A 55296-nucleotide genomic window follows, 5' to 3' on the forward strand; every position below is an offset into this window, starting at 1 on the left:
GTCTCGGCGACCAGGTCGCTGCCCTCCATGAGGGCCAGGGCCTCGCCGAGGTTCTGCGGGAGGGGTTCGATGCCCATGGCACGGCGCTCGGCGTTGGAAAGGGCCCAGACGTCGTCCTCGGCGCCGGGCGGGAGTTCGTAGCCCTCCTCGATGCCCTTGAGGCCGGCGGCCAGCAGCAGCGCGTATGCCAGGTAGGGGTTGGCGCCGGAGTCCAGGGAGCGGACCTCCACGCGGGCGGAGCCGGTCTTGCCTGGCTTGTACATGGGGACGCGGACGAGGGCGCTGCGGTTGTTGTGGCCCCAGCAGATGTAGGAGGGTGCCTCGCCGCCGGCGCCGGCCGTGCGCTCGGACCCGCCCCAGATGCGCTTGTAGGAGTTGACCCACTGGTTGGTGACCGCGGAGATCTCCGCCGCGTGCTTGAGCAGGCCCGCGATGAAGGAGCGGCCGACCTTGGACAGCTGGTACTCGGCGCCGGACTCGTAGAAGGCGTTGCGGTCGCCCTCGAAGAGGGAGAGGTGCGTGTGCATGCCGGAGCCGGGGTGCTCGGAGAAAGGCTTCGGCATGAAGGTCGCGTGGACGCCCTGCTCCAGCGCCACCTGCTTCATGACAAGCCGGAACGTCATGATGTTGTCCGCCGTGGAGAGGGCGTCGGCGTAGCGGAGGTCGATCTCCTGCTGGCCGGGGGCGCCCTCGTGGTGGGAGAACTCGACCGAGATGCCCATCGACTCCAGCATGGTGATCGCCTGGCGGCGGAAGTCCATGCCGACGTTGGTGGGGGTGTGGTCGAAGTAGCCCGAGTTGTCGGCCGGGGTGGGACGGGAGCCGTCCAGCGGGCGGTCCTTCAGCAGGAAGAACTCGATCTCCGGGTGGGTGTAGAAGGTGAAGCCCAGGTCGGAGGTGCGGGCGAGGGCCCGCTTGAGCACGTAGCGCGGGTCGGCGAAGGACGGGGAGCCGTCCGGCATGAGGATGTCGCAGAACATGCGTGCCGTGCCGGGGGTCTCCGCGCGCCACGGCAGGACCTGGAAGGTGGAGGGGTCCGGCTTGGCGATCATGTCGGACTCGTAGACCCGGGCGAAGCCCTCGATGGCGGAGCCGTCGAAGCCGATGCCCTCGTCGAAGGCCTGCTCCAGCTCGGCCGGAGCCACGGCCACTGACTTGAGGAAGCCCAGCACGTCCGTGAACCACAGGCGTACGAACCGGATGTCGCGCTCCTCCAACGTCCGGAGCACGAACTCCTGCTGCTTGTCCATCTTCCGCTTCCCCATCCTTGCTGGTCAGGCCGCCTGTGCCCCCGTGCCACGGGAGGCGGTCGGGCACCTGAGCATCCCACCACAACACCATTTCATGCGCGTTGCGGACCTTGATCGTCGGAGCGTCCTCGGCCTGAACGCCTCACATACGGCAGGTGTACTGCTCTTCAGCCCATCTTGCCTGCTCGCGGCGACATCCGTAATGGCCGGTCCGCTTCCCACATGAGCGACGCCACGCCACCTTAATTTGCATCTCACCGCCCGGCACGCGCGCGTACCTGTGCGGCCCGCTGCCCTTCATGCGCGCGGTACGCACCCAGCTGACCGGCAGGGGCGTGGCTCCGGCCGACATCCACTACGAGGTGTTCGGACCCGACCTGTGGCTGGCGCGGGGCTGGGGCTGTGACCGGCGGATCGTGCCGGAAGCGCGGGGAGCCGCCTGATCCGCCGGACGGAACCCGGAGGCAGGGTCTCTCAGGCGCCGAAGCGCCGCGCCCCCTCGCGGCCGATCTCCTGGTTCGCGGTCACGTACGGGCGCAGCTCCCGCTCGTAGGCCTCGAAGGCCCTGGTGTGGTCCTCGCCCGGCTCCGCGAGGTGGCGGGCGAGGGTGCGGGCGCCGATCAGGGCCTGGGAGGTACCCATGCCCCAGGTGGGGGCGGCGCAGTAGCCGGCGTCCCCCAGCAGGACGACCCGGCCCTCCCACCAGCGGTCCAGGTGCACCTGGCAGGCCGAGGAGAAGGAGAAGTCGGTGGCGGCGGACATGTCCTCCAGCAGCCGGGGCACCAGCCAGCCCGCGCCGGCCATCCGCTCACGGGTGATGCGCTCCTGCTCAGCGCGGTCCAGCAGGTCCAGCGCGGGCGAGTCGCTCGCGAAGGAGAGGCTGACGGCCGTGCGGTCCGGGTCCGCGGCGCTGAACATGTAGACCGCCCGGCCGGGGGTCCGCCAGAGCGCGCCGCGGTGGTCCAGGCCGAGGTGGTTGGCGGTACTGAAGCCGACCCCGGAGAGGCCGAAGTGGCGGACCGCCTCGGCGTGCGGGGCGAAGACCAGGCGGCGCACCACGGAGTAGATGCCGTCGGCGCCGGCCACCAGGGCCCTTCTGATGGATCTCCGCGACGCCGCGGAGATCCATCAGAAGGGCCCTAGGTCGAAGGTGTCCGGCTCGGCTCGCTCGAAGCCGACCCGGACCCCGTCCGCGTCCTGCTCTACGCGGTTGATCGAGTCGTCGAAGGGGTAGCGCACCGCCTGCGCCGTGTGCTCGTGCAGGATGCGGGTCACCTCGCGCTTGGGACCTCCAGTTCCCCGGCGAAGGTCTCGGCCGGGAGTTCGCCGACGCGGTTGCCCTCGGCGTCCAGCAGGTCGGTACCGGTCATCCCGGTCGCGTGCGCGCGCACCTCCTCCAGGATGCCCAGTTCCTCCAGCACCTCGAAGGCGGCTCCCCGGAAGTCGACGGCGTAGCCGCTGTCCCGCAGGGCCGGGGCGCGCTCGACGACGGTCACGTCGTGTCCGTCGCGGTGCAGGAACCAGACCAGGGCGGGTCCGGCGACGCTCGCGCCGGAGATCAGGATCTTCATACGTACCCCCGTTGTCGATCCGTGCGAAGGGCTCAGCCTCGCCGGGGCCGCCATCGGTGATCAACGACGGTTTCGGCCAAGCGGGCCACGGTCTGGGGGCCCGTCAACACCTGTCAGCGCCTGTCAGCCGTCGTGCGGTGCCCTGGAGATGCCCAGCAGCAGGGGGCCCGTCGGATCCGCCACGATGTCTCCCACGGTCACCGGGTCCAGCGCCGCGAAGAACGCCTCCTGGGCCCGGCGCAGGGCGCCGCGCAGCCGGCAGGCGGAGTTCAGGGGGCAGGGTGCCGCGCCCTCGCAGTCGACCACGTCGCCGTCGCCCTCGAAGGTGCGGACGACCGCTCCCACGGACGCCGTACGGCCCCGCTCGGTCAGGGCCAGTCCGCCGCCCCTGCCCCGGCGCGCGTCGACCAGGCCCAGGTGCTGGAGTTCGGCGACGACCTTGGCGGCGTGCGTGTAGGGCACGTCCATGTCCGCCGCGACCTGGCGGGTCGTGGGGCTGGCGGCACCGGCGACGGCGAGTCGCGTGAGGACGCGTAGGGCCAGGTCGGTAGAGCGCAGCAGCCGCATACCGTGAGCGTAGGTAATACGCATCCTGGTTCAAATCAACCGGTTGCCGTGCCCTCCCTACGGAACGGGCCGGCTAGGCCATTACGATCAGCGAGCCCCACCGTCCACGTCCCCTTCCCCCAGAAGGACTCGCCTCATGGGTTCCGGCAAGAACAGCAGCACGGAGGCGCGCAAGGCGCGCATCGAGGAGATGCGGCGCGCCGAGCGTACCCGCGAGCGCCGCAGCCGGGCGCTCATCATCGCCGCGAGCGTGGTGGTCGTCGCCGGTCTCGTGGTCGGCGGTGTGGTGCTGGTGAACTCGCAGTCGCACAGCAAGAACGACTCGACCGCGAGCGCCGACGCCAAGGACTCCGGGGACTCCGGGGACTCCGGGCACTTCACCACCGGCAAGGACGGGGTGAGGACCTGGTCCGGGAAGCTGTCGCGGACGCATGTGACGAGCAGGGTGTCGTACCCGATGCACCCGCCGGTCGGCGGCAACCACAACCCGGTGTGGCTCAACTGCAACGGCGACGTCTACACCCAGCCGGTGCGGGACGAGAACGCCGTGCACGCGCTGGAGCACGGCGCGGTCTGGGTGACGTACACCGGCAAGGCGAAGAAGGCGGACGTCGACGCCCTCGCGGCCAAGGTCAAAAAGACGCCGTACTCGCTGATGAGCCCGTACGAGAACCAGGCCGCCCCACTGGTCCTGTCGGCCTGGGGCCACCAGGTGACCGTCAAGAGCGCGAGCGACCCGGAGGTGGACAAGTTCCTGGCCGCCTATGTGCAGGGTCAGCAGACGCCCGAGCCGGGCGCCTCGTGCACCGGCGGGGTCATGCAGTGAGGCGGCAGCACATCGGCTGGGTGGCCGGCGCGGCCGCGGCGGTGCTGGTGGCGGCCGGGGCGATCACGTACGCGGTCGCCGAGGACGGCGGGTCGGATCCGAGGACGCCGGGCGCGGAGTCCGCCGATGCCGGGTTCGCACGGGACATGGCCGTCCATCACCAGCAGGCCGTCGAGATGTCGTACATCGTGCGGGACCGTACGAAGAACGAGGAAGTCCGGCGGCTCGCCTACGACATCGCGCAGACGCAGGCCAACCAGCGCGGCATGCTGCTGGGCTGGCTGGATCTGTGGGGGCTGCCGAAGGTGTCGGCCGAGCCGCCGATGACCTGGATGGGCATGGGCGACATGGCCTCCGGCAAGGACGGCGCGCTGATGCCGGGCATGGCGACCAACACCGAGATGAAGAAGCTGCAGACCCTTAGCGGCAAGCAGGCCGAGGTCTTCTACCTGCAGCTGATGACGGACCATCACAAGGGCGGCATCCACATGGCCGAGGGCTGTGTCGCCAAGTGCACCGTCGGTGTGGAGAAGAGGCTCGCGCAGGGCATGGTCGACGCGCAGCAGTCCGAGATCCAGCTGATGGGCGACATGCTCGAGGAACGTGGCGCCCAACCCCGTTCGTAACACCGCCGTAAGGATGAAAGCCCCAAAACGCCCCACCTGACGGTTCCTTGAGCTTCTCTTGACCTTTGCGTTCCCCTGGCATGAACGGTTCATCGCAAGAGTGGCCCCCATCGTGTGATCCATTCGCGGGCCGACGCCGCCGCGGGCCGGTGTGCGGATCCACGACGTACCGACCACTACATGCATGCGAACCGCATCGCAGGGGGTTCTATGAGATCCAACCGCGCCACCATGCGCGCCGGCGTGAGCATGGCAGCGACACTGCCCATGATCGTCGGCGCCCTGGCGCTCGGCATACCCGCGGCGCACGCCGCGGACACCCCGGCCCGTGACACGCTGGCGGGCACCAAGCCCGCGTGGGCCACGGCCAAGGCGGACAAGGGTGCCACCGCCGACAGCGCTCCGGTCAAGGCCCGGGTCTACCTGGCCGGCCGGGACAAGGCCGGACTCGCCGCCTACGCCAAGGCCGTGTCCGACCCCAGCTCGCCGCTGTACGGCAAGTACCTGAGCGCCAAGAAGGCGCAGGCCCGCTTCGGGGCCACCAAGGCGCAGGTCGCCGCGGTCAAGTCCTGGCTGAAGTCGGCCGGGCTCGAGATCACCGAGGTCACCTCGCACTACGTCACCGTCTCCGGTGACGTCGCCGCCGCCGAGAAGGCGTTCGGCACCCAGCTGCACAACTTCGCCAAGGGGTCCAGGACCTACCGCGCCCCGGCGCGGACGGCCTCGGTGCCGGCCGGTCTGAAGGACGCCGTCCTGACCGTCACCGGCCTGGACAACGCGCCGCACAAGTCGACCCACAACGACCAGCTGCCGCCCCCGGACGCCGTGTTCAAGAACTCCGGGCCGTTCTCCTCGTACTTCGGCTCGAAGATCGCGACCACGCTGCCCGACGCGTACGGCCACAAGATCCCGTACGCGATCAAGGGCTACACCGGCAAGCAGCTGCGTGCCGCCTACGGTGCGGGCGACTACACCGGCAAGCACGTCCGCGTCGCGATCACCGACGCGTACGCCTCGCCGACCATCGCCTTCGACGCGGGCGAGTACGCGGTGAAGCACGGTGACGCGGCCTGGAAGACCGGTCAGCTGCACCAGGTGCTGCCGAAGAACTACACCAAGACCGAGGAGTGCGGCGCGGCCGGCTGGTACGGCGAGGAGACCCTCGACGTCGAGGCCGTGCACGCGGTCGCGCCGGACGCCGACGTCACCTACGTGGGCGCCGCGTCCTGCTACGACGACGACCTGCTCGACTCGCTCAGCAAGATCGTCGACAACCACCTGGCCGACATCGTCTCCAACTCCTGGGGCGACATCGAGGCCAACCAGACGCCGGACCTCGCGGCCGCCTACGACCAGGTCTTCCAGCTGGGCGCGGTCCAGGGCATCGGCTTCTACTTCTCCTCCGGTGACAACGGCGACGAGGTCGCCAACACCGGCACGAAGCAGGTCGACACCCCGGCCAACTCGGCGTGGGTGACCGCGGTCGGCGGTACCTCGCTGGCCGTCGGCAAGGGCGACACGTACCAGTGGGAGACCGGCTGGGGCACCGAGAAGGCGACCCTGTCGGCCGACGGCAAGAGCTGGACGAACTTCCCCGGCGCGTTCACCTCGGGCGCGGGCGGCGGCACCAGCAAGACCGTGCCGCAGCCGTACTACCAGAAGGGCGTCGTCCCGAAGGCGCTGGCCACGGTCAACAACGCCGCCGGCAACCGCGTCGTCCCGGACATCGCGGCCATCGCCGACCCGAACACCGGCTTCCTGGTCGGCCAGACCCAGACCTTCCCCGACGGCACCGAGCAGTACAGCGAGTACCGCATCGGCGGCACCTCGCTGGCCGCCCCGGTGATCGCGGCGGTCCAGGCCCTGGCCCAGGAGGCGCGCGACGGCAAGGCGATCGGCTTCGCCAACCCGTCGATCTACGCCAAGTACGGCAAGAAGGGCGTCTTCCACGACGTCACGGACAACCCGACGGGCTCCGGCCTGGCGGTCGCCCGTATCGACTTCGTGAACGGCTTCGACGCCTCCGGTGGCCTCGCGACCTCGGTCCGCAGCCTCGGCAAGGACAGCTCGCTGTCCGCGGTGAAGGGCTACGACGACGTCACCGGCGTGGGCTCGCCCGCGAACGGCTACGTCCAGTCGTACCGTCGCCACTGAGGCACCGCCGGCAACGGCACCTTGAGAGGGCGTGGGGTGTTTCACCCCACGCCCTTTCGCCGCGCGTGGGGCGGCACACACCCCGCGCCCCCCATCGCGTCGCTCTGACGATTACACTGGGCCCGTGCCTCCGTTGAACTTCTGGTCGATCTATCAGCATGGCTTCGCACGCGTCGCCGCGTGCACGGGTCACACCGTCATCGCGGACCCGCCCGCCAACGCCGAAGCGGTCCTGCGCCACGCGCGCCGGTGCGCCGAGCAGGGTGTCGCCGTCGCCGTCTTCCCGGAGATGGTGCTGTGCGGCTACTCCATCGAGGACCTGCTGCTCCAGGACGCACTGCTCGACCAGGTCGAGGAGGCGCTCCAGGAGGTGGTGGCCGGGTCGGTGGAGCTGCTGCCGGTGCTGGTCGTCGGTGCCCCACTACGCCACCGCAACCGGGTCTACAACTGCGCGGTCGTCGTGCACCGCGGCCGTGTCCTCGGTGTCGTACCCAAGTCGTACCCGCCGAACTACCGGGAGTTCTACGAGCGTCGGCAGATCGGCGACGGCGCCGACGAGCGCGGCGGGTCGATCCGGTTCGGCCGCGAGACCGTACCGTTCGGCGTGGATCTGCTGTTCGCCGCGGAAGACGTTCCCGGTCTCGTGCTGCACGCGGAGATCTGCGAGGACATGTGGGTGCCGGTGCCACCCAGCGCGGAGGCGGCCCTCGCCGGTGCGACCGTCCTCGTCAATCTCTCGGGCAGCCCCATCACGGTCGGGCGGGCCGAGGACCGCAAGCTGCTGTGCCGCTCGGCGTCCTCCCGCTGCGTCTCCTCGTACGTCTACGCGGCGGCCGGACTGGGCGAGTCGACCACCGACCTGGCCTGGGACGGCCAGACCATGATCTACGAGAACGGCACGCTGCTGGCCGAGAGCGAGCGGTTCCCGCTCGGCGACAGTTACGCGGTGGCCGACGTGGACCTCGACCTGCTGCGGCAGGAGCGGCAGCGGATGGGCACGTTCGACGACAACCGCCGTACGCATCACGCGCGGACCAGTGACTTCCGGACGGTCACGTTCGATCTCGATCCGCCGCTCACCGACCTGGGGTTGCGCCGTCGCCTGGAGCGCTTCCCGTTCGTGCCGGCCGACCCGGACCGCCTCGCCCTGGACTGCTACGAGGCGTACAACATTCAGGTCGAGGGCCTCCAGCAGCGACTGGTGGCGATCGGCGGCCCGAAGGTGGTCATCGGGGTGTCCGGCGGCCTGGACTCCACGCACGCGCTGATCGTCGCCGCCCGCGCGATGGACCGCGCGGGCCGCCCGCGCAGCGACATCCTGGCATTCACGCTGCCCGGCTTCGCCACCAGCGACCACACCAAGGACAACGCCCACAAGCTGATGAACTCGCTCGGCGTCACCGCGGCCGAGCTGGACATCACGCCCACCGCACGGCTGATGCTGCAGGAGATGGGCCACCCGTTCGCCTCCGGCGAGCCGGTGTACGACGTCACCTTCGAGAACGTGCAGGCGGGTCTGCGCACGGACTATCTCTTCCGGCTCGCCAACCAGCGCGGCGGCATCGTGCTCGGCACCGGTGACCTCTCCGAGCTGGCGCTCGGCTGGTCCACGTACGGCGTGGGCGACCAGATGAGCCACTACAACGTCAACTCCGGTGTGCCGAAGACGCTGATGCAGCACCTGATCCGCTGGGTCGTCAGCAGCGGCCAGTTCGGCGAGGAGACCGGCCGGACGCTCACCGCGATCCTCGACACCGAGATCAGCCCGGAACTCGTACCGGGCGAGGAGATGCAGTCCACCGAGTCCAAGATCGGCCCGTACGCCCTGCACGACTTCACGCTCTTCCACGTGCTGCGGTACGGCTTCCGGCCGTCGAAGATCGCCTTCCTGGCCTGGCACGCCTGGCACGACCCGGAGGCCGGTGCCTGGCCGCCGAACTTCCCGGAGGCCAAGCGGGTGGCGTACGACCTGCCGGAGATCCGGCGCTGGCTGGAGGTCTTCTGCAAGCGTTTCTTCGGCTTCGCCCAGTTCAAGCGCTCGGCCATGCCGAACGGCCCGAAGGTCTCGGCGGGCGGTTCGCTCTCCCCGCGCGGCGACTGGCGCGCACCGTCGGACGGCAACGCGCGGGCGTGGCTGCGGGACCTGGCGAGGTTCGACGAGCCTACTGCTTGAGCGCGTCGACGAAGGGGGCCCAGGCGGCGGCGCCGAGGAGGAGGACGGGACCGTCCGGGACCTTGGAGTCCCGGACGGGGACGAGTCCGGGGATGTTGGCGGCTACTTCGAGGCAGTTGCCGCCATCGCCGTTGCTGTAACTGGACTTGCGCCAGAGGGCGGCGCCGGGGAAGTCGCTGGCTACCTCGACACACTCCCCGCCATCCCCGTTGCTGTAACTGCTCCTCAGCCAGAGCGCGTCACGCAAGTCGATCCGGTTGCTTGCCATTTCGGTAGTCCTCTGCGGCGGCCTTGATCATGGCGAGGGACGTGTCTGGTGACAGCGCTACGGCCCTGAGCCGATCGTATGCCTTGCGGTACTGCTTCACGAGGGCCGGATCATCGATGGTGTCCCCGCTGTAAGACGCCTCGGTGTAGATCAACGACGGGGCGTCCGGGAAGGTCATGACCATGATGGTCGCGGCCATCAACGGATACGCACCGCACTTCCGCGGAACGATCTGCGGAGTGATCCGGCGCCGCTCGGTCAGCTCCACGATCCGGTCGAGCTGTGCGGCCATCTCGTCCGGCGACACGATGGCGTCGGTCAGCAGCGACTGGTGCAGGATCGCCCAGTACTCGGGGACGGCCCGGTCGTGCTCGAAGAGGTGCGCGCGGTCGATCCGGGCTCGCACCTTCTCCTCGACCCACTCATCGGAGGCCGCCGGATGAGCGGACCGGACGAGGGCCCGCGCATAGTGAGCTGCCTGCAGCAGTCCCGGGAAGGTGCTCGGACACCACTCCTCGATGGTCTCCGCGTACTTCTCCGCCTCCAGAACTCGCTCGAAGTAAGCGGCGTGTGGCCCGCGCCGCGCCCTCCGCACATCGTCACAGTGCCGTTCGAAGTAACCGTCAGTGCCCAGCACCCGGTCCACGTGCCGAGCCAGATCCATGGGCATGCGCCGCTTGCCGTGCTCGATGTCGCTGAGGTGCGACTTGCCGTAGAAGCTGCCCTCGACCAGCTTCTCCAACGACAACCCGGCAGCCTCCCGCTTCCACCGCAACTCCTTGCCGTAAAAGTCGGGAACGCTGATCGAACCGTCGATGTCCTTGCGCCGGACCACGTGCTCACCGCCGTAACCCACCTTGCCGTTTCCGCTGCTCGCGTCGCGGACGCGAACCCTCTTCCACGGTAGCGAGCCGAGCGACAGTCTGTGAGGTGTTCGTAACTCACCGCACAGAAGGCTGTCATCCCCATGCCCGACCACTCCCCCACCGCCTACGACGTCACCCTCTGCGTCGAGAACCTCCGCGCCGCCCTCGCGCTGCACGACATCACGCTGCCGTCCCTCCGCTCCGACCTGCCGAGCTTCGCGGGTAGGTACGCACCACCGGCCGGCCTCGTCGCGCTCGGGAACTGCAACACCGCCACGGCACACGCACTCGCCACCGCCCTCCGGAAGACGGCGGCCGAGCGATGACGTTCGAACTCAGCCTGCTCGCGATCCCGAAGGCCGTACCCGAACTGCGCCACCACCTTCGCGCACTCGACTTCGAAGTCCGTCTGTGTGCGACGAAGTTGCTGACGAACGTGATCGACCACCTGGGCGAGGGCAGCCGGAGTCGGAACGATTGGAAGAGTTGGGCCACGCCTGACCTGCGACCCGTTGAGATCTCCCTTCTCCGACTGGCCCAAATCGACCAACTGCCTGGTCAGGCATGGCTGCTGGGACTGGAGGGACTGGTGTGGCAGACACCCGGCCCAAGTGTCACCCGGACCACACCCCGCCCCCATCCCGCGCCGCCCCCCCAACTCCCAACCCCCAACCTTCCGCAAGCCGCCAATCCCACTCGGCGCCCTCCACCCGAAGCGCAACCCACGACCACAAGCCGCTGAGCCCACCCGGCGTTCCACCCCGCGGCTGCGCCCCACAGCCCACGGCGAAGACGCAGCCCACCCAAGGGACCGGCACCGCTGAGGCGGCCACTTTCCCCCGGCCGCCCGCTCGCTTCTTCCCCGTGCTGGAGCGAGGCGTGTCAAGGGTCGGCCGTAGGCCGATCGGCGTCAGCCGACGCGGGAGTGAAGCGCAGCGGAACGGGAGCGCCCTTGACTCGCCTCACGGAAGCACGACAATCGCCGAGAAGCGGGCGGCCCCACAGCAACTGGGCGACTCCGGCTCCGCGGACCTCGTGGCCTCTCGGCCGACCGAGTCGGGTGGGCGGGTGGGCAAAGAACCGGGGTCCAGAGGACGGAGCCCCCGGGTCAGTGGTGCAGTGCGCCGGACTGCTCGGGTACGTGGGTGGCGACCACGCGGCCGAGCCGAGCGACACCGCGCCGGTCCACCGCATACGCCACGCCAGCCACGCCAAGCCCCAGCACCGCCAGCCCCGCTCCGGCGAGCGCCGGGGACGTCGCGCCGAATCCGGCCGCCAGGGCCAGCCCCCCGGTCCAGGCGCCGCCGGCGTTCGCCAGGTTGAAGGCCGCCTGGTTGGCGGAGGAGGCCAGGGAGGGGGCTGCCGCTGCCTTCTCCATCACCATGAGCTGGAGCGGGGAGCCCGTGACGAACGCCGCCATGCCGAGCAGGGTCACCGCGGCCGCCGCGCTCCACTCCGCCCGCATCAGGACCGGGAAGAGGACCAGGACCGCCGCCAGTGAAGCGAGGCCGCCGAACAGGGTGCCGCGCAGGGAGTGGTCCGCGAGGCGGCCGCCGAGCAGGTTGCCGGCGGTCGCGCCGACGCCGAACAACGCCAGCAACAGCGTCACATCGGTCTCCGCGAAGCCGGCCGCGTCCGTCAGCATCGGGGTGATGTAGCTGTAGGCGGCGAAGAGGGCGCCGAAGCCCGCCACCGTCGTGCCCAGGGCCAGCCAGACCGGCACCGGCCGCAACGCCGCCAGTTCACCGCGCAGGCCGGTCGTGGGGGCGGCGGCCCGGTCGTGCGGGATCAGCAGGGCCAGTGACGCTATCGCCGCCAGGCCGATCGCGCTCACGCCGAGGAAGGTCGCCCGCCAGCCCAGGTGCTGGCCCATCAGTGTGGCGACGGGGACGCCCGCGATGTTGGCGACGGTCAGGCCGAGGAACATCAGGGACACCGAGCGCGCCTTGCGCTCCGGCGCGACCATGCCGGTGGCCACGACCGCGCCCACGCCGAAGAAGGCGCCGTGCGGCAGCCCGCTGAGGAAGCGGGCGGCCAGCAGGGAGTCGTAGCCGGGAGCGAACGCGGAGAGCGCGTTGCCCACGACGAACAGGGCCATCAGGCCGATCAGGACGTGGCGGCGCGACATGCGCGCGGTCACCGCCGCCAGCAGCGGGGCGCCGATGACGACGCCCAGCGCGTACGCCGAGACCAGGTGCCCGGCGGTGGGGATCGAGAGGTGCAGGTCGTCCGCGACGTCGGGCAGCAGCCCCATCATCACGAACTCGGTCGTACCGATACCGAAAGCGCCGACGGCCAGAGCGAGCAGGGCCAGGGGCATGAAGGGCCTGTGCCTTTCAGGGGAGAGCGGAGTTCCGTACAGATTAAGTTTATCTACGGAACAAAGTCTGCCAGGCCCAGTATTCCGGCCGGTTACGAGGGCGTGTCCAGCTTCACACGGGCAGCCACCGGCAGATGGTCGCTGCCCGTGCGCGGCAGGGTCCACGAGCTCTCCGGCTCGATGCCCTTGACCATGATCTGGTCGATCCGCGCCATCGGGAACGACGCCGGCCAGCTGAACCCGAAGCCGCTGCCCGCCGCGCCCTGCGTGGAGCGCAGCTGGGAGGTCACGCCGTTGAGCGAGCGGTCGTTCATCGTGCCGTTCAGGTCACCGAGCAGCACGACCCGCTTCACCGTCTCGTCGGCGATGGCCTCGCCGAGCGCGTCGGCGCTCTTGTCGCGCTGCCGGGCGGTGAACCCGGCCTCCATCTTCACCCGCACCGAGGGGAGATGGGCGACGTAGACCGCGAGCGGCCCCTTGGGCGTCGCGACGGTGGCGCGCATCGCGCGCGTCCAGCCGAGCTTGATGTCGACGGCCTCGACGCCGGTCATCGGGTACTTGCTCCACAGACCGACCGTGCCGACGACCGCGTGGTACTTGTACGTCGAGGCGAGCGCCTTCTCGTACACCGGGGCGGCGGACGCGGGCAGTTCCTCCAGGGCCAGCAGGTCGGCACCGGAGGAGGCGACGTCCCGGGCGGTCGCAGCCGGGTCGGGGTTGTCGGCGTTCACATTGTGGGTGGCCACCATCAGGTCGCCGCCGGCGCCCGACCTGTCGGTGACCAGGCCGCCGAAGAGGTTGAGCCACACGATCGCCGGGAGCACGACCGCGATCAGGGCGGTCGCCGACTTGCGCAGCACACCGAGGACCAGCAGGACCGGGATGGCCAGCCCCAGCCAGGGCAGGAAGGTCTCCGTGAGGCTGCCGAGGTTGCCCACCCGGTTGGGGATGCGCGAGTGCAGCAGCATCACCAGCGCGAGCAGCAGCGCGAGGACGGCGAGGACGATGCCCCTGCGCCAGACGCGTGGATCGCCGCGCCAGCCCTCGACGAGGCGGTGCTTGAGGCGCCGAAGCCGGGATCCCGGTCGCTCGGGCCCCGAGCCGCCGTTGTCCGTCTCCGTCATGTACGCCTGCTGCGCCATACCGTCTGCCTCACTGCCTGCCGTGCACACCGTCGTTCCCCCGCGTTCATCCGACCCTAGGGGATGATCGGCTCCATTCCGCCGTCCCATGACGGCCGTACGGAAGACGAGGACGAACGAGGCGGGGCCCGGAGTTCCGGTTACCCCTGGGACGGGCGGGGTCTGTGACGAAACGCGCACACACGTGCTACGAGGCTGTCGAGCTGACGGGCCGTAGGCCTTCCAGGACCGTGTCGACGATCTGCTCCGCCAGGCCCTCGGGCAGTTCGGCGTCCGGGCGCATGACGGAACGGACGAGCATGGGGCCGACGAACATGTCGTTGGCCAGCTCCAGGTCGACGTCCGGCCTCAGTTCGCCGCTCTGCCGCGCCCGGCGCAGCACCTCCAGGGCGAGGATGCGCCGGGGCGCTATGACGTTGGCGTGGTACGCGGCCCAGATCTTGGGGCTGGACTTCATCTGGGCGTACACGTTGTGCAGGAGCGCCGACGAGCGGCTCACGAGGCCGCGTTGGCGCAGGGACTCCAGCAGCACGACGAGGTCGTCGCGCAGGGAGGTGCCGGGGAGTTCGGGGTCAGGGGGTTCGGCGGCGCGCACGACGTCGACGAACAGTTCCTCCTTGCCGCTCCAGCGGCGGTAGATGGTGGCCTTGCCGACCCCGGCCGTGCGCGCGACGCGCTCGATGGAGAGCTCGGCGAGGGGTACGCCCTCTTCCAGGAGCTTCATCACACCCTCGAGGATGGCTCGTTCCACGGCCTCGCTGCGCGGTCGGCCCCTCACGGGCCCGTCCGGTTGCGGCCGGCTGTCGGCAAGGCTCACTCGTCCGTCCTTTCACTGTGCTGCGGGGATTGTCCCGCAGCAGCCTCCTTCCCCCGTGGAGTTCCGCTGGACGTCAGTCCGTGGCGGCGACCAACTCCGGTTCCTTCTTGTCTTCCTGACCGGCCGGCGGCTTGCCCGGCAGGAACAGGGCCACCACCACGGCGCCGATCAGCGCGACGCCCGTGCCGCACAGGGCGGTGACGTGCATGGCGTGCAGGAAGGCGTCGTTGGCCGGCGTGACCAGGCCCTGACCCCGTGGGCCGAGCTTCTCGGCGATGCCGAGAGTGGCCTCGATGGACTCGCCGGCCGTGTCGCGCAGGCCGGGAGGCAGCAGGCCGAGCTTGCCCTCGATGCCGTTGCGGTAGGCGGTGGAGAGCACCGAGCCGAGGACGGCGATACCGAGGGCGCCGCCGACCTGGCGGAAGGTGTTGCTGAGGGCGGAGGCGGAACCGGCCTTCTCCCGGGGCAGGGCCTGCATGATGACGACGGAGGTCGGCGTCATGATGTGCGCCATGCCGGTGCCCATGAGGAAGAAGACGATCTCCAGCAGCCAGATGGGCGTGTCGGCCTCGAAGGTCGCGAACGCGGCCAGCGTCGCCGCGATCAGGACCAGGCCCGCGGTGGTCGTGGCCTTGTTGCCGAACCGCTCCACCACCAGCCTGGCACGCGGCGCGAAGATCATCTGTGCGGCGGCCAGCGGCAGCATCAGCAGACCGGACTGCAGCGGTGAGTAGCCGCGCACGCTCTGGGTGTAGAAGACCGAGAAGAACGTGACGCCCATCAGGGCGAAGAAGACCAGCGCGATGGCCGCCATGGCCGCCGAGAAGACCTTGTTCTTGAAGTAGGTGACGTCCAGCGACGGGTGGTCGCTGCGCTTCTCGAAGATCACGAAGCCGGTGAGGACGACGAGACCGGCGACGATGGTCGCCAGCACCTTGGCGTCCGTGAAGTCGGCCAGCTCTCCGCCCTTGATGATGCCGTAGACGAGCAGGACCAGGCCGACGACGGACAGCACGACGCCGATCGGGTCCAGGCGTCCGGGGTTCGGGTCGCGGGAGTCGGGCACCAGCCACACCATCAGGGCGAGCGCGGTGATCACGATCGGCACGTTGATGAGGAAGACCGAGCCCCACCAGAAGTGGTCGAGGAGCGCGCCGCCGGTGATCGGGCCGATGGCGATAGCGAGGCCGACACCGCCCGCCCAGATGCCGATGGCCTTGGGCTGCTCCTCGCGCTCGAACACGTTCATCAGCACGGCGAGGGTGGCGGGCATCACGAAGGCGGCACCGAGGGCCATCAGGGCACGGTAGGCGATCAGCTGGTCCGGGGAGCCGGACTCGGCGGCCAGGGCCGAGCCGATGCCGAACACGACGAGACCGCCGAGCAGGACCTTCTTGCGGCCGAGGCGGTCGCCGACGAGGCCGGCGGTGAACAGCAGGCCGGCGAAGACGAGGGTGTAGGCGTTGATCGCCCACTCGATCTGGCTCTGGGTGGCACCGAGGCCGGTGGGCGCCGGGGTGGAGATGGTCTTGATGGCGACGTTCAGGATCGAGTTGTCGAGCACCACGATGAGCAGACTCAGCATCAGCACGCCGAGGATCGCCCAGCGGCGCCGGTGCACCGCTTCCGGTATTCGGGAGGCAGGGACGGAAGTTGTCATGCGGTCGAGCCTACGACCATTGCAATACGGTACCGTCTCGTATCTGAATTCCTTTACCGAGGCCTTACACAGCGGGCGCACGGCCCGGGGCGTGGATCACAGAGGGTCCCCCCTGGCCCTCTCCGGCACGAGGTGCCACCATGGAGGCGATCCGGGGACGCCGTGAGGGCGCCTCGAGATGACTGAAGGAGCCGTTGCCATGACGCAGCTTTCGGCTGCCCAGAACAAGCCTTCCGACGGCAGCAAGGCGCTGTACGGAGGGAAGGGCACCCGCCGCATCACCGTCCGCGACATCGCCCTCGCCAAGGAGCGGGGCGAGAAATGGCCCATGCTCACCGCCTACGACGCGATGACCGCGTCCGTTTTCGACGAGGCCGGGATCCCGGTGATCCTCGTCGGCGACTCGGCGGGCAACTGTCACCTCGGGTACGAGACCACCGTGCCCGTCACCCTCGACGAGATGACCATGCTGTCGGCGGCCGTCGTACGCGGTACGACCCGCTCCCTGATCGTCGGCGACCTGCCCTTCGGTTCCTACCAGGAGGGTCCGGTGCAGGCGCTGCGCTCGGCGACCCGGCTGGTGAAGGAGGCCGGGGTCGGGGCGGTCAAGCTGGAGGGCGGCGAGCGGTCGCACGAGCAGATCCGGCTGCTGGTGGAGTCCGGCATCCCGGTGATGGCGCACATCGGGCTGACCCCGCAGTCCGTCAACGCGATGGGCTACCGCGTGCAGGGGCGCGGCGAGGAGGCGGCTGCGCAGCTGCTGCGGGACGCGAAGGCCGTGCAGGACGCGGGGGCGTTCGCGGTGGTGCTCGAGCTGGTTCCGGCGGAGCTGGCGGCCGAGGTGACGCGGGTGCTGCACATCCCCACCGTCGGTATCGGCGCCGGTCCGGAGACGGACGCGCAGGTGCTGGTGTGGACCGACATGCTGGGGCTGACCTCCGGTCGCGTCCCGAAGTTCGTCAAGAAGTACGCGAATCTCCGTGAGGTCATGGGCGACGCGGTGAAGGCCTTCGCCGAGGACGTCGTCGGCGGGGCGTTCCCGCTGGAGGAGCACTCCGTCCACTGAGCCATTGCGGCAACACCCCGGACAGCCCGCCGATCGTCCCCCGTCGGCGGGCTGTCCCCTTTTTGCGCCTAAGTGGTGTGACCGGAAAGGTTCACCGGCTCGCGACGCCCGGCACGGCACCTCGCCGCGTTGTCGCATCACCCGAGTACATCCAGTACGCAGGCGATGCTCCGCCTGGCGATATTCCCCACTGCCTGAACGGCGTGGGAGGTGCCCCCAGCACCGGACGCCGCGAGCTTTCCGGCACACCTTTCCGGTCACAGCACCAAGCCGGCGCCGCTCTCGCGGATCGGGGGGCTCGCCGTCGTGGTTTCTCGATTGAGGGTTGCGGTCGTCAGGGGCCGGCCGGCGGTGTCGGCGCTCTGTCGGTGGCTGTAGGCCGGCTGTCGGTGGTTTGTCGGCGGGCCCTGGCACCGTCCTCGGCATGACGCGAATCGACGACAACCCCGCCGGCGGGCGCCCCGCCGTGACCGTCCGGGGACTGGTCAAGCACTACGGCGAGACCAAGGCGCTGGACGGGGTCGACCTGGATGTGCGCGAGGGCACCGTGATGGGTGTGCTCGGGCCGAACGGTGCCGGCAAGACCACCCTCGTACGGATCCTGTCCACCCTGATCACCCCGGACGCCGGGCAGGCCACCGTGGCCGGTTACGACGTCGTGCGGCAGCCCCGGCAGCTGCGCCGGGTGATCGGGCTGACGGGGCAGTACGCCTCCGTGGACGAGAAGCTGCCCGGCTGGGAGAACCTGTACATGATCGGGCGGCTGCTCGACCTGTCCCGCAAGGACGCCCGCGCCCGCGCCGATGAGCTGCTGGAGCGGTTCTCCCTCACGGAGGCGGCGAAGCGCCCGGTGAGCACGTACTCCGGTGGTATGCGCAGGCGGCTGGACCTGGCCGCCTCGATGATCGGGCGCCCGGCCGTGCTGTACCTCGACGAGCCGACGACCGGCCTGGACCCCCGTACCCGCAACGAAGTGTGGGACGAGGTCAAGAGGATGGTCGGGGACGGGGTCACCGTGCTGCTCACCACGCAGTACATGGAGGAGGCCGAGCAGCTCGCCTCCGAGCTGACCGTCGTGGACCGCGGCAAGGTCATCGCCCACGGCGGCATCGAGGAGCTGAAGGCCAGGGTCGGCGGGCGCACGCTGCGCGTCCGGCCGGTGGATCCGCTGCAGCTGCGGCCGCTCGCCGCCATGCTGGACGAGCTGGGCATCACCGGGCTCGCGGCCACCACCGTGGACACCGGGACCGGGACCCTGCTGGTGCCGATCCTCAGCGACGAGCAGCTGACCGCCGTGGTCGGCGCGGTCACCGCGCGCGGCATCACGATCTCCTCCATCACCACCGAACTGCCCAGCCTGGACGAGGTGTTCCTGTCCCTCACCGGCCACCGTGCCAGTGCCCCGCAGGACATCGCGCCCGCCGACTCCCGCCAGGAGGTCGCCGTATGAGCGCCGCCACCACCATCACCGAGGCCGACGTCCGCATCCCGTTGCGCGGACATCTGCGGCACACCGGTGCCCTGCTGCGCCGCAACCTGCTGTGGATCCGCCAGGACCCCGAGTCCATGTTCGACGCGCTGCTGATGCCGATCGTCTTCACCCTGCTGTTCGTGTACGTCTTCGGCGGCTCGATCGGACAGGCACTGGGCGGCGGACAGGACGCGTACGTCCAGTACGTGGTCCCCGGTCTCATGGCCATGACGAGCCTGTCCATGGCCCAGGGCGTGGGCACCGGCTTCAACCAGGACTTCAACAGCGGTGTCATGGACCGCTTCCGGTCCCTGCCGATCGGGCGCGGTTCCGTGCTGTTCGCGAAGATCGCGGTGGAGCTGGCACGGATGCTGATCGCGACGGCCGTCCTGCTGGCGGTCGGCGTCCTGGTGGGCTTCGACATCACCCACTGGGCGGGGCTCTTCGCCGCCGTGGGCCTGGCCACGCTCTTCGCCTCGTCGATCATGTGGGTGTTCCTCACCCTCGGCGTGATCATGAAGAACGCGCAGTCCGTCCAGGCGATGGGCTTCCTGACCCTGTTCCCGCTGCAGTTCGGCTCGTCGATCTTCGCGCCGACCGATTCGATGCCCGGCTGGCTGCGCCACTTCACCGACTACAACCCGATGTCCGGTCTGGCCGACGCCGCGCGCGGACTGATGATCGGCGGACCGGTGGCGCACGGCTTGTGGGTGACGCTCGCCTGGTCGGTGGGCATCACGGCGGTCATGGCACCGATCGCGATCCACAAGTTCCGCACCAAGAGCTGACGCTCCGCACGTCAGACCAGGGCGGTGGCCTCCGCGAGGGAGAGGCCACCGCCCTCGGCGTACGCCGCGTCGTACGCCCGCTCGTCGAGCGCCTCGCGGATCCGGGCCTCGGTCATGTCGTGGCACCGGCGTTCCACGCCGGAGGCGAGGTGACCGGGCGGCAGCAGGGCGTCGGCCGCGGCGAGGCAGCGGGCGGCGTCGACGGCGCGGGCGTCGAGGCGGGCGAGGGCCATGGCGGCGATGGTGAGGCAGATGGAGTGCAGTTGCGGGGTGATGGCCTCGGAGAGGGAGTCGACGGCGTGCCGCAGCGCCGTGCGGATGCGGGCGAGGGCTTCCTCGCTCCGGCCGTCCAGCGCGTCCAGCCAGGCCTCCTGGCAGATGATCATGGCGTCGAAGACGATGAAGTGAGCGATCTTGAACTCCTGGCGCAGCAGCCGGAGTTGTTCCCGGGCCTCGGCGACGCGGCCGGTCAGGCCGAGCCAGCAGGCGAGGAAGAGCCGGGCGGCGGGCATCGCCTCGTTGTGGGCGCCGTCCTGGCTCGCGACGACGTCACGGAGCAACCGCTCGCCGCGGTCGGTCTCGCCCGCCTCCATGAGCACACTGCCGAGGCGAGCGCGGAGCACGGCCATCTGGGCGCGGGCGCCGAGGCGTTCGGCGTGGTCGATCGCCGCCCGGTAGTCGGCGGCGGCCTCACGGTAGGCACCCTTGCGTTCCCGGGCCTCGCCCCGGGCGGACAGCGCCTCGGCGGTGCCCCAGCCGTCACCGAGGCGGCTGTAGATCTCCAGTGACTCGTCGGCGTCGCGGGTCGCGTCGCCCGCCCAGGCGGTGCGGTTGGCGAGGATGTTGGCGCGCATCTGCAGGGCGCCGGCCAGCTCCCACTCGAAGCCGGGGGTGTCGCGGCAGGTCTGCACGCCGGCGTCGACGATCGACCGTATGCGCTCCGCACCGCCGGTCAGTATCACGGCGAAGAACCACATCATGCCGGGCGCACGGCAGGTCTGCGGCAGGCCGGGCTCGTACACCTGGGTGATGGCTCGCAGCTTGGCCCGGGCCTCCGGGGTCTGCCAGGCGTCCAGCTCGGTGTCCATGCAGGCCAGGTGGGCGAGGTGGACGCCGCGCCGGGCCTCGGCGAGAACCTCGCCGGTGTAGGGGGGCGGGGCCTCGGTGCAGCGGTGCCACACCGGGCGGGCGCGGCGGACCGGTTGGGCGAACGGGTCGGGGCCGAGCGCCATGACCTCCTGGCACCAGGTGCGGGCCTCGATGCGCTGGTCGCGCATCTGCCAGAACCAGGTCAGGGACAGCACCAGGCACAGCGCCTCCTGTTCGTCGCGGGAGGCGACGGCGTGCCTGAGGGCGGTGCGCAGGTTCTCGTACTCCAGCTGGAGCCGGTCGATGGCGGTGCGCTGTCCGGGGCCGCGCAGCAACGGGTCGGTGGTGCGGGCGAGTTCGCGGTAGTACGTCAGGTGTGCGCGCTCGGCGTCGGCCCGGTGTCCGGCCTCGGCGAGGCGTTCGGCGGCGTACTCGGCGACGGTCTCCAGGAGCCGGTAGCGCATGCCGCCCTCGACCGAGGGAGCCGCCACGACCAGGGACTTGTCCACCAGGGAGCCCAGGGCCTCCAGGGCGGCGGGCCCGCACACGGCCTCGGCGGCGGCGAGGTCGCAGCCGCCCGCGAAGACCGAGAGCCGGGCCAGGACGCCCCGCTCGTGCGCGTCCAGCAGGTCCCAGGACCAGTCCACGACGGCCCGCAGGGTCTGCTGGCGGGGCAGCACGGTACGGCTGCCGGAGGTGAGCAGCCGGAACCGGTCGTCGAGCCGGTCCGCTATCTGACGGGGGGCCAGCATGCGCAGCCGGGCGGCCGCCAGCTCGATGGCGAGGGGCAGTCCGTCGAGCCGCCGGCAGATCTCGGCGCAGGCCTCGGGATCGTCCTCGAGACGGAATCCGGGCCGGGCCGCCGCGCCCCGGTCGGCCAGCAGCCGCAGCGCGACGGGCTCCGGCAGCGGCTCCACCGGGCGCACCAGTTCCCCGGGGACCCCGAGAGGCTCGCGGCTGGTGGCGAGGACGGTCAGCTCGGGGCAGCGGGCCAGCAGCCGCTCGGTCAGCCGGGCCGCGGCCTCGACGACGTGCTCGCAGTTGTCGAGCACGATCAGCATCCGGCGCCGGGCGCAGTGCTCCACGAGCCGGTCGACGGGGTCGTGCCCGTCGACCACCGCGCGGATGCTCTCGGCGCCCGCCCCGTGCAGCACGGTCTCACGGGCGCCGATCGCGGTCAGCACGGCCTGCGGTACGGCGTCCGGGTCGTCCACGGGCGCCAGTTCGGCCAGCCACACCCCGTCCCGGGCGGTGTGCCGTACCGCCTCGGCGGCCTCCTGGGACAGCCGGGTCTTGCCGGCTCCGCCGGGCCCGAGCAGCGTGACCAGCCGGGCCGCGGCGAGGTCGGCCCCGATGGCCGCGATGTCCGCCTCACGGCCGACGAAGGAGGTGAGCCGGGCGGGCAGGTTGCCGAGCGGGGCGGGCGGCGCCGGCCGCGGTTCGTGTGCGGCTTCCGTGAGCAACTCGGCGTGCAGGACGCGCAGTTCGGGGCCCGGGTCGGAGCCGAGCCGGTTCGCGAGGAGCTGTCGTACGTCCTCGTAGGCGGCCAGTGCCTGGGCCGGGCGGCCCACGTCGCGCAGCGCCCGCAGCCGCAGCGCCTGGAGCGGCTCGTCCAGGGGGTGGCCGTCGCACAGGGCGGCCAGTTCGGGCAGGGACTGCTCGGCATGGCCGAGGGCGAGTGCGGCCGTGTGCCGGGCGCGCAGGGCGTCCAGCCGGCGGGTCTCCCAGCGGGCCGCCTCGGCGGCGCAGTCGGGCAGGTCGGCGAGGGCGGGGCCGTGCCACAGGGCGAGCGCGTCGTCCAGGACGGCGGCGGCCTTGGCCGGGTCGCCGTCGGCCAGGGCCGCGAGGCCCTCGCCGGTCAGCCGGTCGAACCGGTTGAGGTCGATGTCGTCGGGGGTGACGGCGAGCCGGTAGCCGCCGTCCGCGGAGGCGACGGCGTCCGTGCCGAGCGCCCTGCGCAGCCGGCCGACCAGGGCCTGCAGCGCGCCGGTGGCGTCGGCGGGCGTGTCGGCGCCCCAGACCTCGTCCACCAGCACGCCCGCCGGCACGGTCCGGCCGGCCCGCAGGGCGAGCACGCTCAACAGGGCACGCAGCCGCGCACCGCCGATCGGGACGGGCGTGCCGTCGGGGCGGAGTGCCTGGATGGGACCGAGGAGGCGATAGCGCACGGGACTCATTCTCTCCGGTGCCGTCAGGGGCGGTCACCGGGTTCGGACGGCGTGGCGTCGGGGACCTCCAGAGCGACGAGGACGCCGACGGCACGGCGGACGCGGAACGGTACGCGGCGCGGCGGCTGCTCCTCCTGCTCGAACGCGTCGAACCACCGGGGGCAGCTGTCGACGGGCTCCAGGGTGGGCGGGCCCGGCACAGGCTCGAGCTTGCGCCCGGTCGACCGGAAGACCACCGTGCCGGGCGCCAAGTCGGCGAGTTCCGCGGCTTCGGTGGCGCGGGGGTCGTGGTGGGCGAGGAATTCCTGGTGCACCAGGTCGATGGCCCGGACGCGGCCGACGGTCTCCCGGTCGGGGCCGCCGTGGTTCTCCACCCACGCCTCGGCGCCGTGTCCGGCGTTCCGCCGCCGGTCCTCGCGGTCGTAGGCGACCAGTTTCCAGGCCACCTCCTCGCCCACACCGAACGGGCTGCCGCAGCATTCCATCTGCCAGTGCTCGTAGAACACCCTCATCCGCGCCACCGCCCCAGCCTCCAGGAACCGAAGGGCGGGCGCGAGGCGTTTTCCCCGCGAGACGTTTTCCCCGCGAGTCCCGGGCCGGTACGGTCGGGCTTCCCGCCCGCCACGCCCCTCAGGAGCCGGAACGATGACCACCGCCACCACCCGTCGAGGCGATCAGCGGATCAGCCCCGTCTTCCTCGGGATCCTGGCCGTCGCCGCGGTGACCGGCTGGGCCACCTGGACGCGGTTCGCCGAGCAGCCCGGCATCGCGGTGTTCCTGTTCGTGACGGCGGCCTGGATCGTCTCCCTGTGCCTGCACGAGTACGCGCACGCCCGCACCGCCCTGCACAGCGGGGACGTCACGGTCGGCGCGAAGGGCTATCTCACGCTGAACCCGCTGAAGTACACGCACGCGCTGCTGAGCATCGTGCTCCCGGTGGTGTTCATGATCATGGGCGGGATCGGTCTGCCGGGCGGCGCGGTCTTCATCGAGCGCGGCCGGATCCGCGGCCGCTGGCGGCACAGCCTGGTCTCGGCGGCGGGCCCGCTGACGAACGTCCTGTTCGCGGCGGTGTGCACCGCGCCCTTCTGGCTGCACGCGCTGGACGGTGTGCCCCGCGACTTCCGGTACGCGCTGGCGTTCCTCGCCCTGCTCCAGGTGACGGCGGCGATCCTGAACTTCCTGCCGGTGCCGGGTCTGGACGGGTACGGGGTGATCGAGCCGTGGCTGTCGTACAACGTGAAGCGGCAGGTGGAGCCGTTCGCGCCGTTCGGCCTGCTGTTCGTGTTCGCACTGCTGTGGCTGCCGTCGGTCAACAGCGTGTTCTTCGAGGTGATCCACTCGATCCTGAACGGGCTGGGAATCGACGGCGACCAGACGTACTGCGGCTTCGACCTGTTCCGGTTCTGGCGGGAGAGCGACCCCTCCTGCGCGGTCAGCCCGTGACGGACTTCCGGTCGGCCGCGCCCCGGCCGCGCTTGATGTAGTACCAGGTCATGTTGGACGACAGACCCGCCAGCAGCACCCAGACGATCCCCAGCCAGCTGCCCTGCACGAACGAGACGACCGCCGCGGCGACGGCGAGGAGGCAGACGATCAGGGTGTAGAGGGCGAGTCGCCGGCTCGGGGCGGGCGGGAGCGAGGGCGGCATGACGGGTGGCTCCTGTCGGGGGACACTGCTACGACGACCAGTGTCCCCCATGGGCTCATACGTCGGTGACCCGGAGCCCGGCGTGTGCCTTGTAGCGGCGGTTGACGGAGATCAGGTTCGCGACCAGCGACTCGACCTGGTGGGCATTGCGCAGACGGCCCGCGAAGATGCCCCGCATGCCCGGGATGCGCCCGGCGAGCGCCTGGACGATCTCCACGTCGGCGCGGACCTCGCCCAGCACCATCACATCGGTGTCGATCTCCTCGGTCTCCGGGTCCTGGAGCAGCACCGCCGACAGGTGGTGGAAGGCGGCGGTGACCCGGGAGTCCGGCAGCAGGGCGGCGGCCTGCTGGGCGGCGCTGCCCTCCTCCGGCTTGAGCGCGTACGCCCCCTGCTTGTCGAAGCCGAGCGGGTTCACGCAGTCGACGACGAGCTTGCCGGCCAGCTCCTCGCGCAGGGACTCCAGGGTCTTGCCGTGGCCCTCCCACGGTACGGCGACGATCACGAGGTCGCTGCGGCGCGCGGTCTCGGCGTTGTCGGCGCCCTCGACGCCGTACCCCAGCTCCTCGGCGGCGGCCCGGGCGCGCTCGGCGGCCCGCGATCCGATGATCACCTTCTGGCCGGCCCGGGCGAGCCGGTAGGCGAGGCCCTTGCCCTGCGGGCCGGTGCCGCCGAGCACGCCGACGACCAGCCCGGAGACGTCGGGCAGGTCCCAGGGGTCCTTGGCGGGGGCCTTCGCGGGAGTCTGTGCGCTGTCGGTAGAGGTCATGGGCCGACTCTACGTCCGTGGGGCGGAGCGCACCGGGTCAGGTGAGCCGGGTCACGGGGATCCGGCGGAAGGTGATCGTCTCGTAGGCGCCGAAGTCCCCTGTCTCGTACAGGAGTCCGACCGTGTCCTTGTCGATGCGGACCAGGTCGGAGTAGGCGGCGGGCAGCCCGTCGACGGTAAGTGCCGTGCGCCAGGTGGTGCCGCCGTCGCCGGAGGCGCGCAGGGTCATCAGGGCGCGGGCGGCGGGGTCGGCCGGGGCGGAGAGGAGCAGCAGGTCGGGATCGCGGAGCTGCAGGACGGAGGCCTCGCAGATCGGCGCGGTGAGGCCGGCCTGCGGGCGGAAGGGCTTGACGAGCGTCCTCCCGCCGTCCCTGGAGTGGGCGTCGGCGCGGTTGCCCGGGGACGGGGAGTCGTTGCGAGCGTTGAAGTAGACGCGGCCGTCGGGGAGTTCGGCGGCAGTGGTCTCGTTGACGTTGATGTAGCCGTCGGTGTTCTCGTCCAGGTAGCCGAGGTACCAGGTCGCGCCGCGGTCGTCGCTGAGCAGGCAGTGGCCGCCGTTGTACCTGGCCTCGGCGCCGGTGTCGGTTCCGGTGGGCGGCAGGGTGTGGTTGGCGGGGACGAGGACGCGGCCGGAGGTCAGCTGGAGGGCGTGGCCGGGGGTGGTGGCGTACCAGCGCCAGCCGGGCTTCTTCACCTGTCCGGTGATCTCCCTGGGCTTGGACCAGGTCACGCCGTCGTCGTCGCTGTGCTGCACCCACACCCGGCGGCCGTCGGCATCCGCGACGTGGCCGCGCAGGATGGCGGCCTCGGTGGCGCCGGCCGCGGCACGGACGTGCACGAGCAGGATCCGGCCGGTGTCGAGGACGACGGGGGCGGGGTTGCCGGCGAGGTTCTTCCCGTTGCTCGCGGCGACCTCGAGCGGCCCCCAGGTGCGGCCGCCGTCCGTGGACCGCTTCAGCACGATGTCGATGTGCCCGTGGTCGGCGAGGGAGTCGGCCCGTCCCTCGCAGAAGGCGAGCAGTGTGCCGGTGGGGGTGCCCCCGGTCGAGGGGGGCCGGGACGGGGGGCGGCACGCCACGACCGCCGGGATGCGGAAGCCGGCGTACCCCTCGTGGCCCGCGCGGAAGGGAACGGTCACGTCGGTCATCGGGCGGACTCCTCACACGGACGGGGACGGGCCGTCACCATCCCCAGGTTGGGCGAATTCGGGGTGAACTCCACGTCACAAGTGACCGATTGGGGCAGGATGCGGTCGCATGGACGCCGTACGGGTCGCCTTGCTGCGCGAAGTGCTCGCCGGAACCGAGTGGCTGGGGGCCACCCGGCGGTTCGCGGGGGTGCTGCGCGGGTCCGTGGTGGCGTACGGGGGCGGGCTGCTGCTGGTGGGCACGCCCGAGTACGAGCCCTGGCACCTGGCCGCGCACCTGGTGGACGAGGCGGCCTGGTCGGGCACGCCGGAGCTGGCTCCCACGCTGGTACGGCACCACGCGCGCCCCTCCGATCCCGCGCACCTGGCCGTCGGGCCGGGCCGGATCGAGGAGGCGCGGCGCGGCGAGACCCTGCTGGTGGTCGCCCCCAAGGAGCCCGCGGAGCTGCTGGAGCGGGTGCACGCGGCACGCAGGGCCGGGACGACGGTGCTGGCGCTGGGAGCGGGCGGGGGCGAGCTGGCGGCGATGGCCCACGACACGCTGGCCGTGCCGGAGGGGGCGGAGCTGGACCTGGACAGTGTGCAGCACTTGGTGAGCGCGGCGGCGGGCGAGAACGGGGGCGGAGGCTCTCCGAGGGGCCGGCGGGGTTTCCGGGACCGTCTGTCGAGGCTTGCGGAGATCCTCACGGCTCCGCCGACCGCCCCTTGGTGACCTTCCCACCCGCCCACCGGTCCCGGTCGTGGGGCTGCGAAAAGCGGTTGCTCCGGACTCCGGCCGAGCGGACCATGCCCGAGTGGCCCAAGCTCTCCTCCCCGACCTCGCCCCCTGGAAGGCCTCCGCGGACTTCCGCAGACTGTGGGCCTCGGGTCTGATCAGCAACTTCGGCAACTTCCTGACCTTCGTCGCCCTGCCGGTCCAGCTGAAGGACCTGACCGGCTCCGCGGCGGCCGTGGGCGCGATCGGCGCGGTGGAACTGGTCCCGCTGATCGCCTTCGGCCTGTACGGCGGCGCCCTGGCCGACGCCCTCGACAAGCGGCGGCTGATCGTGTGGACGGAGGCGGGCCAGGGCCTGCTCAGCGCCGCCCTGCTGGTCAACGCGCTCCTCCCCCGCCCGGCCGTATGGCCGCTGTACCTGGTCGCGGCGCTCTCCTGCGCCCTGGTATCGGTCCAGCGGCCGGCCCTGGACTCCCTGCTGCCCCGGATCGTGGCCCACGAGGACCTGCCCGCTGCGGCCTCCCTGAACTCGCTGCGCTGGACCGTCGGCGGAGTGGCCGGGCCGGCGGTCGCGGGCGTGGTCGTCGCCTGCGCCGGCCTCGGCTGGGCGTACGCCGCCGACCTGCTGACCTTCGCCGTGTCGCTGGCGTACATCGTCCGCATCGCCCCCTCGCCCGCGACCCCCACGGCGGCCAGGCCGGACCTGCGGGCCATCGCGGAGGGTGCCCGCTACGCCTGGAGCCGCAAGGAACTCCTCGGCACCTACGCGGTCGACCTGGCGGCGATGTTCCTGGCCATGCCCCTCGCCGTGCTGCCGTTCCTCGCCGACGAGCTGCACGCCGAGTGGTCGCTCGGCCTGATGTACGCGACCTTCCCGCTGGGGGCGCTGCTGGTCAGCGTGACGAGCGGCTGGACCTCACGGGTGCACCGCCATGGCCGCATGGTGGTGCTGTCGGCCGCGCTGTGGGGCCTGGCGGTCACGGCGGCGGGTCTCGTCGGCAACGTCTGGGCGGCGCTGCTGCTCCTGACCGTCGCCGGCGGCTGCGACATGGTCAGCGGGGTCTTCCGGGGGGCGATGTGGAACCAGACGATCCCCGACGAGCTGCGCGGCCGCCTCGCCGGCATCGAACTTCTGTCCTACTCGGTGGGTCCGCAGTTGGGCCAGGTCCGCTCCGGCGGGGTCGCCGCATGGGCGGGGGTGCGCACGTCCGTGTGGTCGGGGGGAGTGCTGTGCGTGGGCGCGATGGGGCTGCTGGCCCTGTGCCTGCCCGGGCTGACGAGCTATGACGCCCGGACCGACGAGCACGCGGTGCGGCTGCGGGAGCAGCGCGCCGCCACCGTGCCCACGCGGGCGTGATCAGTCCTCGTCGGCGTCCTGGCCGGCCGCCGGGGCGTCGTGCCAGCGGGGATCGGTCTCCCACTCGAGGTTGCGCTCCCGCGCGATCTCCATCGCGCGCTGCGCCTCCTGCGGGCTGGCGTACGGCCCGAAGCGGTCCTTGCCCGGGCAGTCCGGGCCCTCCTCGACCTTCTTGTGCTCCAGGCAGTAGTACCACTCGCCCGGCTTGCCGACGGTGCGCTTCTTGAACAGGGCCATGAACAGCTCCTCTCGCCAACGACATGTTCCCCCATGCCCGCTGGTTAGACTCGCTGGCATGTCTGGCCAGTCGCTGCTCGTACCAGGAGAGCTCTCTCCCACCCGTTCGGTACCCGGAAACATCCGCCGCCCCGCGTACGTCGGCAAGCCCGCGCCGGCGCCGTACACCGGACCGGAGGTGCAGACCCCGGAGACCATCGAGGCGATGCGCGTCGCCGGCCGCATCGCCGCGCAGGCGATGGAGGAGGCGGCGAAGATCATCGCGCCCGGCGTCACCACCGACCAGCTGGACAAGGTCGCCCACGAGTACATGTGCGACCACGGCGCCTACCCGTCCACGCTCGGCTACCGCGGCTTCCCGAAGTCGCTGTGCACCTCCGTCAACGAGGTCATCTGCCACGGCATCCCGGACTCGACGGTCCTCAGGGACGGCGACATCGTCAACCTGGACGTGACCGCGTACATCGGCGGGGTGCACGGCGACAACAACGCCACCTACCTGGTCGGTGACGTGGACGAGGAGTCCCGGCTGCTGGTGGAGCGGACGCGGGAGTCCCTCAACCGGGCGATCAAGGCCGTCAGGCCGGGCCGGCAGATCAACGTCATCGGCCGGGTCATCGAGTCCTACGCCAAGCGCTTCGGCTACGGGGTCGTGCGGGACTTCACCGGGCACGGCATCAACTCGTCCTTCCACTCGGGCCTGATCATCCCGCACTACGACAGCCCGCACGCGACGACCGTCATGCAGCCCGGCATGACCTTCACCATCGAGCCGATGCTGACGCTGGGCACGTACGAGTACGACATGTGGGACGACGGCTGGACGGTCGTGACCAAGGACCGCAGGCGGACGGCCCAGTTCGAGCACACGCTGGTCGTGACGGAGACGGGTGCGGAGATCCTCACGCTGCCGTAACCCCACAGCGCCCTGCCGCACCCCCCGCAGCCCGCTCCGAAGCCCGCCCTGATGCCCGGGGCGGGCTTTTTTCCTGCCCGGATTCACCTGCCCGGCCCGCCCCCGTGTTTTTCCGACAGCCTGTCGGTAAACTTACCGACAGCAGGTCGGCAACCTGAGGAGAGTCCATGGAGCCGTTCTCGACCGTCATCCGCACGGCGTCCCACGAGCGGCACGTGGAGGCGGAGACCTCGACATTCATGAGCGACCTGCTCGGCGGCCGGCTCGGCGTGGCCGCGTACGCCCGGTACACCGAGCAACTGTGGTTCGTCTACGAGGCGCTGGAGAGCGCCACCGAACGGCTGGCGGCCGACCCGGTGGCCGGCCCCTTCATCCGGCCGGAGTTGCTGCGACTGCCCGCGCTGGAGCGGGACCTGGCGCATCTGCGGGGACCCCGGTGGCGCTCGGGCCTGTCCGCCCTCTCCGCCACCCGCGCCTACGCCGACCGGATCCGGGAGTGCGCCGAGCGCTGGCCCGGCGGTTACGTCGCCCACCACTACACCCGCTACCTCGGTGATCTCTCCGGCGGCCAGATCATCCGCGACCGGGCGGAGCGCACGTGGGGCTTCGCGAAGAAGGGCGACGGAGTCCGCTTCTACGTCTTCGAGGGCATCTCCAACCCGGCCGCCTTCAAGCGTAGTTACCGCGAGCTGCTGGACGCCGTCGAAGCGGACGAACTGGACAGGCAGCGGATCGTGGCGGAGTGCAGGCGGGCGTTCGCCCTGAACACCGGGGTCTTCCAGGCCCTGGGCGAGGAGTTCCCCCTGAGCGCCTAACGCTCCAGGAAGACTCGCCCGCCGACCTCCACCCAGCCGTGCGGCTGCGGGGCGGTCAGGATCTGCGAGCCCCTGCCCTGCGTGATGTTCAGCGCCCGGCCGAGCCGGTCCGTGAGCAGCAGCGCCGCCGCGCCCGTCGCCTCGTCCTCCTCGATGCCGTCGTCACGGCCGGGGAAGGCGCGGGCACGGATCCGGCCGGCCGCCTCGTCCTCCCAGGCCCAGGCGTAGATCCACTCGCCGGGCGGGGGAACGGGCAGGGCGTCGACCTCGGCGGCGGTGGCGTAGTGGCGCAGGGTGCGCGGCGGGGCCCACTCCGCGCGGGCCTCGATCCAGCTGAACTCGCCGTCCAGACGGGCGCCCACCACCCCGGCGGGCGTGACCAGTTCGGGCACGTCCAGCAGCCAGGCCGTGCCGACGCAGGGGTGACCGGCGAAGGGCAGGCGCAGGGTGGGCGTGTAGATGTCGATCACTCCGCGCTCGGGGTCGTCCACGAACACGGTCTCGCTGAAGCCGAGCTTCGCGGCGAACGCCTGCCGGTCGCTCCGCTCGGGCAGGACCGAGCCGTCGCGGACGACGCCGAGTTCGTTGCCGTAGCCGCCGTTCGGTCCGCAGAAGACGCGGAGTACGTCGTAGTCAGTCACGGGGGAATTGAAACACCGCGGCCTCGGCGAGCGCGTCCCGGGCGGGGGCGCCGCCGGGGAGCGCCCAGGAGCGAACACCCGACGGCTCGTACGCGAGGTCGGCCGTGGCGTCGCCGTAGCCCTGCTTCAGGACTGCCCGTTGGCGCTCGACCGCCGAGGTGGCGGGCCCTAGTGCTGTGGTGGCCTGCGGTGAGGGCCTCCGCGTCCCGCCGCCACAACTGCTCGTCCCGTATCCGGGCAAGGACCACGCACTCCGGCGTCCGCCCTTCCGCCGGCGCGGCCACCGCGCGGTCGTGGCCGTCGAGGATCAGCCGGCCGTCGAGGAACGGCACCCACTACAGCAGGACGGGCGCGAGCGTGCGGTCACGCACGTGCTTGCGGTACGCCTTCACACGGGCGGCGTCGGGCGGGGAGAGTACAGGGGCGGAATGCCGTGCCGGCCGCCGCCGCAGTACGGCTCCAGAGTGCCGCCGGACCACTCGCGGACGAAGCCCGCGGTCCAGACCGGCAGGGCGAAGGCCGTGCGTACCGCGATCTCCCAGCGGCCGTCGTGCAGGGGCGCCTCCTCCGCCTCCTCCAGCCAACGGGCGAACCGACGCACCTGGTTGACGTCCGAACGCATGGCCGCCGCACCGATGGGCGGCAACGGTGACGGGTAGGTGTCCAGGCGGTGCAGCCGAAGGTCGTGGCAGCAGCCCTCACCGGTGAGCCCGCCGAGCAGCACGGGCCGCTCCCCCCCGTGTCGATGAGATCAAGCCGTGCCGGTGAACGTCCCGTGAGAGCTGAATCACGACCCTGGTGGGTAAGACTGAGGTAAGCCTAAGGTAAGTTAGGGCAGCCTCACCACACCAGATCCGCTTGGAGCCTGCATGCGAGCCGTCCGACTGACCGTCACCGCCGCCGCCACCGCGGCCGCTCTGACCGCCCTCACGGCCTGCACCGCGAAGAGCGACGCCAAGGACGGCGACGCGATCCAGGTCACCGCCGCCGACTCGACGTGCGAGACCTCCGTCAAGTCGGTGCCGGCCGGTCAGGTCACGCTGAAGATAGCGAACAAGGGCTCGAAGGCCACCGAGGTGGAGATCCTGTTCCCGGACGACCGGATCGTCTCCGAGAAGGAGAACATCGGCCCGGGGACCACCTACACGCTGACCGCGGAGGTGAAGGCCGGCTCGTACGAGATCGCCTGCCGCCCCGGTATGAAGGGCCACGGCGTCCGGCAAAAACTCACCGTGACCGGTGGCGGTACGGCCGCCAAGCGCGACCCCAGGCTCGACAAGGCCGTCGCCGACTACCGGCAGTACGCGCAGGACCAGGCCGACCGGACGCTGCCGCTCGTCGAGACCTTCGTGAAGGCGATCAAGGACGGCGACCTGGAGGCGGCCAAGAAGGCGTACGCGCCCTCGCGCCTCGGCTGGGAGCGGACCGAACCGGTCGCGGAGTCCTTCGGTGACATCGACCCCAAGGTCGACGTCCGCGCGGACGGCCTGGAGGACGGCCAGAAGTGGACGGGCTGGCACCGCCTGGAGAAGTCCCTCTGGGCGGACAAGGGGATCGGTGCCGAGGACAAGACCCTCGCCGGCCGGCTGGTGACCGATCTGAAGGACTGGCAGGAGCGGGTCGGCAAGGCCGAGATCACGCCGTCCTCCATGGCCAACGGTGCCAAGGAGCTGCTCGACGAGGTCGCCACCGGAAAGGTCACCGGCGAGGAGGACCGCTACTCGCACACCGACCTGGTCGACTTCAAGGGCAACGTCGAGGGGGCACAGAAGGCGTACGAGCTGCTCAAGCCGGTCGCCCAGAAGAACGACCCGGCCCTGACCAAGGAGCTGGACAAGCAGTTCGCGGCGCTCGACACGCTGCTCGACTCGTACCGCTCCGACCGGAACTCGTACGACTTCGTCTCGTACGACAAGGTCACCAAGGAGCAGCGCAAGGAGCTGTCGGACGCGGTCAACGCCCTCGCGGAGCCGCTGTCCAAGCTCGCCGCCGCGGTCGTGAAGTAAGGGAGGACGGTCATGACCGAGACTCAGGGCGGCACCTCTCCCTCCCGCCGCGCACTGATCGGCTGGGGCGGTGCCGGGCTCGCGCTCGGTGCCGTCGCGGCCGGTGGTGCCGTGGCGGCGACCAGGGCGGGCGACGACGTGGACCCGGCCGCCGCCGAGGCGGGCACCGCCGTGGAGTTCCACGGCGCCCACCAGGCGGGCATCGCCACGCCGGTGCAGGACCGGCTGCACTTCGCCGCGTTCGACGTGAGGACCGACGACCGCGCCGAGTTCGTGCGGATGCTGGGGGACTGGACGGACGCGGCCCGCCGGATGACCACCGGGAAGGCGGTCGGCGAGGGCGCTTACGGCGGGCTGGCCGAGGCGCCGCCGGACGACACCGGCGAGGCCCTGGGGCTCAAGCCCTCGCGGCTGACGCTGACGATCGGATTCGGGCCGTCCTTCTTCGAGAGGTTCGGGCTGGCGGACAAGCGGCCCGAGGCGCTGGTCGACCTGCCCAAGTTCCCGGGCGACAACCTGGACAGGGCGCGTACGGGCGGCGACCTGTGCATCCAGGCCTGCGCGGACGACCCCCAGGTCGCCGTGCACGCCATCCGCAACCTGGCCCGCATCGGCTTCGGCAAGGTCGCCATCCGCTGGTCCCAGCTCGGCTTCGGCAAGACCTCGTCCACGACCCCGGACGCCCAGACGCCCCGCAACCTGATGGGGTTCAAGGACGGCACCCGCAACATCGCGGGCACCGAGACGGACCGGCTGAAGAAGTTCGTGTGGGTCGGCGACGGCGACGGGACCGAGTGGATGACCGGTGGGTCGTACCTCGTGGCCCGCCGCATCCGGATGAACATCGAGACCTGGGACCGCACCTCGCTGCAGGAGCAGGAGGACGTCTTCGGCCGCGACAAGGGCGAGGGCGCCCCGGTCGGCAGGGCCAAGGAGCACGACGAGCCGTTCCTGAAGGCGATGAAGCCGGACGCGCACGTGCGGCTCGCGCACCCCGACTCCAACAACGGGATCACGATCCTGCGCCGGGGCTACTCCTTCACGGACGGTACGGACGGACTCGGCCGCCTCGACGCCGGCCTGTTCTTCCTGGCCTACCAGCGCGACGTGCGCAAGGGGTTCATCCCGCTGCAGCGGCAGCTGTCGGCGAAGGACGCGCTCAACGAGTACATCCAGCACGTGGGTTCGGCGGTCTTCGCGGTTCCCCCCGGCGTCCGGGACAAGGACGACTGGTGGGGCCGGACGCTGTTCTCCGAGGAGGCGTAGCCCGTGTTCTCCAACTACCTGATCGCTCTGCGCGAGGGCCTGGAAGCCGGCCTCGTCGTCTGCATCCTGATCGCCTACCTGGTCAAGACCGGCCGCAGGGACGCCCTGAAGCCGATCTGGATCGGCATCGGCAGCGCCATCGCCATCGCGATGGGCTTCGGCTGCGCCCTCCAGTTCGGCTCGCAGGAGCTGACGTTCGAGGCGCAGGAGGCGCTCGGCGGCTCACTGTCCATCGTCGCCGTCGGTCTGGTGACCTGGATGGTGTTCTGGATGCGGCGCACCGCCCGGCACCTGAAATCGGAGCTGCACGGCAAGCTGGACGCGGCCCTCGCCATGGGCACGGGCGCGCTGGTCGCCACCGCGTTCCTGGCCGTCGGCCGGGAGGGCCTGGAGACCGCCCTGTTCGTGTGGGCCTCGGTGCACGCGGCCTCCGACGGCACCCCGCGCCCGCTGATCGGCGTGGCGCTCGGCCTCGCCACGGCGGTCCTCCTGGGCTGGCTGTTCTACCGGGGCGCGCTGCGGATCAACCTGGCCAAGTTCTTCACCTGGACCGGCGGCATGCTGGTCGTGGTCGCGGCGGGCGTGCTGGCGTACGGCTTCCACGACCTCCAGGAGGCCAACTGGATCCCGGGCATCTCCGACCTGGCCTTCGACATCAGCGGCACGATCCCGCCCGACAGCTGGTACGGCACCCTGCTCAAGGGCGTCTTCAACTTCCAGCCCGACCCGACGGTCGTGCAGCTGACGGTGTGGGCCCTCTACCTGGTGCCGACCCTGTCCGTCTTCCTGGTCACGCCCGAGTTCATCGCCTGGCTGAAGGGCCGGCAGAACGACGAGGCGACTCCCGCGGTGGAGGACAGGGTCCCGGCGTCCGAGTGACGGCCCCGAGTATCGGAACCGGCCACCCGCGCGTCTCCCCGTCCCGGTAGGGTTCGCCTCCGGAAAGGGGAGGGTGAAGGCACCTCATGAGCAGGGATCGCAGTCGTCGTGGGCTTCGCAGGCGTGGCCGGAACACACTCATAGCGGCCTCGCTGACCGCTTTGTCGGTGACGGCGAGTGGATGCGTGGTGGTGCACGGGGAACGCGAGGTGCTCCCCGCCGCCACCCGCGCCGAGGCCGCCAGGGCCCTGACCCGGTTCACGGACGCGTACAACAAGGCCGACCAGGCCTTTGACCGCTCCCTGGACGCGGACCACGTCACCGGCGCCCTCGCCGACATCGACGGTGCCCGGCTGAAGGCCGGGCACGTCAACAGCCCGTCGGGCAACGCCAACCACACCTCGCTGGAGCTGACGGACGCGAAGTTCACGATCCCGAAGAAGGCCGGCTGGCCCCGCTGGTTCGTCGCGGACGCCAAGGGCAACCTGGGGGGCAACGCCCGCTGGCTGCTGGTGTTCACCCGCCACGACCTCGGCGAACCGTGGAAGGTGGCGTATCTGACGCTGCTCGCGCCCGGTGACGTACCGGAGTTCAAGAAGGACGGGGACGGCTTCGCCGAGACCGTGCCCGCCGACTCCGCGCACCTGGCCGTTCCGCCGGCCGGTCTGAGCAAGGCCTACGCGCGCTATCTGCAGAGCGGCGGGAAGACCTTCGCGAACGGCCGGGACACCAGCGGCTGGCGCGCGGACCGCGCGAAGCAGGCGAAGAAGCCGGGCCTGGTCCGGCAGTACATCGACGAGCCGCTGACCCACGGCGACTACGCGCCGCTCGCGCTGCGCACGGTGGACGGCGGGGCGCTGGTGTTCTTCACCACGCACCACTACGAGAAGCGGACCGCGGCCGCGGGCACCTCCGTCCCGACCCCGAACAAGGACGTGCAGGCCCTGACCAAGGGCGAGATCAAGCAGTCGCTGACGCTGGAGATCGTCTCCAACGAGGCCGCCCTGGACCCGGCGGGCAGCGGCCCGGTGTCGGTCCTGGGGCAGGTCCAGGGGCTGACGGCCGCGCAGGCCGAGTAGGTCCCCCGGCAGGGGCTCAGTGCCGCAGAGGCCAGGCGGCGCTGGGACAGGTCCAGGGGCTGACGGCCGCACAGGCCGAGTAGGTCCCCCGGCAGGGGCTCAGTGCCGCAGAGGCCAGGCGGCGCCTGGCTGGTCGGCCTCCGCGCCGACGTGGCGGGCGCAGGCGTCCGTGAGCGCCTCGAGCAGGGTCAGCGGGTCGGGCAGCGGGTGCTCCGGGCCGCGTACCCAGTGCACCCGCTGGTCGTCGCCGGGCAGCCGGGCGGGCGGTACGAGGACGTAGGAGCCGCGGCAGTGCCAGCGCAGCCCGGGGTGCTCGTCCATGGTCTCGGGGTGGCAGTCCAGCTCGCAGGGCCACCACTCGTCCTCGTCCTCGGGGGTGCCCCGGGTGAGGGTGAAGAACAGCATGCGGCCGTCGTCGCTCTCGGCGACCGGCCCGACCTCGACACCGGCGCCGAGCAGCCGGTCCAGCGCCTCCCGGCCGGCCTGCAGGGGTACGTCGAGGACGTCGTGCACCATGCCGGTCGCGGTGATGAAGTTGGCCTGCGGCTGGTGCAGGGCCCAGCGCTCGATCTGCGCACGGTCCGTCGTGGACTGGGTCTGCCACGCGAACGACACCGGGTGCCGGGCCGGAGTGGGACAGCCGACGCGGTCGCAGGAACATCGGTAGCCGTCGGCGGGATGCGCGGCGGGTGCGAGGGGCAGTCCCGCTGCGGCGGCGGAGAGCAGCAGGGCCTCACGGCCGCCGGCGTCGGCGGCGGCCTCCTTCGGGCGGCGTCCGCGCAGCCACTGGGAGAGTTTGCCCTGCCGGCCGGTCCGACCGCCGAACGTCGCGCTCATCTATCCCCTCGGTTTGGTGGTCGCCTCGCTGTTGTGCGGACAGCATGCCCTATCGTCCCATCTTCTTCTGCTTCGGGGGGCCTGGGGGGGTATTCGGGGCACTCGGGTGGGCGGCCCGGGATCAGTGAGGTGCGATGCCGTGCAGTGCGTACTCGACCAACGTGTCCGTGTACGCGTACGAGATCGGCCCCGTGCGTTGCAGCCACCGTTGCGCGAGAGGCGAGACGAACAGCTCCAGCGCGATCCGCGGATCGATGTCGGCCCGTACGCCCCCGGCGTCCTGCGCGGAGCGCAGCCGGTCGACGTACAACTGGAGCTGGGGTTCGAGGAGCTTGGTGACGAACTCGCGGCCGAGCTGCTCGTTGACCAGGCCCTCGGCGGCGAGCGCGCGGGCGGGCACCTCGAAGCGCGGCTCGAGGAGTTCGTCGACCGTGGCCCGCAGCACCGCCTTGAGGTCGGCGGCGAGGTCACCCGTGTCGGGGATGGCGTACGGCTCCTGTCCCGCCGCCCGCGCCGCCTCCTCGCCGAGTTCCAGGAAGGCCTCCAGCAGCACGTCCGCCTTGGACCCCCACCACCGGTAGATCGTCTGTTTGCCGACCCCGGCCCGGACGGCGATGCCCTCGACGGTGGTCTTCGGGTATCCGACCTCGCCGACCAGGGCGAGGGCGGCGGCGTAGATCGCCCGGCGGGACTTCTCGCTGCGTCGGGTGGCGTCGGGGGCGGGCTTCTTGACCATGGGGTGACGCTAACAAGCCCGTCGGCTGGTGCCGTGACCGGAAAGGTTTGCCGGACAGCTCGCGGCGTCCGGTGCTGGGGGCACCTCCCACGCCGTTCAGGCAGGGGGGAGCATCGCGAGGCGGAGCATCGCCCGCGTACTGGATGTACTCGGGTGATGCGACAACGCGGCGAGGTGCCGTGCCGGGCGTCGCGAGCCGGTGAACCCTTCCGGTCACAGCACTAGGCGGGCGAGCCCTCCGGCGGCCACGGGTCGCCCCAGCCCGCGTCCCTGGCCGCCCGGTACAGGTCGCCGTGGCGCTTGGTGACCGTCGTACGGCGCAGCCGCTCGTCCGCCTCGCACAGGTCGAGGAGCACCTGGCCCTTGCGGATCTGCGGGCGCCGCACCACCCGGGCGGGGGCCGGCTCCACCGGCAGCCGGGTGGCGGCGACGTAGCTGAACTTCTCGTCCTCGTACGGCAGGGAGCCGCTCTTGACCTGGCGGTGCAGGGAGGAGCGGCTGACCCGGGCGGAGAAGTGGCACCAGTCGGTGCCGGGGGCGATGGGGCAGGCGGCGCTGTGCGGGCAGGGGGCGGCGACGCGGAATCCGGCGCGGATCAGCCGGTCGCGGGCCTCGATGACCCGGGCGTAGCCGGCGGGGGTGCCGGCCTCCACGATCAGGACGGACCGGGCGGCGGCCGCGGCCGCGTCGACGAGGGCGGCGCGGTCGGCCTCGGCGAGCTCGTTGAGGACGTAGGACACGGTGACGAGATCGGTGGGCTCGAGGGTGAGCGCCGTGCCGATCCGGGCCCGCTGCCAGCGGGCGTCCCGCAGTGCCGGGTTGGCCGCGGCGATCTCCCGGCCGAGGGCGAGCGCGGGCTCGGCCCAGTCCAGCACGGTGACGCTGCGCTCGCCGGGCCAGGTCGCCGTGACGGCCCAGGTCGCGGCGCCGGTGCCGCCGCCGACGTCGGCATGGCTGCCGGGCGTCCAGTCGGGTACGGCTGCTGCGAACGCCTCCAGGGCCGAGCGGACTGCCTCGAAGGTGGCCGGCATGCGGTAGGCGGCGTAGGCGGCGACGTCGGCGCGGTCGCGGAGGATCGGGGCGGTGGTGGGGGTTTCCCCACGGTAGTGGGCGATCAGCCTTTCGACCGCTCCGGCTGCTTGCTTGGGCGGGAGTCCGGCGAGGACGTCGTCCAGGGCCGCGCGTAGGTGCTCCGCCGGGCGTACGGGGTCGTTCACCCGGTGATTCTATGGCGCCCAGCCGGTGCCCGGGCCCGCTGGGGGCTCCGCCGCCCCACCCCGGCCCGTGCCCGCCCCCACCCGTCTCGGACGGCTGGAGACGGGTGGTCGGGGCTCAGATCACCGCCCTTGCCAGAAGTGTGCCCAGAGCCGCCCGTGGCCTGCTGTCCGGTGGTCGTCTCCTCGGGTGCACGGTGTTCGCCAGCAGCACCAGGAACGTGTCCGTCGCCGGATCCAGGACCAGCGAGGTCCCCGTGAACCCCGTGTGGCCCGCCGCTCCCCTGCCGGCCAGCTCGCCCATGAACCACGGCTGGTCCATGGCGAAGCCCAGGCCCGGCGGGGTCAGCAGCAGTTCCACGAAGTCGGGGCCGAGGATGCGCGCGGGGCCGTACGCGCCGCCCGCCAGCAGGGCCCGGCAGAAGACCGCGAGGTCGCCGGCGGTGGAGAAGAGGCCCGCGTGGCCCGCCACCCCGCCGAGCGCCCAGGCGTTCTCGTCGTGGACCTCGCCCCGGAGCATTCCCCGGTCCGCCTTCGCCCAGGGCCGCCGCTGGTCCTCGGTGGCCGCCGCGCCGCGGCAGGGCCCGAAGGCGGTCGCGGTCATGCCGAGCGGGCGGGTGATGCCCTCCTCGATCAGGACGTCGAGGGGACGGCCGGTGATCCGCTCCAGGACGAACTGGAGGAGGAGCATGTTCAGGTCCGAGTAGAGGTGGGTGCCGGGCTCGGCGGTGGGTGCCTCGGCGCGGAGCAGGGCGAGGCGGGCGGTGTCGTCCGGGCAGTCGTACAGCGGGAGTTCGGGGCGCAGTCCGGAGGTGTGGGTGAGCAGCTGCCGTACGGTGACGCCGTGTTCGGCGGCGCCGGTGAACTCGGGCAGGTAGGCGCCGACGCGGGCGTCCATGCCGAGGGTGCCGCGTTCGATCTGCTGCACGGCGGCGACGGAGGTGAACAGCTTGGTGAGGGAGGCGAGGTCGAAGGGGGTGTCGACGGTGGCCGGGATCCGGGCGCCGGGCGGCAGTTCGACGCCGGTGTCGGTTCCGGGGTCGTAGGAGGCGTAGCGCACCGCCCAGCCCGCGGCCTCGGCGACGGTGATCACGGGGCCGCGTCCGGCCAGCACGACGGCACCGGCCGCCCAGGGTCGGGCTCCGGTGGTGAGGGCGTGCACCTCGCCGGTCAGGTGCCCGAGTTCCACGGGGTCGAGCCCGGCTCGTTCGGGTGTGCCGGCGCGCAGTCGCGGTGTGCTCAGTTCTGGTCTCCCTCCGACCCCGCATGTGTGTTCCAGGGACGGCACATTCCCACGAAGCAGGCCGTCGCGACCAGTGCTCCCGCCAGTTGGACGATCGCCATGGGCACGGCGGTGTGTTCTCCGGCGACGCCGACGAGCGGGGAGGCGATCGCTCCGACGAGGAAGGAGGAGGTGCCGAGCAGGGCGGAGGCGGAGCCGGCGGCGTGCCGGGTGCGCAGCAGGGCGAGGGACTGGGCGTTGGGCAGGGTGATGCCCATCGCGGACATGAGGACGAACAGGGCGGCGGCGATCGGGGCGAGGCCGACCTTTCCGAAGGCGCCCGTGGTCATCAGCAGCAGGGCGGCCGCGGCGAGCACGATCACCGCGAGGCCGGTGGCGAGCACCTTGTCCAGCCCGACCCGGCCCACCAGCAGCTTGCCGTTGACCTGCCCGGCGACCACCAGCCCGACCGAGTTGAGCCCGAAGAGCAGGCTGAAGGTCTGCGGGGAGGCGCCGTAGAGGTCCTGGATGACGAACGGCGAGGCACTTATGTAGGCGAACAGCGCGGCGAAGGCGAAGCCGCCGGTGAGCATGTAGCCGCTGAAGGGCAGGTCGGCGAGGAGGCCGCGCATCGCGCGCAGGGCCTCCCCCACTCCCCCGCCGATGGGGGTCCCCCCGCTCGAGCGGAGCCGAGAGTGGGGGAGGCCGGCGGGCGGCAGGGTCTCGGGCAGTCGCAGCCATACGAGGGCGGCGAGGGCGGCTCCGACCACGGTGAGGACGATGAACACGCCCCGCCAGTCCGTGACCCTGAGGATCTGCCCGCCGATCAGCGGCGCCACGATCGGTGCGACGCCGGAGATCAGCATCAGGGAGGAGAAGAAGCGGGCCATGGCCATGCCGTCGTACAGGTCGCGTACGACGGCCCGCGCGATGACGATGCCTGCCGCGCCCGCGAGGCCCTGTGCCAGCCGGAAGGCGACCAGGGTCTCGACGTTCGGCGCCACCGCGCACAGGGCGGTGGCGAGAAGGTAGACGGCGAGGCCGATGAGCAGGGGACGGCGGCGGCCGAAGCGGTCGCTCATGGGGCCCACGACCAACTGCCCCAGCGCCATGCCGGCCAGACACGCGGTGAGGGTGAGCTGGACGGTGGCGGCCGGAGTGTGCAGGGAGCGGGTGACCTCCGGCAGGGACGGGAGGTACATGTCCATCGCGAGCGGGGGTGTGGCGGTGAGGCCGCCCAGGACGAGAGTGAGGAGCAGGCCGGTGCGGCGGGGGGTGGCCGAGGACCGTGCGGTGGTGGGTTCGTGCCCGGTGTCCGGTGTCGGTGCCGCCGCGTGCTCGGGCATGCGTCCCTCCCTCTCCTGTGGAACCGGCACCTATGCTCTCAGCTCGTACACACTGCCGAGGCACACATGAGCGAGGGCGGGGCGGGATGGCGGAGCAGAGCGTGCGGTGGGGGATCCTGGCGACGGGCGGGATCGCGGCGGCCTTCGCGGCGGATCTGGTGGATCTGCCGGACGCGGAGATCGTGGCGGTGGCCTCGCGCAGCCGGGAGTCGGCGGAGGCGTTCGCCGAGCGGTTCGGGGTGACACGGGCCTACGGCGACTGGGAGTCCCTGGCCCTGGACGCGGACATCGATGTCGTCTACGTCGCCACCCCGCACTCGGCGCACCGGGCCGCGGCCGGGCTGTGCCTGGCGGCCGGGCGCAACGTGCTGTGCGAGAAGGCGTTCACGCTCAACGTCCGCGAGGCCGAGGAACTGGTGGCGCTGGCGAAGGAGCACGACCGCTTCCTGATGGAGGCGATGTGGATGTACTGCAACCCGCTGGTCCGGCGGCTGAAGGCGCTGGTGGAGGACGGGGCGATCGGCGAGGTGCGGTCGGTGCAGGCCGACTTCGGGCTCGCCGGGCCCTTCCCGCCGGCCCATCGGCTGCGGGATCCCGCGCTCGGCGGTGGAGCCCTGCTGGACCTGGGGGTGTACCCGGTGTCGTTCGCGCAGTTGCTGCTGGGCGAGCCGGACGAGGTGGCCGCGCGGGCGGTGCTCTCCGAGGAGGGCGTCGACCTTCAGACGGGTGCGCTGCTGTCCTGGCGGAGCGGGGCGCTGGCCTCGGTGCACTGCTCGATCGTCGGCGGTACGGCGGTCACCGCGTCGGTCACCGGCTCGTGCGGCCGGATCGACATCCCCTCCGGCTTCTTCTACCCCGAGCGTTTCGTGCTGCACCGCGACGGCCGTGGCCCCGAGGAGTTCGCCGCCGCCCCGGCCGACGGCCCGCGCACCAGCCTCCGGCACGAGGCGAAGGAGGTCATGCGGGCCCTGCGGGCCGGCGAGAAGGAGTCACCGCTGGTGCCGCTGGAGGGCAGCCTCGCGGTGATGCGCACGCTGGACGCGATCCGGGAGCGGATCGGGGTGCGCTACCCCGGGGACGAGGTGGCCACCGTCGTCGGGTAGCCGTATGGCGGACAGCTGATTTCGCATGGCGGACATCCCGCCTAGGCTGCGGAGCCATGACTGACAGGCAATCGAAGATCGCGGTGGTGACCGGCGCCGGTTCCGGCATCGGGCGGGCCGTCGCAGTGGAACTGCTGCGCGCCGGCTGGTCGGTGGTCCTGGCCGGCCGGCGCACGGAGAGGCTGGAGGCGACGGCGGCGCTGGTGCCGCAGGGCCCCTGGCTCGCCGTGCGCACCGACGTGTCCCGGCCCGAGGACGTGAAGGCGCTGTTCGCGGCGACCGTCGAGCGGTTCGGGCGCGTCGACCTGCTGTTCAACAACGCGGGCACCTTCGACCCCGGCGGGGTGCCCGTCGAGGAACTGCCCTACGACGCCTGGCGGCACGTGGTGGACACCAATCTCAACGGGGCGTTCCTGTGCGCGCAGGCGGCGTACCGGCGGATGAAGGAGCAGGACCCGCAGGGCGGCCGGATCATCAACAACGGCTCCATCTCCGGGCACACGCCCCGGCCGCACTCGGTCGCCTACACCGCCACCAAGCACGCGCTGACCGGCCTGACCAAGTCGCTGTCCCTGGACGGGCGGCCCTACCGCATCGCGGTCGGGCAGATCGACATCGGCAACGCGGCCACCGACATGACGGCCCGGATGCGGACCGGGGCGCTCCAGGCCAACGGGGAGATCGCTGCCGAGCCGGTGATGGACGTGGCCGACGTGGCGCGCACCGTGCGGCACATGGCCGAGCTGCCGCTGGAGGCGAACGTGCAGTTCGCGACGGTGCTGGCGACGGCGATGCCCTACATCGGGCGGGGCTGAGGAAGGAACGGAACCCAACCCGTCAACTTACACAAACGGAATTTGAACGTCCGCGATATTGCGGCCGGTCGGCCCCATATGCTCAACTTTCCTCCACAAGAGCTTCACACTTGGAGCGTGGGGGTTCCGTAGCCACACCGAGGGGGGAGACGGCAGCCGTTCCACCGGACCGGAGCTGGGGGTGGACCTCGCGTGGGACCGCGGGGTGCGCACCGGTCGGTGGAACGGCTGCCGCAGTACGCCGCCCGGCGGCTCAGCGCCGGTGACGTCCCCCGGACTCGTTCTCCGCCTCCTCCTGGCCCGTGGCCGCCCTCGCCCGGACCTTGCGCCGCAGCGCCCAGGCCCCCGCTCCCAGCAGTGCCGCCGTCCCCGCGCCGCCTTCCACCAGCCGCCACACCGAGGGGCTTCCCGGCGCCGAGCCGGGAGCACCGGCCGCGGCCCGCGCCGCCTTGCGCGTGGGCGCCGGACTCGCGCTCGCCCCGCCCTCGCTGAGCGGTTCCACCAGGGTGCCCACCGCCTGTGCCGAACGCCCGTGCCCGAAGCCCCAGTCGAGGAGTGCGGCGGTCTGCTCGTACACGGCGTTGCCGCCGGTGGCGGGATGCATCACGGTGACCAGCAGGGTGCGACCGCCCCGGGTGGCCGCACCGGTGAAGGTGTTGCCGGCATGGCTGGTGTAACCGTTCTTCACACCGATCAGCCCGTCGTACGTGCCGAGCCCCCAGGCCCCGGTGAGCAGACGGTCGGTGTTCTGGATCTGGAAGGTCTTCTTGCCGCCCGCCGGGAAGTCGGCGGTCCGCGTGCCGCAGTAGGCGCGGAAGTCGGCGTTCTTGAGGCCGTGGCGGGCGAAGAGCGTGAGGTCGTACGCCGAGGAGAGCTGGCCCTTGTGGTCGAAGCCGTCGGGGCTGACCACATGGGTGTCCAGGGCCTGGAGGTCCTCTGCCTTGGCCTGCATCTCGGCGACCGTCCTGGCGACGCCGCCGTTCATGTGCGCGAGCACGTGCACCGCGTCGTTGCCGGAACGCAGGAACACTCCCTGCCACAGCTGCTCCACGGTGTAGGTGATGCCGGGCTTGATGCCGACGAGGCTGGAGCCGGCCGGGATGTCGGCGAGGTCCGCGTCGGTGACCTCGTACCGCTCGGTCCGGTCGAACTTCCTCAGCACGGTGTCCGCGAACAGCATCTTCAGGGTGGACGCGGGCGCGAGGCGCCGGTGCGCGTCGAAGGAGGCGAGCACCTCACCGCTCTCGCAGTCGGCGACCAGCCACGAGCGGGCGGTGAGCTTCCCGGGCACTCCGGTGGCACCGCGCACCTGGATGCCCGAACGGGCCAGCCGCTCACCGCCGACGGTTGCCTCGGTGGCGGCGGCCGGGGCGGCCGCGGACAGGGGAAGGGCGGCGGCCGTCAGTCCGAGGACGGCACGCCGACTGAGCCGGGAACAATCACGCACCCCGGGACCGTACACCGCACTCAACAGGGCTTTCCTGGCAGGACGCCCTCAATGGCGGGGGAATTTGCCGTCTTATGAAAATTTGGTCACCCACGCCTCTTTCTCAGCTCTGACACATCTTTTACCCAGGGCGCGTCCAAGGTTCCTGCCCAGCTTGTGGCCGCGCCCACAGCGGCGGCGAAGGGGGCCGGCCAGAGCTCGGACCGGTGATGACACAGGGGGGTCAGGCCCTGAAGTCCTCGCTGGTCGAGCAGGTCGCCGCGCGGCAGGGCGTGGCGAGCGCGGTGGGCGCCCTGTCCCTGAACGTCACCAAGGTCGACGGCTCCTTCACCCAGGGCAAGGCGACGTCGTCCACCTCGTCGTCCGGCTCCCGGCAGCTGCAGTACGCGCAGCACCGGTACGGCGGTTACGGCTACGGACACCGCCGCACGTCCCGTGGGGGCCGCTCATCGCCCGAGCAGGAGGTCGACCTCGGCCAACTGACCGGCGTGAGCGGCCCCTTGGCGATCGCGCCCGCGTTCTCCTCGGCCTGCGCGACGGAACGGAAGCCGGGGATGGGCACGGTACGCGGGCTGCGCGCACACAGCCAGGCCAGGGCGCCCTGGGCGGGGGTACGGCCGTCGCTGGTGAGGACGCCCCGCAGGGCGCCGACCCGGGCCACCCAGTCCGGGCCGGCCCCCGTCCCCTGCTGGAAACCCTCGAGCCAGGCCGGCGGCCTGCTGCGGATGTCCCCGGGCGCCGGCGCCCCGCGCCGCTTGCCGCCCAGCAGTCCCATGGCGAGCGGACTGCGGTCGACGCTCGCCAACTCCAGCCGCTCGCACAGCCGCACGAGATCCGGCGCGTCCTGCAGCACGTTGAGCCGGTGCTGTACGGCCGTGCAGTGCGGGCCCTGGGCGAACACGGCGGCGCTCTCGGGGTCGTCGGTGCTCCAGCCGTAGGCACGGACGAGGCCCTCCTTCACGAACTCCTCGCAGGAATCACGGAGTTCGGCGGCGCGGACCGGGTCGGCATCGAAGAGGTGCAGCTGGTACAGGTCGGTGCCGAGGCGGCGCAGGGAGGCGGTCAGGGCGCGGCGGGCGTGCGCGGGGGTGTCGTCGGAGCCGGTCAGGGTGCGGGTGCCGGCGTCGAAGACGTTGCCCCACTTGGTGGCGAGGACGACTTCGTCCCGGCGTTTGCCGAGGGCCCGGCCCAGGACCTCCTCGCTGTGCCCGGTGCCGTAGACGTCGGCGGTGTGGAAGAAGGTGACGCCGAGGTCGAGTGCGCGGCGGACGGCCCGTACGGACTCCTCGTCGTCGACCGTGCCCCAGCCCAGCGGCTGCCCGTCGGCGGCCTGCCATTCACCGCCGATGACCCAGCATCCGAAGCCGAGCGCACTCACGACGATTCCGCTGCGTCCCAGTGTCCTGGTGGTGGTCTCCATGCCCCCGGAGGCCAGGAGTTGAAGCGCACCCGAGGGCAAGCCCCAGGGGGAGGCCGCTCACGCCTGCCCGGTCTCGAACCGCGAGATGCGCCCGTCGTCCTCGACGGTGAAGGTCCACCGGGTGCGCATCTCGCCCCAGGTGTCGTTGCGGTAGCGGGCGACGAGGGCAAGGCCGCCATTGGACTCGTTGTCGACCTCCAGGTGGCCGTGGGAGGAGAAGATCTCCCGGTCGATCCAATCGGCGAGGTCGCGGTCCGAGCCGTCGTCGGCCATGGTCGCCCCCGGCGCGAGCAGCGCCATGAAGCCCTCGCGGTCGTGGGAGTTGACGGCATTGACGAAGGCCCGGACGGACGGATCGCTGAGCTTGGCTGGCTGAATCGTCATGGCGCAAGGGTCACACCGCTCCCCCGGACCCGCCACCCGAACGCCATCCAGGACGGGCCCGGCGGTGTGAAGGGTGCGACGGTGGAACAGCGGGAGGGGACCTGTCCGCCAGTCTGCTTGTCCGCCTTGGGAGTCACCGTGACCTGTTATGACCGACGTGATCTGGGCCTGCTGCTGCTCCGGCTGGGGACGGGCGGGGTGCTGGCGGCGCACGGCGCGCAGAAGCTGTTCGGCTGGTTCGGCGGGCACGGCCTTGAGGGCACCGGCCAGTTCATGGAGTCCGTCGGCTACGCACCCGGCAAGGCGAGCGCGACGGCCGCGGGGCTGGCGGAGGCCGGCGGCGGCGCACTGCTGGCCCTCGGCCTCGCGACCCCGGCGGCGGGCGCGGCGGCGGCCGGCGCGATGGCCGGGGCCTCGGCGGTCCACATGCCCAACGGCTTCTTCGCCCAGGAGGGCGGCTACGAGCACGCGGCGATTCTGGGTCTGGCCGCGGCGGGTCTCGCGGTGACCGGCCCGGGCCGCCTGTCCCTGGACCACGCCCTTGGCCATGTGTTCGACCGGGGGTGGATGGTGCCGGCGGCGCTGGGGGTGGCGGCGGCCGCAACGGCGGTGGTGGTGGGGGCACGGAACAGGCGGGTGCGGGCGAAGGCGGAGGGGGAGCAGGAGGTGCTGTTCGAGGAGTAGCCGGTTGCCTCCCGCGCCGGCATGGCAGGCTGCGGGACCATGAGCGCCCCGAACACCGCTGCCGGCCTCTGGCCGGCGATCGACGAACTCTGGTCCCGCCTGGAGGCGACCCGCGAAGCCACCGGCCCGGACGGCGTCCTCCTGCGCATCCTCAAGCTCTCGGAGGAGGTCGGAGAGGTCGCCGAGGCGGTGATCGGGGCGACCGGGCAGAACCCGCGCAAGGGTGTGACGCACACGTGGGAAGACGTCCAGGCCGAGCTGTGCGATGTGGCGATCACGGCGCTGGTGGCGCTGCGGACGCTGACACCGCAGGCGCGGGAGGTGTTCGAGTCCCAGCTGAGGCGGGTGCGGGAGCGGCCACTGGCTCCCCCGGCCTGAGCGGCCACTGGCTCTCCAGGGCTGAGCGGCGGGGGCCCTCGGTGTCGCAGGGGGCGTGTACGTCCGGAGCGTGTCGCGGTCGGCCGTCAATTCGCCTTGGTGGCCCACAGGATTACGTTCGTACCGAAGAATTTCTTGCGCCATCCGATGTCCTTGAACCCGAGCCCGCGCAGCACACCGGCGATGCTCTGCGGTGATTCGAAGGCGCGGGTGCTGGATTCGAGATAGGTGTAGGACGTTCGGTCGTGCGCCACAACCTGCCCCAGCAGCGGAACGATGACGCGCATTCCCCACTTCACGACGGGCTCAACCAGGCCACTCGGGGGGCACGTTTCGAGGACCACGAGGCGGCCGCCTGGCTTGAGAACCCGGTGCTGTTCGCGGAGCACTCGGTCCAGGTCCCCGACGTTTCTGAGGAGATAGCCCTCGGTGATTCCGTCGAAGGACTCGTTCTGAAACGGCAGACTGGCCGCGTCCGCGTGCTGCCAGCGCACCGTGTCGGCTCCGGGCTTGGCCTTCGCCCGGCGCAGCATCTCCTCCGAGAAATCGACGCCGGTCACTGTGGCGGTGGGGCACCTGCGGGCCACTTCCAGAGCGATCGCACCCGTCCCCGTGGCCAGATCCAGCAACTGTCCACCCTCGGCGGGCGCGACGCGTGCGGCCACCTCCCGGCACCATTTCTCATGACGGCCGAGCGTCATGACGAAGTTCATCCGGTCGTAGTACCCGGCGATCCTCTGGAAGATCCCGTGCACTTCGGAGCCCCTGCCACGACCCGTGCGGTCACTCGTCACCTGTTCTGCCCTCCTGAACCGGGGACACCCATACCCGTATCAACCTCGGTGATGTGGTGACTCACCCTGGAATCCGAACCGGACAGGTCCGCCCCGGCCATGACCGCGACGCCGAGGAGCCCGATGAGGCCGTGCCGGCCGATGGTCGGACCGCGAAGAACAGAAGACCGGGAAAGACCACGGACACACACATGTCCCGTTGGCCGACCAGGTTGTACTCGATCGGCGTCCGGGCCCGCACCATGGAGATCATGTTGGCCACGGCCGGGATCACCATGACGCCCGCCCGCATAAACCAGCCGGTCAGGCATATCGGTGAGGAGAGCGAGCACTGAGTCCCGTTCCGTCCGTGGCAGGGACGGTTCGACATCCGTAGGGTGGACGGCCCCACAGGCGGCGCGAGGTGGAGTGGAGCCGGAGGTGCCGGCCTGTGGTGGTCTCCTTCGCCGACTGGCGATGGCTTCGCTGTTCCGGAACGCAGGCATGGCTTGTGGATTGCACGTGCATGATTGTTTCCCCCATGAATGAACAACAGGTACGCCGTTCGCCCACATGCCCAAGGGACACACCACGACAGAGTGTGTATAAGGTGTACCTGCATACCGGCATCGGTCATAAACCGTGCGGTAAGGACTCGCTCACTGCGGGGAGCTCTGAATCCTCGCGGGCCGTGCCATCGACAGCCCTATGAATTCGGCTCCGCAAGCAGCCGCACTTACTGTCCGACGGGCAGACGTAAACCCCCGTTTTTGAGTGCTCGTCGATTCTTCCTCAAACTATGTCAGCCATTCCTGCGATGCAAGGAACCGGCCACAAGCTGCATGCACTGTGTCCAGTTCCTGCATCAGGCTGCCGCTTTACGGCGTCCACTGTGCAGGCGGTCCCGGATACGACCAGGACCTGATGTGACTGCGGCCACAAGGGCAAGCGCACCCCGGACGAGCGGACCGAGCGCCCGGGCATGGACCCCGGCCGCGCGGAGCGGCTCCATACGATACCGTACTGAGCATGGCACGCACGGAAAAGGCGCGGTTCACCGCACAGGACTGGATCGATGCGGCGATCAGCGCGATGGCGTGCGGCGGCACCCGTGCGGTCGCCGTAGAACCGCTGGCCGCCGAACTGGGCGCCAGCAAGGGCAGTTTCTACTGGTTCTTCGCCAACCGCGACGCGCTGGTCAGGGCCGCACTGCAGCACTGGCGCGACGCGACGACCGACCAGGTGGCCGCATCACTGGCCGAACTGCCGGATCCCGCCGCCAAGATGTCCGCGCTGCTGGAGTACGTCTTCGACAACCCCTCCCGGGGCATCGAGATCGCGTTGCAGGCCGACACGGCCCACCCCGAGGTCCGTGAGGTCCTCGCGGAGACACACCGGCGCCGCCTGGAGATCCTGCGGCACCTGCTCACCGAGACCGGACTCCAGCCGCCCGAGGCCGAATCCACGGCGCTCATGCTCTACGCCATCCACCTCGGTGTCCTCCATCTCCGGCGCACCGACCCGGACCTGGTTCCGCCGGGCGCCGATGACGGCGACTTCCAGCAGTCGGTCCGGGAGAGGTTGCTGCCCACCCCCGAGTGACCAGCGGCGGCCGACCTGGTCCAAGTCGAAGGAACGCGCCGGCAGGCACACCCGTCTCCGATCTTCGGGACGATCGTCCCGAAGGGCGACGGCGGCCTTGAACCCCTTCGGTACGGCGACATCCAGGATCCTCCAGCCGGATGGCAGGAGCGCGTCCTCCGCGCCGACTGCGCCGGTCGCGTATGCGGCCTCCAATCCCACGTAGTTCGTCCCGACACCACCGGCGAGTCCCGAGCCGACGCCCTTGAGATAGGCCTCCTTGCGAACCCAGCACCCCAGCAGGGCGGTAGTGCGATCCGCAGGGGCCGGCATCTGCAGAGCCCGATGCTCGGCAGGGTGCAGGTACGAGGACAGGCCGAATCTCCCGTGTCTCGCCGTGGAAGCCTCGACATCCAAACAATGCCTAGCCGATGGCACGACCACCCGGGTGAATTTGGTGAACGCTGAACAATGGCCGCCGGTAAGGCGGTCGGCCTTGGGCTGACCGGACTACTGCCCACGAGACGGACCTCCCGTCGGCCCGTCGGCGCCGTCGAACCGCGCGCGGACGGCTCCGCGCACGGCCTCCTGAACCGAGGTGACTCATGCAGTCAGGCGACGCAGCATTGACCGGATGATCAAGGGATGCAGCACGCGGACCGGCAGGAAGTACAGCCGCCCGAACAGGCTGTGCTGGTGCACCACGGTGGCAACAGAGATGTGGACAGCCCCGTCGCTGCGGGCGACATGGACGGAGGCGCGGAAGTCGAGGTGGCGGTCGTCCACCCCGTAGACGACCTCTTTCCCGGTGCGGAGCAGCTCAGGGAAGGGGACGGCCGCCTCCAGGTCGTTGGTCTTCAAGCCGAGCGCGCCGACCAGCGAGTCGCGCAGGGCTAGGGCACGGCGGACCCAGGAGGGCGGCTGGGCGAAGAACCGATCGGCCCACTCGCCCGCGTCGACGCCGACATCCGATGGCAGTCGGACAGCGAAGGCGTCGGAGTAGTCGACGCGGGACAGCAGGTTCTTCAGTAAGGAATCCTCAGGTATCGGTACGGAGAGGACCCGAGGGTGGACCATGGCAGCTCCATTCGTGACCGTCTAGAGTTACTCCATACGTACCGTACTGTGCCGTCGGCAGTGTGGCGAAGGTCTGGGTGATCGACGCGGCCGGATCGATCTCTCGTGGGACATGCATGAGCACCGACGGGCCCGTGATCGAGCGGACCCGCTCCGGGGACCGACGACCGTGAGGCGGGCCGACATGGACCACGGCAAGGCGGACTTCGGTCATCTGCGGTGCACGCGCCTGGCGTGGTCACCTTCCGGATCCACCCCAGGTCAGAGGGGTCCCTCGCAGGTCTGCGCCAGGGACTCTTCAGGGACTTTCAACGCTGTCCGAGGGACTTCCGAGGGACTTTCCGCCGCCTGACGCGGCAAGCCCCCGAAAGATCTGAAAGGCCTCCGTTCGCAGGTCGGAGGCCCTTTCCCAGGCAAAGCCGCAGATGGCGGCAGACGAGTCGGGCTGTACGCCGGGTTCTCCAGAAGCACCCTTCTGACCTGCGGCTTTGCAGGGCGAACCGGCTGTGACCTGCTCGGACGGGTTGCAGAGGCGATCGGAGGCAGTCAGAAGAAACCACTCTGATTCGACCCCGGATCGACCCGGGTCGCTCAGTGGCAACCAGAGGCAACCCCTCTGATCCTGCCGCCTGAGCGGCCCGGGGACCCGGAGTCGGACAGGCCGACGCTCCGACTCCTTCACAGTCTCCCCGGTCGAGCCGCGATGGGGATGCCTGCCTCCACCGGAGCCAGGCACACGAAAGCCTCCAGGACGGCCATCCTGGAGGCTCTTCGCCGGCACCGATTGGAGGTCGGTTCCGGACACCACCCGTGGTTCTAGCGGGCCCCGGTGGCGTCCATGTCTTTCGCGAGACGACCTGACGTGCCACAGCAGACCCATCACGCAGACGCATCCCGACGACCAGCAGACCCTATTCCAACGTGCCTCACCGGCCGTCACGCACCAACCCGCCACTGCACGGCATCGGCCCTTCAGGCCGGCCCCGCCCCCGTCCCGGTCACCGCGGCCCTGGCCTCCGGCATGCTCAGGGCCTTGCGGACGACATCGTCGTGGAAGCTGCGGATGTGCTGCTCCACCAGGTCACCGGCACGCTCCACGTCGCCCGCCGCGATGGCGTCGTAGATCGCGTGGTGGTCCGCCCGCAGCCGGGCGGCGATCGGCTCCCAGTCGGCGATCCTGTGGAACGCGGTGAGCAGGGTGCGCCGTACGGCGTTGCGGACGGCGACGGTCATGTCCGCCATCAGCCGATTGCCCCCGGCCTCGGCGATGGCGACGTGGAAAGCGGTGTCGTGGTCGTTGAACAGCTCGCGGGCCAGGGCCTCGTCGTCCATGCGGATGAGCGGTTCCCGGATCCGGGCCAGGTCTTCCTGGCTGGCGTGGCCGGCGGCGAGACGGGCGCTGGAGCGTTCGAGCGTGGCGCGGGCCTCCACCACGTCGTCCAGGGGGAAGTTCGCCAGCGCCATGTGCAGACGGAGCAACTGGGTGAGGCCGTCGCTCGGCATGGCGGTGATCACGCTGCCGGAATCCGGCCCGGTGCCCACGCGGGAGCGCAGTACCCCCTGCGCCTCCAGGATCCGCAGGGCCTCCCGGACGGCCGCCCGGCTCACTCCGAGCAGCTCGACGAGCTCCCGCTCCGGCGGCAGCCGGTCGCCGACGCTCAGGTTGCCCGCCAGGATCTGGTCCTCGATCCGGGCCAGCACGAGCTCGAAAGTGCGGGAACGCGGCACCGGCTCCCAGGCCGCACTCGGCTCCGCCATGGCAAGCCCTTTCATCCCGTTGAGGCAACGCCCTTCCTTCTGATCATAGCTTGGGGCACCCGATCTTTGGTCTGACCACAGCAATTTTCTGCCTCCCGCCCTCTGGACACCGGCGACGGGAAGGTGCCAGCGTGGAAGACCCAAAGCATGGTCTGACCAAGCTCCGATGTTGCGAGGACTGCATGTACCAGCCGGATCTCTCCCCTCTCATGGACAGCCTGGCGCTCTCCGCTCTCGTCGCCGCCCTGCCCCTGCTCACCCTGTTCCTGCTCCTTGGCGGGCTGCGACTCAAGGCGCAGTGGGCCGGACTCGCCTCCCTGGCCGTGGCGCTCATCGTCGCCGTGGCGTGCTACGGCATGCCCGTCAAGCTCGCGCTGCTGTCGACCGGTGAAGGCGCGGCCTTCGGTCTCTTCCCCATCATGTGGATCGTGGTCGCGGCGATCTGGCTCTACCAACTCACCGTCGTCACCGGCCGTTTCGAGGACCTGCGCCGGGCCTTCGGACTGATCAGCGACGATCCCCGGGTCCAGGCCGTCGTCATCGCCTTCTGCTTCGGCGCCCTGCTCGAAGCCCTGGCGGGATTCGGCGCCCCCGTGGCGATCACCGGCGTCATGCTCATGGCCGTCGGCTTCGCGCCCGTACGGGCTGCGCTCACCGTGCTGGTCGCCAACACCGCGCCCGTCGCCTTCGGCGCGATCGCCATTCCCATCATCACGGCGGGCAACCTCACCAAGATCCCCTACACGGACATCGGTGCCTACGTCGGCCGTCAGACCCCCGTCATCGCCCTGTTCGTGCCGCTGCTGCTCGTCCTGCTCGTCGACGGCCGCCGCGGACTGCGTCAGACCTGGCCCGTGGCGCTGGTGTGCGGCGCGGTCTTCGCGGCCACCCAGTTCGTCAGCTCGAACTACATCTCGGTGGAGCTGACCGACATCATCGCCTCGCTCGCGGCCCTGGCGGCGGTCGTCCTCTTCCTGCGCGTATGGCAGCCCGCCGGTGGTGAGCAGGCCAGAGCCGCCCTGCTGCGGGAGCGCGAGGCGGAGCAGGGCGACGGAGCAGGCCCGGACGGCGCCGTGCCGTCGGGCGCCCCGCGGCAGGAGGGCGGGGCCGGCGCCACGCGTCCGGTGCCCGCCGCCACGGCCACCGTCGAGCGACCGGACAGCGGAGCCCGGGTGGTCATGGCCTTCCTGCCCTACCTGATCGTGATCGCGGTCTTCTCCCTGGCGAAGCTGTGGACCCCCGTCAAGGAGTACCTGGCCACGACCGATCTCAAGCTCGGCTGGCCGGGTCTGGACGGGCACGTCCTCACGGCGGCGGGACAGCCCTCCACCGCCACCGTCTACACCTTTCCCTGGCTGTCCTCCCCGGGCACGCTGCTGCTGCTGTCCGGTGTGCTGGTCGCCGCCGTGTACCGGGTGAGCCCCCTCGTCGCGGTCCGGGAGTTCGGCGCCACCGTGGTCAGGCTGCGCTGGGCCCTGCTCACCGTCGCCTCGGTGCTGGCCCTCGCCTACGTGATGAACCTGTCCGGCCAGACCATCACGATCGGCACCTGGATCGCCGGTGCGGGCGCCGCCTTCGCCTTCCTCTCGCCGATCCTGGGCTGGCTGGGCACCGCCGTCACCGGCTCGGACACCTCGGCCAACGCGCTGTTCGCCACGCTCCAGCAGGCCGCCGGGCACAAGGCCGGGCTCGACCCGACCCTGCTTGTCGCGGCCAACACCTCCGGCGGGGTCGTCGGCAAGATGATCAGCCCGCAGAACCTCACCATCGCGGCCACCGCGGTCGGCCTCGTCGGCCGGGAGTCGGTGCTGTTCCGGGCCGCCATCAAGTGGAGCCTGCTGCTCCTGCTGGCCATGTGCGTCCTGGTCCTGCTGCAGTCCAGCCTGCTCATCGGGATGCTCCCGTGAGCGCCGCCGCGCCCTCGTCGACCGGAGGAACCATGCGGATCGCCCTGTTCGTCACCTGCCTGACCGACACGCTCTACCCGGAGACCGGCCAGGCGGTCGTGAGGCTGCTGGAGCGCCTGGGCTGCGCGGTGGAGTTCCCCGCCGGCCAGACCTGCTGCGGCCAGATGCACTTCAACACCGGCTACCAGCGGGAGTGCGTGCCCCTCGTGCGCCGCTTCGCCGAAACCTTCACCGGCTACGACGCGGTCGTCACCCCCTCGGGCTCCTGCGCGGCCATGGTGCGCGAGTACCACGGGCGGGTCGCCGAGGTGGGC

At 71.1% G+C, this 55296-nt stretch carries 53 protein-coding genes and 4 pseudogenes (2 of these 57 running past the window's edge); 26 read left to right on the forward strand and 31 right to left on the reverse strand.

The window, feature by feature from the left end:
* Positions 1 to 1250, reverse strand: the 5' portion of a protein-coding gene (glnA, locus tag ACFZDC_RS22495; protein ID WP_391326372.1) for a type I glutamate--ammonia ligase. It extends 112 nt beyond the left edge of the window; 1250 of the gene's 1362 nt are visible here — the first part of the coding sequence; the start codon lies at positions 1248 to 1250; the stop codon falls past the left edge of the window.
* A gap of 260 nt (positions 1251 to 1510) precedes the next feature.
* On the opposite strand from glnA, the pseudogene ACFZDC_RS22500 reads away from it, so the two are divergent.
* Positions 1511 to 1693, forward strand: a pseudogene (locus tag ACFZDC_RS22500) (hypothetical protein); the annotation flags it as partial.
* 31 nt (positions 1694 to 1724) lie between these two features.
* Here ACFZDC_RS22500 and ACFZDC_RS22505 read toward each other — a convergent pair.
* The 4 genes from ACFZDC_RS22505 to ACFZDC_RS22520 form a co-directional block, all read right to left on the reverse strand.
* A complete protein-coding gene (locus ACFZDC_RS22505; protein WP_391326374.1) occupies positions 1725 to 2336 on the reverse strand; it encodes an FAD-dependent monooxygenase in 612 nt (203 codons plus the stop codon).
* Positions 2337 to 2378: 42 nt separating this feature from the next.
* Positions 2379 to 2525, reverse strand: coding sequence for a hypothetical protein (locus ACFZDC_RS22510; RefSeq protein WP_391326375.1), 147 nt, complete (start codon positions 2523 to 2525; stop codon positions 2379 to 2381).
* Positions 2522 to 2821 (reverse strand): FAD-dependent monooxygenase, encoded by a 300-nt coding sequence (locus ACFZDC_RS22515; RefSeq protein WP_391326377.1) that lies wholly within the window; start codon positions 2819 to 2821, stop codon positions 2522 to 2524. Before ACFZDC_RS22515 ends, ACFZDC_RS22510 begins: the two co-directional genes overlap by 4 nt.
* A gap of 123 nt (positions 2822 to 2944) precedes the next feature.
* Positions 2945 to 3388, reverse strand: coding sequence for an Rrf2 family transcriptional regulator (locus ACFZDC_RS22520; RefSeq protein WP_391326378.1), 444 nt, complete (start codon positions 3386 to 3388; stop codon positions 2945 to 2947).
* Between the two features lie 136 nt (positions 3389 to 3524).
* Between ACFZDC_RS22520 and ACFZDC_RS22525 the strand changes: the two genes are divergently transcribed.
* The 4 genes from ACFZDC_RS22525 to ACFZDC_RS22540 all read left to right on the forward strand — a co-directional run bounded on the left by ACFZDC_RS22525 (position 3525) and on the right by ACFZDC_RS22540 (position 9167).
* The gene (locus tag ACFZDC_RS22525; RefSeq protein WP_391326380.1) at positions 3525 to 4214 is read left to right on the forward strand and encodes a DUF3105 domain-containing protein; all 690 of its coding nucleotides are present in this window, start codon (positions 3525 to 3527) and stop codon (positions 4212 to 4214) included.
* A complete protein-coding gene (locus ACFZDC_RS22530; RefSeq protein ID WP_391326382.1) occupies positions 4211 to 4840 on the forward strand; it encodes a DUF305 domain-containing protein in 630 nt (209 codons plus the stop codon). Before ACFZDC_RS22525 ends, ACFZDC_RS22530 begins: the two co-directional genes overlap by 4 nt.
* A 210-nt stretch (positions 4841 to 5050) precedes the next feature.
* Positions 5051 to 6994, forward strand: a complete 1944-nt coding sequence (locus ACFZDC_RS22535) for a protease pro-enzyme activation domain-containing protein (protein WP_391326383.1) — start codon at positions 5051 to 5053, stop codon at positions 6992 to 6994.
* 124 nt (positions 6995 to 7118) lie between these two features.
* Positions 7119 to 9167, forward strand: coding sequence for an NAD(+) synthase (locus ACFZDC_RS22540; protein WP_391326385.1), 2049 nt, complete (start codon positions 7119 to 7121; stop codon positions 9165 to 9167).
* Here the strand turns inward: ACFZDC_RS22540 and ACFZDC_RS22545 are convergent.
* Both ACFZDC_RS22545 and ACFZDC_RS22550 read right to left on the reverse strand, forming a co-directional pair.
* The gene (locus tag ACFZDC_RS22545) at positions 9157 to 9435 is read right to left on the reverse strand and encodes a DUF397 domain-containing protein (protein WP_391326387.1); all 279 of its coding nucleotides are present in this window, start codon (positions 9433 to 9435) and stop codon (positions 9157 to 9159) included. The two genes, ACFZDC_RS22540 and ACFZDC_RS22545, sit on opposite strands and share 11 nt — an antisense overlap.
* Positions 9407 to 10270, reverse strand: a complete 864-nt coding sequence (locus ACFZDC_RS22550; protein ID WP_391326543.1) for a Scr1 family TA system antitoxin-like transcriptional regulator — start codon at positions 10268 to 10270, stop codon at positions 9407 to 9409. Before ACFZDC_RS22550 ends, ACFZDC_RS22545 begins: the two co-directional genes overlap by 29 nt.
* 132 nt (positions 10271 to 10402) lie before the next feature.
* On the opposite strand from ACFZDC_RS22550, the gene ACFZDC_RS22555 reads away from it, so the two are divergent.
* Positions 10403 to 10627, forward strand: coding sequence for a hypothetical protein (locus ACFZDC_RS22555; protein WP_391326389.1), 225 nt, complete (start codon positions 10403 to 10405; stop codon positions 10625 to 10627).
* 782 nt (positions 10628 to 11409) lie between these two features.
* Here ACFZDC_RS22555 and ACFZDC_RS22560 read toward each other — a convergent pair.
* The 4 genes from ACFZDC_RS22560 to ACFZDC_RS22575 all read right to left on the reverse strand — a co-directional run bounded on the left by ACFZDC_RS22560 (position 11410) and on the right by ACFZDC_RS22575 (position 16240).
* Entirely contained in the window at positions 11410 to 12621 is a 1212-nt protein-coding gene (locus ACFZDC_RS22560; RefSeq protein WP_391326391.1) for an MFS transporter, read from the reverse strand.
* Between the two features lie 92 nt (positions 12622 to 12713).
* Positions 12714 to 13763 (reverse strand): endonuclease/exonuclease/phosphatase family protein, encoded by a 1050-nt coding sequence (locus ACFZDC_RS22565; RefSeq protein ID WP_391326393.1) that lies wholly within the window; start codon positions 13761 to 13763, stop codon positions 12714 to 12716.
* 187 nt (positions 13764 to 13950) lie between these two features.
* Positions 13951 to 14580 carry a TetR/AcrR family transcriptional regulator C-terminal ligand-binding domain-containing protein gene (locus ACFZDC_RS22570; protein ID WP_391326395.1) on the reverse strand — a complete coding sequence of 210 codons (630 nt, stop codon included), beginning with the start codon at positions 14578 to 14580 and terminating at the stop codon, positions 13951 to 13953.
* A 73-nt stretch (positions 14581 to 14653) separates the two neighbouring features.
* Complete coding sequence (locus ACFZDC_RS22575) at positions 14654 to 16240, reverse strand: DHA2 family efflux MFS transporter permease subunit (RefSeq protein ID WP_391326397.1); 1587 nt, start codon at positions 16238 to 16240, stop codon at positions 14654 to 14656.
* A 199-nt stretch (positions 16241 to 16439) separates the two neighbouring features.
* Between ACFZDC_RS22575 and panB the strand changes: the two genes are divergently transcribed.
* From panB to ACFZDC_RS22590, 3 genes are all read left to right on the forward strand, one after another.
* Positions 16440 to 17306, forward strand: coding sequence for a 3-methyl-2-oxobutanoate hydroxymethyltransferase (gene panB, locus ACFZDC_RS22580; protein WP_391326399.1), 867 nt, complete (start codon positions 16440 to 16442; stop codon positions 17304 to 17306).
* Positions 17307 to 17730: 424 nt separating this feature from the next.
* Entirely contained in the window at positions 17731 to 18756 is a 1026-nt protein-coding gene (locus ACFZDC_RS22585; RefSeq protein ID WP_391326401.1) for an ATP-binding cassette domain-containing protein, read from the forward strand.
* Entirely contained in the window at positions 18753 to 19565 is an 813-nt protein-coding gene (locus ACFZDC_RS22590; RefSeq protein WP_391326403.1) for an ABC transporter permease, read from the forward strand. Before ACFZDC_RS22585 ends, ACFZDC_RS22590 begins: the two co-directional genes overlap by 4 nt.
* Positions 19566 to 19576: 11 nt before the next feature.
* On the opposite strand, the gene ACFZDC_RS22595 is transcribed toward ACFZDC_RS22590, so the two are convergent.
* Together ACFZDC_RS22595 and ACFZDC_RS22600 are read right to left on the reverse strand one after the other, a co-directional pair.
* A complete protein-coding gene (locus tag ACFZDC_RS22595) occupies positions 19577 to 22831 on the reverse strand; it encodes a BTAD domain-containing putative transcriptional regulator (protein ID WP_391326405.1) in 3255 nt (1084 codons plus the stop codon).
* A 14-nt stretch (positions 22832 to 22845) separates the two neighbouring features.
* On the reverse strand, positions 22846 to 23334 hold the full coding sequence (locus ACFZDC_RS22600; protein ID WP_391326407.1) for a DUF6578 domain-containing protein: 489 nt from the start codon (positions 23332 to 23334) through the stop codon (positions 22846 to 22848).
* Positions 23335 to 23467: 133 nt separating this feature from the next.
* On the opposite strand from ACFZDC_RS22600, the gene ACFZDC_RS22605 reads away from it, so the two are divergent.
* A complete protein-coding gene (locus tag ACFZDC_RS22605; RefSeq protein WP_391326409.1) occupies positions 23468 to 24268 on the forward strand; it encodes a site-2 protease family protein in 801 nt (266 codons plus the stop codon).
* On the opposite strand, the gene ACFZDC_RS22610 is transcribed toward ACFZDC_RS22605, so the two are convergent.
* Genes ACFZDC_RS22610 through ACFZDC_RS22620 form a run of 3 tightly spaced genes read right to left on the reverse strand, consistent with a single transcriptional unit; the run spans position 24258 to position 26389 of the window.
* Positions 24258 to 24473: a hypothetical protein gene (locus ACFZDC_RS22610; RefSeq protein ID WP_391326411.1), complete on the reverse strand. Its 216-nt coding sequence runs from the start codon at positions 24471 to 24473 to the stop codon at positions 24258 to 24260. The genes ACFZDC_RS22605 and ACFZDC_RS22610 overlap by 11 nt on opposite strands.
* 55 nt (positions 24474 to 24528) lie before the next feature.
* A complete protein-coding gene (gene npdG / locus ACFZDC_RS22615; protein WP_391326412.1) occupies positions 24529 to 25242 on the reverse strand; it encodes an NADPH-dependent F420 reductase in 714 nt (237 codons plus the stop codon).
* Between the two features lie 37 nt (positions 25243 to 25279).
* Complete coding sequence (locus tag ACFZDC_RS22620) at positions 25280 to 26389, reverse strand: exo-alpha-sialidase (RefSeq protein ID WP_391326414.1); 1110 nt, start codon at positions 26387 to 26389, stop codon at positions 25280 to 25282.
* Positions 26390 to 26498: 109 nt separating this feature from the next.
* On the opposite strand from ACFZDC_RS22620, the gene ACFZDC_RS22625 reads away from it, so the two are divergent.
* Positions 26499 to 27101, forward strand: a complete 603-nt coding sequence (locus ACFZDC_RS22625; protein WP_391326416.1) for a hypothetical protein — start codon at positions 26499 to 26501, stop codon at positions 27099 to 27101.
* A gap of 82 nt (positions 27102 to 27183) precedes the next feature.
* On the forward strand, positions 27184 to 28461 hold the full coding sequence (locus tag ACFZDC_RS22630; protein ID WP_391326417.1) for an MFS transporter: 1278 nt from the start codon (positions 27184 to 27186) through the stop codon (positions 28459 to 28461).
* Here the strand turns inward: ACFZDC_RS22630 and ACFZDC_RS22635 are convergent, their stop codons facing one another.
* The gene (locus ACFZDC_RS22635) at positions 28462 to 28698 is read right to left on the reverse strand and encodes a hypothetical protein (protein WP_391326419.1); all 237 of its coding nucleotides are present in this window, start codon (positions 28696 to 28698) and stop codon (positions 28462 to 28464) included. It abuts the gene before it with no gap.
* A 58-nt stretch (positions 28699 to 28756) separates the two neighbouring features.
* On the opposite strand from ACFZDC_RS22635, the gene map reads away from it, so the two are divergent.
* Together map and ACFZDC_RS22645 are read left to right on the forward strand one after the other, a co-directional pair.
* Positions 28757 to 29614, forward strand: coding sequence for a type I methionyl aminopeptidase (map, locus tag ACFZDC_RS22640; RefSeq protein WP_391326421.1), 858 nt, complete (start codon positions 28757 to 28759; stop codon positions 29612 to 29614).
* Positions 29615 to 29781: 167 nt separating this feature from the next.
* Positions 29782 to 30429 carry a biliverdin-producing heme oxygenase gene (locus ACFZDC_RS22645; RefSeq protein WP_391326423.1) on the forward strand — a complete coding sequence of 216 codons (648 nt, stop codon included), beginning with the start codon at positions 29782 to 29784 and terminating at the stop codon, positions 30427 to 30429.
* On the opposite strand, the gene ACFZDC_RS22650 is transcribed toward ACFZDC_RS22645, so the two are convergent.
* Together ACFZDC_RS22650 and ACFZDC_RS22655 are read right to left on the reverse strand one after the other, a co-directional pair.
* Positions 30426 to 31070, reverse strand: a complete 645-nt coding sequence (locus tag ACFZDC_RS22650; RefSeq protein WP_391326425.1) for a PhzF family phenazine biosynthesis protein — start codon at positions 31068 to 31070, stop codon at positions 30426 to 30428. The genes ACFZDC_RS22645 and ACFZDC_RS22650 overlap by 4 nt on opposite strands.
* 388 nt (positions 31071 to 31458) lie before the next feature.
* Complete coding sequence (locus tag ACFZDC_RS22655; RefSeq protein WP_391326427.1) at positions 31459 to 31794, reverse strand: hypothetical protein; 336 nt, start codon at positions 31792 to 31794, stop codon at positions 31459 to 31461.
* Between the two features lie 145 nt (positions 31795 to 31939).
* Between ACFZDC_RS22655 and efeO the strand changes: the two genes are divergently transcribed.
* From efeO to ACFZDC_RS22675, 4 genes and pseudogenes are all read left to right on the forward strand, one after another.
* A complete protein-coding gene (gene efeO, locus ACFZDC_RS22660) occupies positions 31940 to 33076 on the forward strand; it encodes an iron uptake system protein EfeO (protein ID WP_391326429.1) in 1137 nt (378 codons plus the stop codon).
* A gap of 12 nt (positions 33077 to 33088) precedes the next feature.
* Positions 33089 to 34342, forward strand: coding sequence for an iron uptake transporter deferrochelatase/peroxidase subunit (gene efeB / locus ACFZDC_RS22665; protein ID WP_391326431.1), 1254 nt, complete (start codon positions 33089 to 33091; stop codon positions 34340 to 34342).
* Positions 34343 to 34345: 3 nt separating this feature from the next.
* Positions 34346 to 35345 (forward strand): annotated as a pseudogene (gene efeU / locus ACFZDC_RS22670) (iron uptake transporter permease EfeU); the annotation flags it as partial.
* Positions 35308 to 36300, forward strand: coding sequence for a hypothetical protein (locus ACFZDC_RS22675; RefSeq protein ID WP_391326433.1), 993 nt, complete (start codon positions 35308 to 35310; stop codon positions 36298 to 36300). The pseudogene efeU and the gene ACFZDC_RS22675, both read left to right, overlap by 38 nt.
* 99 nt (positions 36301 to 36399) lie before the next feature.
* Here ACFZDC_RS22675 and ACFZDC_RS22680 read toward each other — a convergent pair whose 3' ends face one another.
* The 5 genes from ACFZDC_RS22680 to ACFZDC_RS22700 form a co-directional block, all read right to left on the reverse strand.
* Complete coding sequence (locus ACFZDC_RS22680; RefSeq protein WP_391326435.1) at positions 36400 to 37137, reverse strand: bifunctional DNA primase/polymerase; 738 nt, start codon at positions 37135 to 37137, stop codon at positions 36400 to 36402.
* A gap of 121 nt (positions 37138 to 37258) precedes the next feature.
* A complete protein-coding gene (locus ACFZDC_RS22685; RefSeq protein WP_391326436.1) occupies positions 37259 to 37873 on the reverse strand; it encodes a TetR/AcrR family transcriptional regulator C-terminal ligand-binding domain-containing protein in 615 nt (204 codons plus the stop codon).
* A gap of 221 nt (positions 37874 to 38094) precedes the next feature.
* The gene (locus tag ACFZDC_RS22690) at positions 38095 to 39090 is read right to left on the reverse strand and encodes a small ribosomal subunit Rsm22 family protein (protein WP_391326438.1); all 996 of its coding nucleotides are present in this window, start codon (positions 39088 to 39090) and stop codon (positions 38095 to 38097) included.
* 115 nt (positions 39091 to 39205) lie between these two features.
* Positions 39206 to 40375 carry a serine hydrolase gene (locus tag ACFZDC_RS22695; protein ID WP_391326440.1) on the reverse strand — a complete coding sequence of 390 codons (1170 nt, stop codon included), beginning with the start codon at positions 40373 to 40375 and terminating at the stop codon, positions 39206 to 39208.
* Positions 40327 to 41655, reverse strand: a complete 1329-nt coding sequence (locus ACFZDC_RS22700) for a Bcr/CflA family efflux MFS transporter (protein ID WP_391326442.1) — start codon at positions 41653 to 41655, stop codon at positions 40327 to 40329. The genes ACFZDC_RS22695 and ACFZDC_RS22700 overlap by 49 nt, the downstream gene beginning before the upstream one ends.
* Before the next feature lie 86 nt (positions 41656 to 41741).
* Here ACFZDC_RS22700 and ACFZDC_RS22705 point away from each other — a divergent pair, with 86 nt between their 5' ends.
* Together ACFZDC_RS22705 and ACFZDC_RS22710 are read left to right on the forward strand one after the other, a co-directional pair.
* Positions 41742 to 42758, forward strand: coding sequence for a Gfo/Idh/MocA family oxidoreductase (locus ACFZDC_RS22705; protein WP_391326444.1), 1017 nt, complete (start codon positions 41742 to 41744; stop codon positions 42756 to 42758).
* Positions 42759 to 42814: 56 nt separating this feature from the next.
* Positions 42815 to 43573: an SDR family NAD(P)-dependent oxidoreductase gene (locus ACFZDC_RS22710; protein WP_391326446.1), complete on the forward strand. Its 759-nt coding sequence runs from the start codon at positions 42815 to 42817 to the stop codon at positions 43571 to 43573.
* Positions 43574 to 43826: 253 nt separating this feature from the next.
* On the opposite strand, the gene ACFZDC_RS22715 is transcribed toward ACFZDC_RS22710, so the two are convergent.
* The 3 genes and pseudogenes from ACFZDC_RS22715 to ACFZDC_RS22725 all read right to left on the reverse strand — a co-directional run bounded on the left by ACFZDC_RS22715 (position 43827) and on the right by ACFZDC_RS22725 (position 46824).
* Positions 43827 to 45020, reverse strand: coding sequence for a D-alanyl-D-alanine carboxypeptidase family protein (locus ACFZDC_RS22715; protein WP_391326448.1), 1194 nt, complete (start codon positions 45018 to 45020; stop codon positions 43827 to 43829).
* A gap of 446 nt (positions 45021 to 45466) precedes the next feature.
* A pseudogene (locus ACFZDC_RS22720) lies at positions 45467 to 46440 on the reverse strand (aldo/keto reductase).
* 57 nt (positions 46441 to 46497) lie between these two features.
* Positions 46498 to 46824: a nuclear transport factor 2 family protein gene (locus tag ACFZDC_RS22725; RefSeq protein WP_391326450.1), complete on the reverse strand. Its 327-nt coding sequence runs from the start codon at positions 46822 to 46824 to the stop codon at positions 46498 to 46500.
* 138 nt (positions 46825 to 46962) lie between these two features.
* On the opposite strand from ACFZDC_RS22725, the gene ACFZDC_RS22730 reads away from it, so the two are divergent.
* Both ACFZDC_RS22730 and ACFZDC_RS22735 read left to right on the forward strand, forming a co-directional pair.
* Positions 46963 to 47508, forward strand: coding sequence for a DoxX family membrane protein (locus ACFZDC_RS22730; protein ID WP_391326452.1), 546 nt, complete (start codon positions 46963 to 46965; stop codon positions 47506 to 47508).
* Between the two features lie 39 nt (positions 47509 to 47547).
* On the forward strand, positions 47548 to 47886 hold the full coding sequence (locus ACFZDC_RS22735) for a MazG-like family protein (RefSeq protein ID WP_391326454.1): 339 nt from the start codon (positions 47548 to 47550) through the stop codon (positions 47884 to 47886).
* Positions 47887 to 47972: 86 nt separating this feature from the next.
* Here the strand turns inward: ACFZDC_RS22735 and ACFZDC_RS22740 are convergent, their stop codons facing one another.
* Positions 47973 to 48641, reverse strand: coding sequence for a ubiquinone/menaquinone biosynthesis methyltransferase (locus tag ACFZDC_RS22740; RefSeq protein WP_391326456.1), 669 nt, complete (start codon positions 48639 to 48641; stop codon positions 47973 to 47975).
* A 230-nt stretch (positions 48642 to 48871) separates the two neighbouring features.
* Here ACFZDC_RS22740 and ACFZDC_RS22745 point away from each other — a divergent pair, with 230 nt between their 5' ends.
* A complete protein-coding gene (locus ACFZDC_RS22745; RefSeq protein ID WP_391326458.1) occupies positions 48872 to 49015 on the forward strand; it encodes a hypothetical protein in 144 nt (47 codons plus the stop codon).
* Between the two features lie 673 nt (positions 49016 to 49688).
* The gene (locus tag ACFZDC_RS22750; protein WP_391326460.1) at positions 49689 to 50261 is read left to right on the forward strand and encodes a TetR family transcriptional regulator; all 573 of its coding nucleotides are present in this window, start codon (positions 49689 to 49691) and stop codon (positions 50259 to 50261) included.
* A 231-nt stretch (positions 50262 to 50492) separates the two neighbouring features.
* On the opposite strand, the pseudogene ACFZDC_RS22755 reads toward ACFZDC_RS22750, so the two are convergent.
* The 3 genes and pseudogenes from ACFZDC_RS22755 to ACFZDC_RS22765 all read right to left on the reverse strand — a co-directional run.
* Positions 50493 to 50684, reverse strand: a pseudogene (locus ACFZDC_RS22755) (4'-phosphopantetheinyl transferase superfamily protein); the annotation flags it as partial.
* A gap of 159 nt (positions 50685 to 50843) precedes the next feature.
* Positions 50844 to 51317 carry a DUF2867 domain-containing protein gene (locus ACFZDC_RS22760; RefSeq protein WP_391326462.1) on the reverse strand — a complete coding sequence of 158 codons (474 nt, stop codon included), beginning with the start codon at positions 51315 to 51317 and terminating at the stop codon, positions 50844 to 50846.
* A gap of 972 nt (positions 51318 to 52289) precedes the next feature.
* Positions 52290 to 53075: an FCD domain-containing protein gene (locus ACFZDC_RS22765; RefSeq protein WP_391326464.1), complete on the reverse strand. Its 786-nt coding sequence runs from the start codon at positions 53073 to 53075 to the stop codon at positions 52290 to 52292.
* A 182-nt stretch (positions 53076 to 53257) separates the two neighbouring features.
* Here ACFZDC_RS22765 and ACFZDC_RS22770 point away from each other — a divergent pair, with 182 nt between their 5' ends.
* Positions 53258 to 54982 carry a lactate permease LctP family transporter gene (locus tag ACFZDC_RS22770; protein ID WP_391326466.1) on the forward strand — a complete coding sequence of 575 codons (1725 nt, stop codon included), beginning with the start codon at positions 53258 to 53260 and terminating at the stop codon, positions 54980 to 54982.
* A 32-nt stretch (positions 54983 to 55014) separates the two neighbouring features.
* Positions 55015 to 55296, forward strand: partial view of a heterodisulfide reductase-related iron-sulfur binding cluster gene (locus ACFZDC_RS22775; RefSeq protein WP_391326545.1) — the start only. Its footprint extends 537 nt past the window's final position; the window shows 282 of its 819 coding nt (coding positions 1-282); the start codon lies at positions 55015 to 55017; its stop codon lies beyond the right edge, outside the window.

Source organism: Streptomyces sp. NPDC007905, from assembly GCF_042959345.1.
Taxonomy (GTDB): Bacteria; Actinomycetota; Actinomycetes; order Streptomycetales; family Streptomycetaceae; genus Streptomyces.

Bases quoted from the DNA above. Each gene is read 5' to 3' on its own strand.
- ACFZDC_RS22555 (WP_391326389.1), top strand. From the start codon at position 10,403: ATGCCCGACCACTCCCCCACCGCCTACGACGTCACCCTCTGCGTCGAG.
- ACFZDC_RS22595 (WP_391326405.1), bottom strand. From the start codon at position 22,831: ATGAGTCCCGTGCGCTATCGCCTCCTCGGTCCCATCCAGGCACTCCGC.
- ACFZDC_RS22680 (WP_391326435.1), bottom strand. From the start codon at position 37,137: ATGAGCGCGACGTTCGGCGGTCGGACCGGCCGGCAGGGCAAACTCTCC.
- ACFZDC_RS22735 (WP_391326454.1), top strand. From the start codon at position 47,548: ATGAGCGCCCCGAACACCGCTGCCGGCCTCTGGCCGGCGATCGACGAA.
- ACFZDC_RS22705 (WP_391326444.1), top strand. From the start codon at position 41,742: ATGGCGGAGCAGAGCGTGCGGTGGGGGATCCTGGCGACGGGCGGGATC.
- ACFZDC_RS22545 (WP_391326387.1), bottom strand. From the start codon at position 9,435: ATGGCAAGCAACCGGATCGACTTGCGTGACGCGCTCTGGCTGAGGAGC.
- ACFZDC_RS22685 (WP_391326436.1), bottom strand. From the start codon at position 37,873: ATGGTCAAGAAGCCCGCCCCCGACGCCACCCGACGCAGCGAGAAGTCC.
- ACFZDC_RS22620 (WP_391326414.1), bottom strand. From the start codon at position 26,389: ATGACCGACGTGACCGTTCCCTTCCGCGCGGGCCACGAGGGGTACGCC.
- ACFZDC_RS22760 (WP_391326462.1), bottom strand. From the start codon at position 51,317: ATGGTCCACCCTCGGGTCCTCTCCGTACCGATACCTGAGGATTCCTTA.
- ACFZDC_RS22645 (WP_391326423.1), top strand. From the start codon at position 29,782: ATGGAGCCGTTCTCGACCGTCATCCGCACGGCGTCCCACGAGCGGCAC.
- ACFZDC_RS22610 (WP_391326411.1), bottom strand. From the start codon at position 24,473: ATGCCGCCCTCGCTCCCGCCCGCCCCGAGCCGGCGACTCGCCCTCTAC.
- ACFZDC_RS22525 (WP_391326380.1), top strand. From the start codon at position 3,525: ATGGGTTCCGGCAAGAACAGCAGCACGGAGGCGCGCAAGGCGCGCATC.
- ACFZDC_RS22605 (WP_391326409.1), top strand. From the start codon at position 23,468: ATGACCACCGCCACCACCCGTCGAGGCGATCAGCGGATCAGCCCCGTC.
- ACFZDC_RS22515 (WP_391326377.1), bottom strand. From the start codon at position 2,821: ATGAAGATCCTGATCTCCGGCGCGAGCGTCGCCGGACCCGCCCTGGTC.
- ACFZDC_RS22770 (WP_391326466.1), top strand. From the start codon at position 53,258: ATGTACCAGCCGGATCTCTCCCCTCTCATGGACAGCCTGGCGCTCTCC.
- ACFZDC_RS22745 (WP_391326458.1), top strand. From the start codon at position 48,872: ATGTCCCGTTGGCCGACCAGGTTGTACTCGATCGGCGTCCGGGCCCGC.
- ACFZDC_RS22700 (WP_391326442.1), bottom strand. From the start codon at position 41,655: ATGCCCGAGCACGCGGCGGCACCGACACCGGACACCGGGCACGAACCC.
- ACFZDC_RS22635 (WP_391326419.1), bottom strand. From the start codon at position 28,698: ATGGCCCTGTTCAAGAAGCGCACCGTCGGCAAGCCGGGCGAGTGGTAC.
- panB (WP_391326399.1), top strand. From the start codon at position 16,440: ATGACGCAGCTTTCGGCTGCCCAGAACAAGCCTTCCGACGGCAGCAAG.
- ACFZDC_RS22535 (WP_391326383.1), top strand. From the start codon at position 5,051: ATGAGATCCAACCGCGCCACCATGCGCGCCGGCGTGAGCATGGCAGCG.
- ACFZDC_RS22765 (WP_391326464.1), bottom strand. From the start codon at position 53,075: ATGGCGGAGCCGAGTGCGGCCTGGGAGCCGGTGCCGCGTTCCCGCACT.
- ACFZDC_RS22625 (WP_391326416.1), top strand. From the start codon at position 26,499: ATGGACGCCGTACGGGTCGCCTTGCTGCGCGAAGTGCTCGCCGGAACC.
- efeO (WP_391326429.1), top strand. From the start codon at position 31,940: ATGCGAGCCGTCCGACTGACCGTCACCGCCGCCGCCACCGCGGCCGCT.
- npdG (WP_391326412.1), bottom strand. From the start codon at position 25,242: ATGACCTCTACCGACAGCGCACAGACTCCCGCGAAGGCCCCCGCCAAG.
- ACFZDC_RS22560 (WP_391326391.1), bottom strand. From the start codon at position 12,621: ATGCCCCTGGCCCTGCTCGCTCTGGCCGTCGGCGCTTTCGGTATCGGT.
- ACFZDC_RS22565 (WP_391326393.1), bottom strand. From the start codon at position 13,763: ATGGCGCAGCAGGCGTACATGACGGAGACGGACAACGGCGGCTCGGGG.
- ACFZDC_RS22675 (WP_391326433.1), top strand. From the start codon at position 35,308: ATGAGCAGGGATCGCAGTCGTCGTGGGCTTCGCAGGCGTGGCCGGAAC.
- ACFZDC_RS22585 (WP_391326401.1), top strand. From the start codon at position 17,731: ATGACGCGAATCGACGACAACCCCGCCGGCGGGCGCCCCGCCGTGACC.
- map (WP_391326421.1), top strand. From the start codon at position 28,757: ATGTCTGGCCAGTCGCTGCTCGTACCAGGAGAGCTCTCTCCCACCCGT.
- ACFZDC_RS22575 (WP_391326397.1), bottom strand. From the start codon at position 16,240: ATGACAACTTCCGTCCCTGCCTCCCGAATACCGGAAGCGGTGCACCGG.
- ACFZDC_RS22520 (WP_391326378.1), bottom strand. From the start codon at position 3,388: ATGCGGCTGCTGCGCTCTACCGACCTGGCCCTACGCGTCCTCACGCGA.
- efeB (WP_391326431.1), top strand. From the start codon at position 33,089: ATGACCGAGACTCAGGGCGGCACCTCTCCCTCCCGCCGCGCACTGATC.
- ACFZDC_RS22725 (WP_391326450.1), bottom strand. From the start codon at position 46,824: ATGACGATTCAGCCAGCCAAGCTCAGCGATCCGTCCGTCCGGGCCTTC.
- ACFZDC_RS22750 (WP_391326460.1), top strand. From the start codon at position 49,689: ATGGCACGCACGGAAAAGGCGCGGTTCACCGCACAGGACTGGATCGAT.
- ACFZDC_RS22600 (WP_391326407.1), bottom strand. From the start codon at position 23,334: ATGAGGGTGTTCTACGAGCACTGGCAGATGGAATGCTGCGGCAGCCCG.
- ACFZDC_RS22590 (WP_391326403.1), top strand. From the start codon at position 18,753: ATGAGCGCCGCCACCACCATCACCGAGGCCGACGTCCGCATCCCGTTG.
- ACFZDC_RS22710 (WP_391326446.1), top strand. From the start codon at position 42,815: ATGACTGACAGGCAATCGAAGATCGCGGTGGTGACCGGCGCCGGTTCC.